Source organism: Polaromonas sp. P1_A2 (assembly GCF_056406895.1).
Map to the genome: position 1 here is coordinate 57672 of NZ_JBFTZI010000009.1, position 57170 is coordinate 114841.

A 57170-nucleotide genomic window follows, 5' to 3' on the forward strand; every position below is an offset into this window, starting at 1 on the left:
GGCCATGCCGAAGTCGGCGGCTTCATACAGCAGCCGGATCTCGACCTCGACCTCTTCGGTGTCACTGAACGGAAACGGGTAGCCCAGGGCCCAGTCCACCGCGGCCTGCAGCGAGCGCGCCTGGATGATCCAGAAGCCGGCCAGCAATTCCTTGGCCTCGGCAAAGGGCCCGTCCATCACGCTTGGTTTACCCCGGGTGAATTTGAGGCGGGAGGCGCTGGCGCTGGGCTTGAGGCCCTCGCCCATGAGCAGCACACCGGCCTTGACCGCGTCGTCGTTGTGCCGGGCCATGCGCCCCAGCCACTGGCTGTCGGGCACGGCGCCGGTTTCGGCCCTGTCGTTGGCCTTGAGCAAGATCATGAAGCGGCGAAAGCCTTCGGGCAAGGCCGGCGCGCCTTCGCCGCTGACACCGCGCAGGCCGCCGGGGCAGCCGCCCTCGCGAACTTCCAGCGAACTGTTGCCGTCGGCGTCTTCCTGCGGCCAGCGTTTGAGCCACTCGATGACTTCCTCGCGCGAGGCGGCTTCCACCATGGTGAAGCCGGCGATCAGTTCCTTGGACTCGGTGAAAGGGCCGTCGGTCACCGTGGGCTTGCCGCCGGAAAAGCGGATGCGCGCGCCCTTGGCGCTGGGCTGCAGGCCCTCGCCGCCCAGCAGCATGCCGGCCTTGGCCAGTTCCTCGTTGTAGGCGCCCATGGCGGCCAGCAGCGCGGGGCTGGGCAGCTCGCCGGCTTCGGTCGCGGCATCGGCTTTGCGCAGGATCATGAATTGCATGCTTAGGGTCTCCTCGGGGTGGCTGCACCTTGCTGCCGTCCCCCCGGTTTTTACCTCAAACGCAAGAGCCGCGCGTTTCAGCGCTGCGCCTCGACCTGGCGGCGCAGGCGTTCCTCGGCCTCGCGCAGCTCGGGCGTGAACTCGGCGCCGAAGTCCTCGGCCGAAAACACCTGGCGGATTTCGATTTCAGCTTCGCTCTCCGGCGGAAAGGGGGCGCGCTTGACCCATTCAATCGCTTCTTCCTTCGACGAGACCTGCAGTATCCAGAAACCGGCCACCAGTTCCTTGGTTTCGGGGAAGGGCCCGTCGACCACGGTGCGCTTGCCGCCGGAAAACTTGACGCGCGAACCTTTGGCGCTGGGATGCAAGCCCTCGCCCGCGAGCATGACGCCGGCCTTGACCAGCGATTCGTTGAACTTGCCCATGTCGGCCAGCAGTTGTTCGCTGGGCATTTCGCCGGCTTCGCTGTGTTTGTCGGCTTTGACGAGGACCATGAATTTCATTTCGGACTCCTTTGGGTTGGGAGCGCTTGCCGGGACAGCCCCGGCAAAAATGCCGCTCTACCGGTACGACGAGCGGCCGGCGGGCAAATCGACAACATGGCGCCGTCTTTTTTCGGCTTTTTTGTAACAGCGCCGGAAAGCCGGCGTGCGGCTCTCAGGTCAGCAAGGCCACGGCCGCCGAAAAGCTGAAGAAGGCCAGCACCGTGGACAGCAGGATGATGCGCGCGATGCGGCCGTTGTCGGCGCCGAAGCGCTCGGCCAGCAGCGCGACATTGCTGGCGCTGGGCAGGGCCGCCACCAGCACGATCACGACGAGGGCGGAGCGCTGCAGCGGCACGCCCAGGGCAATGGCGCCCAGCCCCACCGCGCCCACTAGCAGCGGGTGCAGCACCAGCTTGACCAGGGCCACCGGCACATAGTCCCTGAGCGGCGTGGCCTGCGTGCTGTTCATCTGCGAGCGGGCCAGCACCGCGCCTATGGTGAACAGCGCGACCGGCGAGGCCGCGTCGGCCAGCAGGCCCACGGTCTGCATCACCGGCCCGGGCAGGGCCACGCCCAGGCCGGAGGACAGCGCGCCCAGCACGATGGCCCAGGGCATGGGATTGAGGGCCACGCCCTTGAGCGCGTTCTGCGCGGCGACCTCGGCGCCGTGGATGTCGGCCGAGTCCAGCCGCGACAGCGCGATGCACAGCGAACTCGTGACCAGCAGGTCGACCAGGATGGTGACGATGGCCGGGCCGGCGGCCTGCGCGCCCAGCAGCGCCACCAGCAGCGGCACGCCCATGAAGCCGGTGTTGGGAAAGGCCGCGACCAGCGCGCCGAAGGAGGCGTCGTTCCAGGCGATGCGGCCCTTGCGCGTGAACATCACGGTAAAAGCCACGATCAGCAACGCGCACAGCAGGTAGACGGCCACCAGGCTGGCGTCCAGCAGCTGCGCCACCGGCGTGCCGGCGCCGAAGCGGTAAAGCATGCAGGGCAGCGCGAAATACAGCACAAAGGTGTTGAGGCCGGGAATGGCCAGCTGCGGAAGCAGGCCGCGGCGCGCGGCCAGATAGCCGCACAGCACCAGGGCGAAAAACGGGAAGGTGACAAAAAGAATGCTGAGCACGGCGCTGATTGTCGCCCAGGGCTGTGCCGGATGCGGACAGCGCGACCCGCCCGGCGGCCGAATCGCTCGCGCAGCCTGGAGAAAAAAGGGCGAAAAAATAGCGGCTTGCGCAGGTGGTGCCTGCGCAAGCCGCTATAGATATTGAATCCAGCAAGACGGCTGGCTGGCACACGCCAGCCAGCCAATCAGCCGCAGGTCGCTTTAAAAGCTATGCGCAATGCCCGCATAAATGGTTCTTTGCGACTGGTTGACGGCCGGATTGCCCGAGACCCCGTCCACCCCGAAGTTGGCGCCATTGGAGTTGCTGACATTGCCGAACGACGCGTACAGCAGCGTGCGCTTGGACATGCTGTAGTCCACCCCCACCATGCCCAGGGTGGCCTTGCCGGCCACACGGTCGGACTTGACGTGGAAGACCGAACCGATCAGCGTCATCGCCGGCGTCAGGTCGTAGCGAACGCCGACCCAGGCATGCTTGAGCTTGGACGCGGCGGTGAGGGCCGCCTCGGGTGCGGTGATGTAGTCATAGGCGGCATACAGCTTGGCCGCACCAATCTTGTAGGTACCGCCGATGATGGTTTCCTTGGAGGTGGAGAAAACATCGGTGAAGGTGCCGGCAGCATTATGGCGCTGGGAATAGATGGCGCGCAGCATCAGGTCCTGGTTCGCGTAGGTCAGCGAAATGCCCTCACCACGATTGGCCTTGCTGTTGCCCGCCTGCTCGCCCAGCGAGATCTGCGCGGTGGCGTTGAAGCCGCCCATGTTCGGCGTTGAATACTCGACCACATTGTTCGCGCCGGGCCAGTTGCGGCCCCTGACCAGGGTGGCGCTGCCCACCCACTGCTGGCCGGTCGGGTCCAGGTCCCAGACATCATTGCTGATGAACAGGTTCTTGCCGAAGCGGAAGCTGCCCCAGCTGTCGTTGGACAAACCGACATAAGCGCGGCGATTGAACAGCGCCCCGCCGGTCGAGCCGTTTTTCAGTTCAAAACCGCTTTCGACCAGGAAGTTGGCCGCCAGGCCGCCCCCCAGGTCTTCCTTGCCCTTCATGCCCCACATGCTGGTGCCCCACTGGTTGCTGGCCACCATGCTTTTGGAGAAGCTGGCATTGGCCACCGGGTCAAACACATGGTCGATATAGGCCAGGCCCGATACGACCCGCCCATACAAGGTGACGGTGGACTGGGCAGAGGCTATTTGGGGCGCCAGCACTGCCGCGCAGGCAACACCCAGGGAGATAGTACGTAAAGCAGCTTTCATGGTTTGTCTCTTTTCTATGGTTGGATTGAGTCAGTTAAAGAAGTCCGGATATGCCCATTCGCCGGCATGGCTGCCCAGAGCGAACCCGGTTCGGGCGGGGAAACTTGGGTCACGGCGGTCAGCGCGCGGGCAAAGCGCGGTCCAGGTGCACATAACCGCCATCGGGATGGACCCACTGGCCGGTGGTGTGTGAAGCGCGGTCGGACAGCAGGAACACCACCGTGTCGGCAATTTCGCGGTCGGTCGTCATGCGCTGGCCCAGGGGAATGCGGGCCGTGATGTCGGCGAGCGCCGCCGCCGGGTCGGCAAAGGTCTTGAGCCAGCTTTCATAAAGCGGCGTCATGACTTCGGCCGGCAGCACCGCGTTGACGCGCACGCCGTGCGGCGCCAGCGCGGCGGCCCATTCGCGTGTCAAGCCCAGCTGCGCCGCCTTGGCCGCGACGTAGCCGCTGGTGTTGCCCTGGCCGGTGAGCGCCGTCTTGGAGGAGATATTGACGATGGCGCCGCGCCTGGCCTTGAGCTGGTCCAGGCACAGGTGGGCCATCAGGTAGCAGTGCGTCAGGTTGGACTCCAGCGACTTCACAAAGGCTTCACGGCCCGCCTCCAGGCCGACGCTGTCGTTGACGCCGGCATTGTTGACCAGCGCGTCAATGCCGCCGAATTCGGCCACGGTGGCCTGCACCGCGGCCCGGCAGGCGGCTTCGTCTTCAAGGTTCAGCTGGAAAAATCCGTGGCGGCCGCCGATCTCGCGCAAGGCCGCGGAAAACGCCGGCAGCAGGGGGCTGCGGCCGAGGATCACCGGCACGGCGCCCTCTCGCGCCAGTTGCAGGCTGATGGCCCCGCCGATTCCGGCGCCCCCGCCGGTGACAATGACAATCTTGTTTTGAAGGTGCAAATCCATCAACGGGCTCCGGTCCTGGGTGTTGCTTGGGGGTTGGTCAATTGATAAAGGGGCCGGCGGGCATCAGCCCCTGAAGGTGTAGCGGGCCAGCGATTCGGGCTTCATCTCGATCGAATAACCCGGCCGCTGCGGCGGCATGTAGGCCGCGTTGCGAATCACGCAGGGGTCCACAAAATGCTCGTGCAGGTGGTCCACGTATTCGATGACCCGGCCTTCCTTGCTGCCGGCGATGCAGAGGTAGTCGATCATCGACAGGTGCTGCACGTATTCACACAGGCCGACGCCGCCGGCATGCGGGCACACCTTGAGCCCGTGTTTGGCGGCCATCAGCATCACGGCCAGCGCCTCGTTGACCCCGCCCAGCCGGCAGGCGTCGATCTGCACCACGTCGATCGCGCCGCGCATGATGAGCTGCTTGAACATGACGCGGTTCTGGCACATCTCGCCGGTGGCGACCTGCATGTCGCCTTTGACCGCCTCGCGGATGCGGCGGTGGCCCTCGATGTCGTCGGGGCTGGTCGGCTCCTCGATGAACCAGGGCTTGGCAAAGCCCAGCTGGCCCAGCCACTCAATCGCCTGGTCCACGTCCCAGACCTGGTTCGCATCGATCATCAGCGCGCGGTCGGGGCCCAGCACCTCGCGGGCAACGCGCAGCCGCCGGATGTCGTCCTGCAGGTCGCGGCCCACCTTGAGCTTGATATGCGAAAAGCCCGCATCCACCGCTTCCTGGGCCAGGCGCCTCAGCTTTTCGTCGTCATAGCCCAGCCAGCCGGCGGAGGTGGTGTAGCAGGCGTAGCCTTCGCGCTCCAGGGTCCGTAGCCGCTCGTCCTTGCCGGCGGCTTGCCGTGTCAGGAGCGCCAGCGCCTCGTCCGGCGTGATGCAGTCGGTGATGTAGCGAAAGTCGATCAGCCTGACGATCTCTTCAGGGCTCATGCGGGCCACCAGCTTCCACACGGGCAGGCCCTCCTGTTTGGCCCACAGGTCCCACACGGCGTTGACCACGGCGGCCGTGGCCAGGTGGATGGCGCCCTTGTCCGGGCCTATCCAGCGCAGCTGGCTGTCCGAGGTGATGTGGCGCCAGAAGCGTCCCATGTCCTCGGTCACCCAGTCCATTTCCAGCCCGACCACCCGATGTCGCATGGCTTCGATGGCGGCGCAGCAGATTTCATTGCCGCGGCCTATGGTGAAGGTCAGGCCATGGCCTGCTAGCCCCGGCTGCCCGGTCTCGAGCACCACATAGGCGGCCGAATAATCCGGGTCCGGATTCATCGCATCCGAGCCGTCGAGATGCCGCGACGTGGGAAAACGCACGTCGATGACACGCATGGATTGGATAACGCTCATAGGAAGATTGCCTGTTGAAGGAAGTGCGGCCCGGGAAAAGTGCGGCCCGCCCTGGGGCCGCGCCCACCATCAGTCGTACAGGACCGCCGCGATCTTGGGATCGTTGATGGTCGACTTGTCGTAGTAGTAAAAGCCGGTGTCTATGACCTTGGGCAGCTTCTCGCCCTTGAGGGCCTTGACCGCCGCTTCCACGGTCTTGTAGCCGATGCCGACCGGGTTCTGGGTGATGGCGCCGGCCATGGAGCCGTCCAGGATGGCGGCTTTTTGCTGCTTGCCGGAGTCGTAGCCGATGATCACCACCTTGCGCTTCATCTCCCTGGCGCCGTTCAGCGCGCCTATGGCCGAGCCTTCGTTGGCGCCGAAAATCCCCTTGAGGTTGGGGTTGGCCTGCAGGATGGACTTGGTGATCTCGGTGGATTTGAGCTGGTCGCCGCCACCGTATTGCACGCTGACGATCTTGATGTTCGGGTAGGTCGACTTGATGCGGTTGACAAAACCTTCGGTGCGGTCGATGCCGGTGCGGCTGGTCTGGTCGTGCACCACCAGGGCCACGTCGCCGCTCTTGCCGATCAGCTCGGCCATCTTGTCGGCGGCCAGGGCGGCGGCGGCCACGTTGTTGGTGGTGGTCGTGGTCACCGGGATATCGCTGTCCACGCCCGAGTCAAAGGCGATGACCGGAATCTTGGCGGCCTGGGCTTTTTTCAGCAGCGGGATGGACGCCTTGCTGTCCAGCGCGGCAAAGCCGATGGCCGATGGCTTCTTGGCCAGCGCCGCGGCGAACATGTCGATCTGCTTGTCCACCATGCTCTCGCTCTCGGGGCCTTCGAAGGTCACCTTGACCTTGTAGTCCTTGCCGGCCTGCTCCGCGCCGGCTTTGACGGCCTGCCAGAACTGGTGCTGAAAACCCTTGGAGACCATGGGGATGTAGATCTCGTCGGCGGCCAGCGCCGTCGTGCTCAGGGTGGAGGCCAGGCCGAGGCCCAGCGCGAGGCTCAGGAATGTGCGTTTCAGAATCATGTTTGTCTCCGTATCTTTATGGGGTGTTGCAATGAATATCAAAATCAAACGTGGGCAGGGGCGGGGGGTTGGGGTTCTCCTTGCTAGGACTTGCGCTTTCGCAGGATGTCGGCGTACACCGCCGCGATGATGATCAGGCCGGTCACCACGGTCTGCCACTCCTGGGCCACCGACATGATGCGCAGCCCGTTGGTCAGCACACTCATGATGAAAGCGCCGATGATGGTGCCCAGGATGGTGCCGGCCCCACCGCTGAGCGAGGTGCCGCCGATCACGACGGCGGCAATCGCATCGAGTTCATAGCCCTGGCCCAGCGCCGGCTGCGCGGAATTGAGGCGCGAGGCGATAAGCAGGCCGGCAATGCCGCAGATCGCGCCGCTCAGGGTGTAGACGATGATCTTCCAGCGGTCCACGTTCACGCCCGACAGGCGCACCGCCTCTTCGTTGCTGCCCAGCGCGAAGGTGTAGGTGCCCAGCACCGTCTTGTTCAGGATGAGGCTGGACACCACCGCCACCACGAAGAGGATCAGCACCGCGTTGGGAATGGGCAGCTCGGGCAGGAAGTAGCCGATCAGCGAGTCCTGGGCAATCAGCGGGAACTCGGGCGTGTCGTTGAAGTAGATCGGCTTGGAATGGGTGATGACCAGCGACAGGCCCTTGAGCATGAGCATCATGCCCAGCGTGGCGATAAAAGGCGGGATCTTCAGCTTGGCGATCAGCACGCCCGAGATGAAGCCCGAGAGCGCGCCGAAAAAGATCGCCGCCGCCACCCCCAGGTAAAAGGGCAGGCCCCAATAGGTCAAGACCACCCCGGCCATGACCGCGCAGAAGGTCATCAGGGTGCCCACCGACAGGTCTATGCCCGAGGTGATGATGACAAAGGTGCAGGCGATGGCCAGGACACCGTTGACCGCGGTGGCCTGCAATATGCCCACCATGTTGTCGGTCTGCATGAAACTCGGCGAGGCCATGCTGAAGAAAATGAGCAACCCCAGCAAGCTGGCAAACGCCAGCAGCTTTTGGCGGGTGTTGCTACTGAAAGCCGCAGTCTTGATACCCTGCAGCAACTTGGAGACGGTCATGTGGGGTCGTTTCGGTGTGGTTTTTAGAAAGCGGCGGCAACCGCACCGGAAGCGGCCGCCGGGGCTTCTCGCCGGGTGGCCAACTGCATGATTTTTTCCTGCGTGGCATCGCGGGCCGAAAGCTCGCCGGTGACGCGGCCCTCGCACATCACCACGATGCGGTGGCTCAGGCGCAGCACCTCGGGCAGTTCCGAGGAGATCATCACGATCGCGCGGCCCTGCGCCGCCAGCGCGTTGAGCAGCTTGTAGATTTCGCTCTTGGCGCCCACGTCGATGCCGCGCGTGGGCTCGTCGAAAAACAGGATGTCGCAGTCGCGCACCAGCCATTTGGCGATCACGATTTTTTGCTGGTTGCCGCCCGACAGCAGCGCCACTTTCTGAAGCGCGCTCGGTGTCCTGATGCCCAGTTGCGCGATCAGCTTCGCCGCCGCGCCCTGTATGGCCGCGGGCTTGAGAAGGAATCCGAAGCTCAGAAAGCGCCGCAGGCTGGTCATCACGATGTTGGTCTGCACGTCCATGCCGGTGGCCAGGCCGAAGTGCTTGCGGTCTTCCGACAGGTAGCCGATACCGTGCTTGACCGCATCGGCCGGGCTGCCCACGTCAACCCGGCGGCCCTTGACCCATATCTCGCCCGAGTCCTTTTTGTCGGCACCGAACACGGCGCGCGCCACTTCGGTCCGGCCGGCGCCCATCAGGCCGGCGAACCCCAGGATCTCGCCCCTGTGCACGCTGAAGCTGACGTTCTTGATGCTGCGGCCGCGGTTGAGGCCGCGCACCTCCAGCAGGGTCTCCCCGCCCTGGCTGGTTTGCGGCGGCTTCTCGTCTTCGAGCAGGGCGCGCCCCACCATCATGCCGATGATGGTGTCCATGCTGGTGCTGGCCGTCGGCACGGTGCCGATGTACTGGCCGTCGCGCATCACCGTCACGCGGTCCGAGATGCGCTTGAGCTCGTCCATCTTGTGCGAGATGTACACGATGCCGACACCATGGTGCTTGAGCTGGCCGATGATGCGGAACAGGTCGTCGATCTCGGCGTTGTTCAGCGCGGCGGTGGGCTCGTCCATGATCAGCACGCGCGAATCGAAGGACAGCGCCTTGGCGATCTCGACCATCTGCTGGCGCGCCACCGTCAGGTCGCAGACCAGCGTGTGCGGCTCCAGGTCCAGGTGCAGGCGCTCGAAGATCGCCGCCGTGTCGCGGGCCATTTTTTCGGAGTCTATGAACAGGCCCAGACGCCCGCGCGGCTCGCGTCCGATGAAGATGTTCTGCGCCACGCTCAGGTGGCTCATCAGGTTGAGCTCCTGGTGGATGATGCCTATGCCCAGCGCCTGGGCGGCGCGCGGGCTGGCGATCTCGACCGGCTGGCCGTCGATGCGGATCTCGCCCGAATCTTTCTGGTAGACCCCGGCCAATATCTTCATGAGGGTCGATTTGCCGGCGCCGTTCTCGCCCATCAGGGCATGCACTTCGCCGGCAACAATTTCAAGCCGGGCATTGTGCAGCGCTCGCACGCCCGGGAAGGATTTGCACAGGTCGTTGATGGCCACAAGAGCTGTCATGGGCATTTGCAGGTGCTTGGGCGTCGCTCAGGAGGTCCGGCCGGCGGCCGGATGGACGTCAGCCGGGATCACCCGGGCGCCCTGCCCGGCGCAAACCCGTGCGCTGGCCGGGCCCATGCCTTGGGCGGCGGCGCTAAGCGGCACTGTTTTTTCCTCCGGCTTTTGTGGACGCATGGCAAAGACCTTTTTTGAGCTGACAGACCATTCAATGAAGCGAGTCGCTGGAATCAAGAAACTTGTTGTTACAAATCATTCATTGATGAACAAACTATTCACTTATGGACTTGATCATAGAAATCGGCGGTCTTTTCGAGCCTCGGACTTTCCCTAGGTCAGAAATTTATTTATTGATGAACATTAGATGCAAAAGTGAATAAATTCAAACCAAGGAAGACGAAAATACTCAGAAGTGCGCCCTGCCATATCAGGAGCGCTGCGTTACATATCAAAATTGCAATAGCTTCGGCTTCACTCACCCTGCCGCCATGAAACCAAAATACTCATTTCCCGCTATCGACCAGAACCCGGACGACGCTGACGCCACCGCGGCCCCGCCGCCTGCGGAAGACCGCTACCGCGCACCGGCGCTTGACAAAGGCCTGGACATCCTGGAGTTGCTGGCGCGCCAGCCGCAGGGCCTGACGCGCGCGGAAATCGTCAAGGAAATGGATCGCAACGCCAGTGAGATCTACCGCATGCTGGAGCGTTTGGTCGCGCGGCAATATGTGCTGCGCTCGCTCTCGGGCGACCGCTATTCGCTGAGCCTGAAGCTCTTCACGCTGGCGCACATGCACCCGCCGCTGAACCGGCTGGTGACCCAGGCCATTCCCATCATGGAAGCGTTCGCACAAAAGGCGGAGCAGGCCTGCCACATGGGCGTTTACGACCAGGGCAATGTGCTGATCACCGCGCAGGTCAACGGCCCCGGCACCTGGAGCATGACGATACGCGTGGGTGTGCATGTCGGGCTGGTCGATACCGCCTCGGGCCGGGTGTTGCTGGCTTTCTCGGATGCCAGCCGGGCCCAGCAAATGCTGGCCCAGCACACCGCGCTCGAAGGCGAGGTGCCCATCGAGTCCGATGCCTTGGCCGCCGCCCTCGGCGTCATCCGGCAGCAAGGCTATTTCGAGCGTGACAGCCTGCAATCTTTCGGCGTGGCCGATATTTCCTGCCCCATCTTCGGGCCCGACCACAGCGCGCTGGCCGCACTGACCTGCCCTTATGTGCGGCGCATAGACCGCCACGTCGGGCCGGACCAGAAAACCGTGCGCCTGCTACTGCAGCAGGCGGCGCAGGCGCTGTCCCTGACGCAGGGCGGCTTCGCTCCGGCAAGCCGGCACACCTAAAGCCGCTTGGGGCACGCTGCTATTGATTGAATAGCAGATCTGTTGAGGCCAACATTGTGCCGCGGGCATTGATGGCCCGACCCGGCGCTTCACAGCTTGTGCCCGGCATGCTTTGGGCTCACCCGGCCAGGCCGCGCCGCGGACCCTGCGGGGCAGCCGCTATGATTTGCCGTCCGCCGGCAGCCCTTCAATGCGCCGGCCCCGCGCATTTTTTCCCTTGGAATCGATTCTTTTTCATGACCCATGGCCTGAACCCCGCCCAGCAAGAAGCCGTCAACTACCTGCATGGCCCTTGCCTGGTGCTGGCGGGAGCCGGCTCGGGCAAGACACGGGTGATCACGCACAAGATAGGCCAGCTGATCCAGTCGGGGCTCAAGCCCGAGCAGGTCGCGGCGATCACCTTCACCAACAAGGCCGCCGCCGAGATGCGCGAGCGGGCCAAGGCGCTGATCGGCAAAAGCGCCAAGGGCGTGCTGATCTGCACCTTCCATGCGCTGGGCGTGCGCATGCTGCGCCAGGACGGCGGGGCGCTGGGCCTGAAACCCCAGTTCTCCATCCTCGACAGCGACGACGTGACCAGCATCCTGAAGGATGCCGGCGGCAGCACCGACGCGGCCACCGCGCGGCAATGGCAGTGGACCATCAGCCTGTGGAAGAACATGGGCCTCAACGCGGCCGAGGCCATGGCGCAGGCCAACGGCGACGAGGAGCGCGCCATCGCGCGCGTGATGGCGCACTATGAGGAGCGGCTGACCGCCTACCAAAGCGTGGACTTCGACGACCTGGTGGGCCTGCCGCTCAAGCTGCTGCGCGAACACGAAAGCGTGCGCAGCAAATGGCAGGAATCCCTGGGCCATGTGCTGGTCGACGAATACCAGGACACCAATGCCACGCAGTACGAGATGCTCAAGCTATTGGTGGGCGCACGCGGCCGCTTCACGGCCGTGGGCGACGACGACCAGTCGATCTACGGCTGGCGCGGCGCCACGCTGGACAACCTGCGCAAGCTGCCGCAGGACTACCCCAACCTCAGGGTGGTCAAGCTCGAGCAGAACTACCGCTCGACCAGCGCCATCCTGCGCGCGGCCAACAACGTGATCGGCCCCAACCCCAAGCTTTTCCCGAAGACGCTTTTCAGCGAACTCGGCGAGGGCGAGCCGGTGCGCGTGGTCGATTGCGACAGCGAGGAGCACGAGGCCGAGCGCGTGGTGGCGCGCATCCAGAGCCTGCGCGCCGAAGGCAGCCTGCAGGCCGAGGGCGGGCAGTACAAGGAGTGGAAGGATTTTTGCGTGCTCTACCGCGCCAATCACCTGGCCAAGCCTTTTGAAAAAGCCTTTCGCCGCGCCAACATTCCCTACAAGGTCTCGGGCGGGCAAAGCTTTTTCGACCGCGCGGAAATCAAGGACCTGTGCTGCTGGATGCGGCTTCTGGTCAACAACAACGACGACCCGGCATTCATGCGCGCGGTGACCACGCCCAAGCGCGGCATAGGCCACACCACGCTGGGCGCGCTGGGCACGTTCGCGAGCCAGACCAAACAAAGCCTGTTCGAGGCGCTGTTCAGCAACTCGCTGGGCTCGGTGCTGCCGGCCAAGGCGGTGGGCTCGCTGCATGAGTTCGGCCGCTACCTCAACGACCTCGAGTACCGCGCCAAACGCACCGTGGGCGCCGAGGACGCACGCGCCTTCCTGAACGACTGGCTCAAGGAAATCGATTACGAGAAGCACCTCTACGACGGCGAGGACAGCGAAAAGCTCGCGGCCGCGCGCTGGACCAATGTGATGGATTTTTGCGACTGGGTGGCCCAGCGCTGCGGCGGGCAGATCGAGGACGCCTCGGGCGCGGTGGTGGCCGCCGAGACCAAGACCATGCTGGAGGTGGTGCAGACGATTGCGCTGCTGTCCACCATCAGCGAGCGCGAGGGCGACCAGAACGTGGTGACCCTGTCCACCCTGCATGCCGCCAAGGGCCTGGAGTGGCCGCATGTGGTGCTGGCCGGCGTGAACGAGGGACTGCTGCCCTTCAAGCTCGAAGACGATGATGGCAGCAACACCGACGACATCGCCCTGCGCCTGCAGGAAGAGCGCCGCCTGATGTATGTGGGCATCACGCGCGCGCAGCGCACGCTGGCCGTGAACTGGCTGCGCAAGCGCAAGAAGGGCCGCGACATGATTCCCGGCGCGCCCAGCCGCTTCATCGCCGAGATGGCGCTGGACAAGGCCACCGTGAAGGAAGACCCGCGCGAAAAGCTCAAGGCCCTGCGCGCGGAATTCGCGAAAAAGTCCGCCGAGGGGATTGCAGCCGCGGCGGCTTCAGAGGCGCGCTAGCGCCGGGATTTCAAAGCCCCAGCCACTTGCCGATGCCCACCAGGGCAGTTTCGTCAAACTCAACAAAGCCCGGCACATTCAGCGCCTCCAGCCGTTTCTTGCCGTCGGGGGACTGGTCCAGGCCGGCGAAGTAAGCGGTGAGCTGGGCGCGCTGCGCGTCGGGGATTTTGCCACTGGCGATCAGGTGCTTGATGGGCACGGGCTTGCTGGTGCCCAGCACCTTGCCGCCCTTGTCCTGCCAGTCCTTGACCACCGAGCGCGATGCCGTGACGCCTGCGGCCACCATGCCGTGTTCAACCATGAAGGGCACGGCCTCCTGCAGCTTCACATAGTTGGTTTCCAGCGGCTGCGGTCCCACGGCGTCACGCAGGGTGGCGCGCATGATCACCGAGGTGATGGAGTCTTCGTCGGGTGCGCCGATTTTCTGGCCCTTCAGGTCGGCCAGCGTCTTGAGCGGTGAATCGCTTTTCACCATGAAGGTAGCGCGGTACTCGGTAAAACCTTTGGTCAGCGCGACCAGGCGGTAACCGCTTTTGCTCATGGCCCGGATGGAATGGTGGGCCGGATGTACATAGGCGATGTCGTAGCGCTGCTCGGCCAGGCCCGCCGCGAGCTCTTTGTAATCTGTTACGGGTTGTATCTTGACCGGACGCTTGAGCAGCTTGCCCAGGTCGTCGGAAAGGTCGCGAAAGCGCTCAACGGTGGCACCCGGGTTGACACGGTAAGTCACACCCTCATTCACGGCGAACACCAGCGGGGCGCCCTGGGCCCAGGCTTGGCCGGCCAGCAAAGCCAGCATCAGCACACTCACATATTGACGGATTTTCATGGTGGACACCTCTTTGGATAAATGGAAACAAATGTAGTATTGCAGTTACAAATGGTTTCAACTCACGGGTTAACCTGTGTTGCGCGTCATAGAAGATGTATTCGTGAGATAGTTCGCAGGCCCCAGGGCAGGTGCGTTGCTTAAACCCCGCAACTTGCCGCCCGGGTTTTCCCTCCCACCGCTGCGCCGCGGCCCCGGCCGCCCGGCCTGGGCCTGTGCAGCGTTTTCCTGTAGCCCCGTTCTGAGCGCCCGAGCCGGCGCTCACCTGTCCATGATTTCGAACACTTTTCGGTTTGCTCTTTTCTTGATAGCGTCTTGCGCAATATTTACCGGGGTTAGCGCCCAAACCAAGACTGACACCGGATGCCCCGCGGCGGCGGACATGAAGGCCGCGCAGCTGTACGGCCTGTGGGCCGTGCGCTTTACCAATCCGCCCGCCGGCCTGCCGGCCCGCGCCACCATGCTGCTGGAGCGCCACGCGGAATTCGCCGAAAGCCTGGCCGGCATCGTGAGCCGCGACCTGGGCGCGGCCGCCGGCACCAAGGCCATTGCCGGCCATGCCGCCAAGGCCGCGCTGGCCGGCGACCTCGAGGGCGGCATGCTGCTGCTTGACGAGTCCTCCGACAACATCAGCATCACCGGCACCTGGAACGGCGAAATGGTCGAGGGCTCCTGCGGCAAGGCCTTCAAGGGCAGCTGGAAAGACACCAGCAGCAGCGCGCCCGACAACGCGCCCGAAGTGCCCTTCACGCTGACCCGGCTGCCTTGAGCCCGGCTCGCCCGAGAATCCTCTAGAACACCACCGGACCCACAGCCACCCATGCGACTGAACCCCTCCGCATTCGCCGCGCCCCTGCTCTGGGCCGGCCTCCTGGCGCTCGCGAGCACCAGCAGCGCGCAAGCGCAAACACCCTCCGCCGCGCGGTCACCCCTGGGCTGGCAGGCCTGCCAGGCTCTCAAAGCCGACCCTGCCGCGCAACTGGCCTGCTTCCAGCAGTGGGCCGACGCGCAGACACCGGCCAACATGCCCGCGCCCAGCCTCACCACGGCACCGGCCAATCCGGCGACCGGCCAGCCGGCCACGCCGGTGCTGCTGCTGCCTTCGCTGAACACCGAGGCGCCCGACGGCAAACCCATAGGCTGCAAGAACACCAAGTACTCCGAACTCTCGCGCTTCTGGGAGCTGCAGCGCGGCACCGACTGCGATACCTTCGCACTGCGCGGCTACCGGCCGATCACGCTGGCGGTGTCGACCTCCGACAGCGTGAACATGCAGCCCTCGTCGCCTTCGCTGGGCCATACCGCGCTGACCGCGCAACCCTATATGCGGACCGAGAACAAGATCCAGCTCTCGGTGCGCACCAAGATCGCCAAGGGCTTGTTCAAGAACGGCCCCGAGGACGACGACGACCACGACTCGCTGTGGTTCGGCTACACACAGCAAAGCTACTGGCAGCTGTTCAACGGCAGCATTTCGCGGCCTTTCCGTACCACCGACCATGAGCCCGAGGTTCTCTACATCTACCCGCACCAGATTCCGCTGGCCGGCGGCTGGACCTACCGGCTCTCGGGCCTGGGGCTGGTGCACCAGTCCAACGGCCAGTCGCTGCCGCTGTCGCGCAGCTGGAACCGCGTCTACCTGATGGGCGCGGCCGAAAAGACGCTGGGCCAGGACTCGGGCCTGACCCTGCAGGGGCGCATCTGGGACCGGCTCAAAGAGTCATCCGGCAACGACGACAACCCCGGCATCGAGAACTACATAGGCCGCGCCGAAGTCACCGGCAGCTGGCAGGTCAACAAGGCCAACACCCTGGGCATCACGCTGCGGCATTCGCTGCGCAAGGAAGCCCGGGGCTCGGCGCGCCTTGACTGGATGATGGCGCCCGCCTCCTCGCCCAACTACACCGGCCTGCGCTACCACGTGCAGCTGTTCAGCGGCTACGGCGACAGCCTGGTCGACTACAACCGCAAGCGCACGGTGCTGAGCGTGGGCCTGAGCTTGGTCGACTGGTAGCCGCGGCGCTCTTTTTCGGCGCCCTTCGGCATTTTTGCCAGCACGCGGACGGCGTGCCGGCTGATACATAAAAGCACGGGCCGGCCCCAAGCTGGGCCCATGACCGAGCCCACCACCTTCACCCTGGCCTGTATCGTGGCCGGCGCGCTGCTGATCGCGATGACGCTGGGCGGCTCCTTCATCGCGCGCCTGCCGCTGAGCGCCGCCATGCTTTACCTCGGCGTGGGCGTGGCCGTCAGCCCGGTGGGGCTGGGGCTGCTCAAGCTCGACGCGATGAAGAACACCGTGCTGCTGGAGCGCCTCACGGAAGTGGCCGTGCTGGTCTCGCTGTTCACCTGCGGCATGAAGCTCGAGTTCCGCTTCAAGGACCGCCGCTGGCGCGTGCCGGTGCAGCTGGCGACGGTCTCCATGCTGCTCACGGTGGCGGCCATCGCCGCGCTGGGCGTCTATGCCCTGGGCCTGCCGCTGGGCGCGGCCGTGTTGCTGGGCGCCATCCTCGCGCCCACGGACCCGGTGCTGGCTTCCGACGTGCAAGTGGCCAACCCCGGCGACCGCGACCGCCTGCGCTTCGGCCTGACGGGCGAAGGCGGGCTCAACGACGGCACGGCCTTTCCCTTCGTCATGCTCGGACTGGGCCTGCTGGGCCTGCACGAGCTCGGCGAAGGCGGCTGGCGCTGGTGGGCCGTCGACGTGCTGTGGGCGGTGGCCGGCGGCCTGGCGCTGGGCTGGCTGCTTGGCACGCTGGTGGGCCGCCTCATTCTTTACCTGCGCATGCGGCACCGCGAGGCGCTGGGCTCGGACGAGTTCATCGCGCTGGGACTGATAGCGCTGACCTACGGCCTGGCGCTGCTGAGCCACACCTACGGATTCCTCGCGGTGTTCGCGGCCGGGCTGGCGCTGCGCCGCATCGACGAGCCCCATGTGCGCCCGCAGGTGCAGGCGCCCGATCCCAGCGAGGCCCTGAGCCCCGCGGAACAGGAGGCCTCGGGCGCCGAGGCGCCGGCCCACATGATGCGGGCGGTGGAGCGCTTTAACAGCCAGCTGGAAAGCTTTGCCGAAGTCGCCATCGTGCTGGCTGTCGGCGTGCTGGTGGCGACGACGCGCTTTCGTGCCGAGGTGTTGTGGTTCATCCCGCTGCTGTTCCTGGTGGTACGGCCCGTGGCCGTTTATGTCGGCTTGCTGGGCACACCGGTCAAGGGCTCGCAGCGCCGGCTCATGGGCTGGTTCGGCATACGCGGCATAGGCTCGCTGTACTACCTGCTCTACGCCATCAACCACGACATCGAGCGTGCGCTGGCCCATCAGCTGCTGTCCATCACGCTGGCCGTCATCGTGGCCTCGGTGGTCGCGCACGGCGTTTCGGTCACGCCGCTGATGAAGCGCTACGAAGCGCGCAAGGCAAGCCGGCGACGCTGAGAGCCGCCCACACGCTTGACTGCCTCGAGCCGTGAAAGAAAGACCCGGCATTCCGTGTGTCGATGATATTGATAACTATTCTCATTTGTATAATCCTGGCTTTGCCCTTCACAAATCCCAGGAGCCGCCATGACACCCGTGCTGAAACCCGTTGTTCTTGCCACCCTGCTCGCCCTGCTGGCGGCGCCCGCCATGGCCCAGCCCGCAGCCGCCGCGAACGGCACCACGGCAGCGGCGCCGGCCGCGCAGGCGGCGACGGCTCCCGCCGTGGCCAAGCACTATGCCCAGCTGGTGCTGGCCAGCTATGAAGACACCCTGGCCGGCGCCCTCACGCTGCAAAAAGCCGTGCAGTCTTTCACCGCCGCGCCTTCCGACGAAGGACTCAAAGCCGCGCGCAAGGCCTGGCTGGACGCGCGCGAGTTTTACGGCCAGACCGAGGCCTTCCGCTTTTACGGCGGCCCGATCGACGACAAAAACGGCCCCGAAGGCCGCATCAATGCCTGGCCCATGGACGAATCCTATGTCGACTACGTCAAGGACGCGCCCAATGCCGGCATCATCAACAACCGCAAGACCGCCATCGGCAAAAAGCAGCTGGCCAGCCTCAACGAGCGCAACGGCGAAGAGAACATCGCCACCGGCTGGCATGCCATCGAGTTTTTGCTGTGGGGCCAGGACCTGAGCACCACCGGCCCCGGCAACCGTTCGTTTGAAGACTTTGTGGACGGCAAAAAGCCCAACGCCGACCGCCGCCGCCAGTACCTGCAGGTGGTGACCGAGCTGCTGGTCGACGACCTGCGCAGCCTCACCAAGGCCTGGGCGCCCACGGCCACCTCCTACCGCGCGAAATTCGAGCGCGGCGGCATGGAGTCGGTGCGCAAGATGTTTGTCGGCCTGGGCTCGCTCTCGCGCGGCGAACTCGCGGGTGAGCGCCTGGAGGTCGCGCTGGCCAGCCAGGACCAGGAAGACGAGCACTCGTGCTTTTCCGACAACACGCACCGCGACGTGGTGGCCAACGCCAAGGGCATACAAAACGTGTGGCTGGGCCAGTACAAACGCGCCGACGGCAGCACGCTCAGCGGCGCTTCGCTGCGCGAGCTGGTGGCCACCAAAAGCCCGGCGCTGGCGGACCGCACCACGCTGCAGATTGCCGCCTCGGTCGCCGCGGCCGAAGGCATACAGGCGCCGTTTGACCGCGAGATCGTCGGCGCCAAGGACGCACCCGGCCGCCTGCGCGTGCAAAAAACCATAGACAGCCTGGTGCAGCAAAGCAAGGACCTGGTCGAGGCGGCCAACGCGGCCGGCATCACCAAGCTGACTTTGGTCAAACCCTAAGTGTTGCGCGGCGCTTTCCCCCACCTGGCCGCGCGCCGCCTGCGCGCGGGTCTCGCCTGGCTGGCCGTGGCGGGCCTTGCGGGCCTGGCCCTCTGGACCCATGCGGGCGTCGCGCAGGACAGCGCCGCGCCCGATGACGAAAAAACCGGCGGCGACACCACCGTGTTCGCCACCGGCCAGAACGCGTTTTCCTTCCCGCTGGCCAACCTGCCCGACGAGGAACGCACGCGTTTTGTCATCGGCAATTCTTTTTTCAGGCGCAACTGGGTGCAGGCGCCGTCCTCGACCACCGCGCGCGACGGCCTGGGCCCGCACTTCATCGCGCGCTCCTGCGGCGGCTGCCATGTGCAGGACGGCCGCGGCGCGCCGCCCGATTTCACGCGCGGCCTGTCCGAGCAGCCGGTCGGCCTCTTGCTGCGCCTCTCGATTCCGGGCAAGGACGCGCACGGCGGCCCCCTGCCCGACCCGGTGTACGGCGACCAGTTTTCCAACTTCGCGGTTCAGGGCGTGATGCCCGAAGGGCAGATCTCGCTGCGCTACGAGACCGTGCGCGGCAAGTTCGCCGACGGCACGCCTTACCAGCTGCAAAAGCCGCGCTACGGTTTCAGCAAACTCAATTACGGCCCCATGGCCAAAGACCTGATGCTGAGCCCGCGCATCGCGCCGCAGATGGCCGGCGTCGGCCTGCTCGAGGCGATCCCCGAGGCGGAGATCCTGCGCAATGCGCACGAGCAGGCGGCCCTGGGCGGCGCCGTGCGCGGCACCGTCAACCAGGTCTGGGACGCGCCCACGCAGCAACTGCGCGTGGGCCGTTTCGGCTGGAAGGCCAACGTCGCCACGCTGGCGCACCAGACCGGCGGCGCTTTCCTGGGCGACATGGGCATTACGTCACCACTGTTCCCCAAGGAAAGCTGCACCAGCGCGCAAAAGGATTGCCTGGCCGCACCGCGCGGCGCGCAGGGCAAGGCGCCCGAGATCGACGAGAAGACTTTCAACGACGTGGTGTTCTACGAAAGCACGCTGGCGCCTGCCGCCCGGCGCAACCCGAAGGACGCCCAGGTCGTGCAAGGCCAGAAGCTGTTTGCCCAGGCGCAATGCGCCGCCTGCCACCGGCCCAGTTATGTGACCGGTGACATTCCTTTCCCGCGCCTGGGCAGCAAGGCCGCGCAGGGCCAGACCATCTGGCCCTACACCGACCTGCTGCTGCACGACATGGGCGAAGGCCTGGCCGACGGCCGGCCCGACTTTCTCGCCAACGGCCGCCAGTGGCGCACGCCGCCGCTGTGGGGCCTGGGCCTGGTGCCCGACGTCAACGGCCACAACCGTCTGCTGCACGATGGCCGCGCGCGCGGCGCGCTGGAGGCCGTGCTCTGGCACGACGGCGAAGCTAAAGCCAGCAAGGACAAGGTCCTGCGGATGAATGCGCAGGAACGCGCCGCGCTGGTCAAATTCCTCGAATCGCTGTGAACGCCATGAAGACCCCGCGCTCCCCATGGAAGGCCCTTGCCGGCATTGCCTTGCTGGCCTGCGGCGCCGCATGCGCGCAAACCGTCGCACCGAATGTCGCCGTGCCTTTTTACACCGCCGGCGATTTCATGCGCGGCGTGTATCGCTTCTGGTATGCGCCGCAAGCCGCCGCCTTTGCCGAACAGGCCGGCGGCCTTCCCACGGCGATTTCCGCGGTCTGCGACGCGGACGCCGGCGCGGCCACGGCGAAACTGGAGCAGGCGCGCGAACGCTGGAAAAGCAGCGCGCTTGCCTGGGACCGTTTAAGCGGCGTGCAAGTGGGCCCGCTGGTGCAGCGGCGCTCAGCACGCCAGATTGACTTCACGCCGACACGGCCCGAGCTCATCAAGCGCGCGATACAAACCGCGCCGCAAGACGCGACCGCCATGGAAAGCATAGGCACGCCGGCCAGGGGCCTGCCCGCGCTCGAGTGGCTGCTGTGGAGCCAGCCCATCGCGCCGGCCACGCCGGCCTGCCGCTATGCGCTGCAGGTGGCGGCCGATATCCAGCGCGAAGCCGACACGTTGGCCAAAGCCTTTGGCGAACTGGCCGAGCGCCCGCCCGGCCAGGCCGAGGAAAGCCAGGGCCCCGCGATGAGCGAACTCATCAACCAGTGGACGGGCGCGCTGGAGCGATTGCGTTGGGCCGAAATGGAAAAGCCCCGCCTTGCCGGCAGCGCGCAAGGCGGCCGCAATGCCGCGGCCTATGCGCGCGGCGCCAGCGGCCAGACCGCCGCGCGCTGGGCCGCGCAATGGCAGGCGCTGCGCACGCTGGGCGCCTCGCAAGCCGCCGAAGCGCCGCGTCCCGGCGCCGGCCTGGCGCCGATTGAAACCTATTTGCGCGGCCTGGGCCGCAACGAGCCGGCCGACCTGCTGGCACAAAGCGTGGGCAAGGCCGACAAGGCGCTGCAGAACGTCTCGCCCGCAAGCAAGGCCGGCATGACGGCCGCCGGCCGCTCACTGGCCGAGCTGAAAAAACTCACCGAGGCCGAGATCGCGCCCGCGCTGGAAGTCAGCATCGGGTTTTCAGACGCCGACGGCGATTGACGGCGTCGACATGAACCATCCCTTCACCCTGCAACGCCGCCAGTGGCTGGCCTATGCCGCCGCGCTGGCCGCACCGGTGGCGATGCCTGCCATGGCCGCCGTGCGCGCGCCGCGATTGGTCGCGGCCTGGGAGGGCAAAAACGGCTACCAGGTCGGCGTGCTCGCGCAGCGCGGCGCGGCGCTGGCCGTGAGCGCCGCACTGGACGTGCCGACACGCGCGCACGGTGTCTGGGCCGAGGCCGGCGGCACGCTGCTGGCGGTGGCGCGCCGGCCCGGCGACTGGCTGCTGCGCTGGAAGCCCGATGCAGCCGGCGGCGGGCGCGCCCTCGCCTGGGGTTGGATAGAGCCCGACCGCGCTTTCAACGGCCATGTGGTTACCAGCCCCGACGGCACACTGCTGTACACCACCGAAACCCACCTTGAAACCGGCCAGGGCCTGATAGGCCTGCGCGATGCCGCCACGCTGGAAAAAACCGGTGAATGGCCCACCCACGGCATGGACCCGCATGAATTGCTGCTCGATGCCGACGGCAGCCTCATGGTGGCCAACGGCGGCATTCCCGCCTTGCCCGAAACCGGGCGGCTGAAGATTCACATGGGTCGCATGGATGCCTCGCTGGTGCGGCTGGACACGCGCAGCGGCGCGCTGCTGGGCCAGTGGCGCCTGGCCGACAAGCGCCTGAGCCTGCGCCACATGGCCTGGGGCCGCGCACCGGCGGCGGGCGGCCCGCGTGTATTGGGCATCGCGCTGCAGGCCGAGCATGACGACACCGCGGCCAAAACCGGCGCGCCCGTACTGGCGCTTTTTGACGGCCGGACGCTGCGGACCTGCGACGCCGGTGCCGGCCATGCGCTGGCCGGCTACGGCGGCGACATCGCCTGGGCGGCGGGCGCTTTTGCCGTAGGCTGCCCGCGCGCCAATGGCGTGGCCGTGTGGCAGGCCGATGGACGCTGGACAGATTTTTTCCCGCTGCAAGAAGCCTGCGCCGTCGCCTCAGCTTCTACGGCGGGCGAAGCAGACACCACACTCTGGGCCGGCGGGCGGCTCGGCGCGCTGATGCGCGATGGCGCGGGCCGCACGGCTTCGCCGGTGCTCAAGAATGTGCGGCTGGACAACCACTGGGCGCCGATGGCGGGCTAGAGTTCGCCCTCATCCGGCGCACTTCACAGCTTCTTCCACAGCTCGCCATCCCTGGAACGGTAAGTGCCACCCGTGGCGCAGCAGCCTCCCGCACCGAAGGCGATGCGCCCGAGGGTGACAGTGACGACACCGTTGTCTACCTGCAGCGACTGCCGCTCGCAATACGTGAAGAATGGATAGAGATCCGGTTCGAGCACCATCTGCCAGCCGTCCCCGGACTCCCTGGACTCCTTGGGTATGGCGCGATAGACCTTGCAGTCATGCACCGCGAGGTGTGTCGGCTTGCCGCCCAACAATCCCTTGAATACGCGCTCTGGCGGTATCGCCGCCATGGGATCGGGCTCGGCAGGAGGCGGAACAGGGACACTGCCGCCGCCTGCCAGCCCCAATCCAATCCCCAGCCCAACAGCCAGAAGGAGCTGACCCCACAGCATGTTCCGCTCAGGCCTCGTCACCGGCGAAAACGCCTGCCACGCCAGCGCGGCCGCAGCCGCGGCCGACAGTGCTGTGGCAACCCAGACCAGCAGTTCCGCGGCTTCGGTGGATGGACTGATCGTCCAGCCAACAGCCAGCACGGTCGCATTGACCAGTAACAGCACGAGGCTAGCCCACGGCCGCACCCGGGAGAACAAGCCTGCAATCAGCAAGAGCACCGTGCACAGCAGCGCCGCGGGCAGTACCACCACGCCTGAAAACAACAGCTCCAACGCCTCCAACAGCCAGCCACCGCTGCTCGCCACTTTGCCAACGATGTACAGGTGAAGCACCATAGCCAGGCCCGGCAGGGCCAACAAATGTGCGGCGACAAAGGCAAAGGCGTAGGGTGTACTGGAGGTTCTCAAGATGCCGGTGATTCTAGAGCCCGGCTGAGATACCGTGGATGCGGTCCAGCCGGACCACGATGCGCGTGACCGCCGGCCGCGCCCTGCTGCAGCGCCGAGTTCGCTGCGTTCGTCAGGCACCAATGCAATCGCCCCGGCAATCCTTTCGGACTACCGGGGCGATTGCGTCAGAACCGGCAAAGGCCGGCTTGTGCAAGCTTACTGGGCGCTGGTCTTCACGAGCTCTGCAGCCGCCTGGGGGGCTGCGCCGGCTTTTTCAGCGCGGGGAGCGGCCAGGTTTTGCTGGGCGGTCACGCCATTGAAGCTGGAAGTGGCGTCGGTCTTCTGGGCCTGCAGCACTTCGCTTTTGACTTCAGCGCGAGTCTTGGTGGCGGGTGCCTGCATCTGGTCCAGCAGGAAGGCGTTCAGGGGCTGGGCGGAAGCAGCGACGGAAGTCAGGGCGGCAACGGCAACAACAGCGGCGGCAACAAAGTTCGATTTCATGATGAATATCCTCTCAAAAGTTAAGTGACGTTCCGGGCATGGCGGGCTCATCTCCCCGTCTGTCCAGCCTCGGTGAGTCGCCTTGTAAGTGGCTTCGGCTCATCGATGTATGAACTGTATTCCTGTTAAATCAAACAAAAAATACCAATTCCAACAATACATTGCTGTTAAATTAGCAACAATAAAGGTGCTATATAAGGGTTAACCCATGGACAGGCTTCAATCAATGCGGGTGTTCCAGCAAGTCGTGGATGACGGCAGTTTTGCCGCTGCGGCGCGCAAATTTGATATTTCGTCCGCCGTCGTGACCCGCCTGGTCGGCGACCTGGAAGACCATCTGGGCGTGCGCCTGCTGCAGCGCACCACGCGCCGCCTGGCGCTGACCGATGCCGGCGAAACCTATTTGGCCCGCGTGCGGCACATCCTGAGCGACATCGACGAAGCCCATGCCGCCGCCCAGGCCCATGCGCAGGAGATGTCCGGCACCATACGCATCATGACGCCGCCGGTGTTCGCCGTGCATGTGCTGGCGCCGCTGGTGGCCGAGTTCGGCCGGCGCTACCCCAAAGTGGTGCTCGACATCCATGTGGACTCGCCGCTGGTGCCGCCAGTCGAGGACTACGACCTCACGCTGCTGGGCGCCGGCGACGCCTTTGACGCCAACATCATCGCGCGGCCCATCGCCTCATCGGACGGTGTGCTCTGCGCCTCGCCCGACTACCTGCGCCGCAACGGCACGCCGGCGCGGCCCGAAGACCTGCCGCAGTACCACAACCTGCGCGTCAAGCAGGCCGCCAATCGCCACCGCATCTGGCGCCTGACCAACCCCGACGAAGGCAAACGCGTCATCGAAGTGCAGATAGAACCCAGCATGCTGGTCAACCACAGCGACACGCTGATACGCGCCTGCGTGGACGGCGCCGGCATCATGAGCCAGTCCATAGACCTGGTGGCCAACCACCTCAACAGCGGCGCGCTGCGGCGCATCCTCGCGCCCTGGATCACCGGCACCAACACCTTGTACGCGGCGCTGCCCAGCCGCAAATTCATTCCGGTGCGCACCAGCGTGTTCCTCGAATTCATGACCGAATACACGCGCAGGGTGATTAAAAGAATGGACACGCGGCAGGAGTGAGTGCCGCGCGTTCAACGCGCGGCATCGACGCCATTTGATTTCGCCATGCGCAACAACGGGCGCATGCGCTTCTTGACGCAAAGCTTTCAAAAAACTTTCGCCCCAAAAGTTCCGTGAATTCGCGCCTTCATTGTTCCGATTTCGGCAATGGAATGTTCTGCAAACACGCACTTGTCTATGGCCCTTGCGGAACAAGCTGGGATGCATCGGTGAGCCACATTCATAACGCGACTCAGCGAGGAAGGCCCCTCGGGCACGCAGCCCGTCCGACCGGATATTTCAAAAACTGTTCTAAAGGAAATTCACCATGAAATCGAATCTCGTCTCCGCCTCCGTTCTTGCCGTCTCCGCACTGGCCTTCTTCGGCTCGGCCAGCAGCTTCGCCGAAGGCCGCGACCCCTTCCCGCAAGACCAGGTGAAGTCGGTCAGCACCAAGACCCGCGCCGAAGTCAAAGCCGAGCTGGCACAAGCCCAGCGCGAAGGCTATTCCGCGAACATCGGCCGGACTTACCAGGACGTCTACACGGCACCCGCCAGCAACAAGACCCGCGCTGAAGTCAAAGCCGAGATCGGCACCACCGTGTCGGCCTCCGCCTTTGACCGCGACTTCCCTGTCGTTCAATAAGCGCATTCCGCGCTGTTGAGCGCCGATGACGGCTGCGACAGCAGCCGCCACCGGTAGCTTTCAGTCCCAACACAAGGCATCCTGCTGCGCATTGGCGCAACGGGATGCCTTGCCGTGCGCACGCCATCAAAGGCCTTGCGCGCCGTATAGCGGTGCGACACCGGCGTACAGCGCGGCAAAACGCGCCCCGCGCTCCTTCCATCGCTCTCGTTCGACGGGCCGGGGCGTGCAGCTGTCCAGCGCCGCGGGCGCCTTCAGCACATCCTGCGCGTGCGCCCTGTCCACACACAGCCAGGCAAGCCTGGCGGCACCCAGTGCAGGCCCCACGGCGGAGTCCTCGCGCCGGACCACCTCCAGCCCCGTGGCGTCGGCCAGCATCTGGGCCCAGTAAGCGCTGCGCGAGCCGCCGCCTATCAGGCTGACCTGCGTTAGCCCGGCCCCGGTGGCCTGCAAGGCGGCGATGCCCTGGGCCAGCCCATGGCACACGCCTTCCAGCGTGGCGTTGACCAGGTCGGCGCGTACGGTGCCCGCATTCAGGCCAAAAAAAACAGCCTCGGCCTGGGGGTTGTTGTGCGGCGTGCGCTCCCCGTTCAAGTAAGGCAGGAACAGCGGCGTGGACGGCCGCAGGCCGCGCGCCTCGGCCTCGGCCAGCAGCCGCCCGACGTCGGGCTCGCCGAGCAGCGAGGCGGTGAAATCCAGGCAGGAAGCCGCCGACAGCATGACCGACATCAGGTGCCAGGTGCGCGGCAAGGCATGGCAAAAGCTGTGCACCGCCTGCCCGGGATTGGAGACGAATTCGCGCGTGGCGACGAAGACCACGCCCGAAGTGCCCAGCGACAGCATCGCGTCGCCCGCTCGGTAAACGCCGGCGCCCAGCGCGCCGGCGGCGTTGTCGCTCGCGCCGGCCGCCACCGGGATGCTGCGCAAGCCCCAGTCCCGCGCGAGGTCCGCGCGCAGCATGCCCGTAGGCTCCGGCCCCTCGTACAGGGCCGGCATGTGCGCACGCGACAAGTTGCAGGCGGCCAGCAGCTCGTCGCTCCAGCCGCGCCCGGCCACGTCCAGCCACAGCGTGCCCGCGGCGTCCGACATGTCGGTGGCGAACTCGCCGGTCATGCGCCAGCGCAGCCAGTCTTTGGGCAACAGCACGCGGCGCACGCGTTCGAACACCGTCGGCTCATGGCGCGCCACCCACAAGAGTTTGGGCGCCGTGAAACCGGGCATCATCATGTTGCCGGTGATCTCACGCGAGCGCGGCACCTGGCGCTCGAGCAGGGCGCATTCCTCGGCGCTGCGGCCGTCGTTCCACAGGATGGCGGGCCGCAGGGTTTGGCCTTGCGCATCGAGCAAGGTCGCACCGTGCATCTGGCCGGTCAGGCCGATGCCCGCCACGTCGCCTGGGCTGCGGCCCGCAGCCGCCAGCCCGGCCAGCGCCTGGCGCACGGCCTCATCGCAGGCACGCCACCAGTCCCGCGGGTCCTGCTCGCGCCACAGGGAGTGCGGCTGCTCGACCGCCAGCGGCGCGCTGCCGCTGGCCAGGACCTGGTGCCCGCGGTCCAGGACCACGGCTTTGACGCCGGAGGTGCCGAGATCGATGCCGAGGAACATGCGTCAGCGCATCGGCGTCCACTTGGCCTGGCTACCGGCGGACTCCACCACCTTCTCGATGAAGCGCACGCCGCGCGCGCCGTCGGCCAGGCGCGGGTAGTCGGCCTCCAGCGGATCGGGCGCCCGTCCCGCCTGCACCGCCCGGATGTGCGCGGCGACGCCGAGGTACACATTGGCGAAGGCCTCGAGAAAGGCTTCGGGATGGCCCGTGGGCAGCCGCGTGGCGCGGCGCGCGGCCTCGCCCAGCCAGGGCGAGCCGCGGGTCAGCACGCGCGCAGGGCCGTCGATGGGCTGGTGCACCAGGCGATTCGGCTCCTCCTGGTGCCACACCAGCGTGCCCTGGCTGCCGAACACCCGCAGGCGCAGGTCGTTCTCGCAGCCGACCTCGATCTGCGACGCGATGAGCACACCCCTGGCGCCATTGCTAAAGCGCAGCAGCACATTGCCGTCGTCGTCCAGGCGGCGGCCCGGCACAAAGGTGGTCAGGTCCGCGCAGATGCTGTCCAGCTCCAGGCCGGTCACCGTGGCCACCAGGTTTTCGGCGTGCGAGCCGATGTCGCCCATGGCGCCGGCCAGGCCGCTGCGCGCGGGATCGGTGCGCCAGCCGGCCTGCTTCTGGCCAGTGGCCTCCAGATTGGTGGCGAGCCAGCCCTGGTTGTATTCGACGATGACCTTGCGCAGCTCACCGATCAGGCCCTTGGCCACCAGCTCGCGGGCTTCGCGCACCATGGGGTAGCCCGTGTAGTTGTAGGTCACCCCGAACACGCAGCCGCTGCGCTGCGCGGCCCGCTCCAGCGCCTGGGCCTCTTCGCTGCTGTGCACCAGCGGCTTGTCGCAGACCACGTGGATGCCCGCCTCGGCGAAGGCCTGGGCCACCGGGAAGTGCACATGGTTGGGCGTGACGATGGACACAAAATCTATGCGCTCGTGCACCGGCCGCTTGAGCTCATCGGCCAGCAGGTCCTGCCAGCGCCCGTGGTTGCGCGCGTCGGCCAGCCCCAGCTCGGCGCCGGAAGCGCGCGCGCGCTGCGGGTCGGAGGACAGCGCGCCGGCCACCAGCTCCATCTGGCCGTCCAGCGCCATCGCCTTGCGGTGCACGGCACCTATGAAGGCGCCCTGCCCGCCGCCCACCATGGCGTAACGCAGCTTGCCCGTCATGACCCGGCCATCCCGCCCTGTTTGGCCTTGTCGAAGACGGCGTCGAAAGCGCCCGCCGCCGGCTTGAAGTCCAGCCGCTTGCAATAGGCCGCGCTCTCGGTGGCGCCGTGCACGCGGTCCATGCGGCTGTCCTCCCACTCCACGCTGAGCGGCCCGGCGTACGCGATGTCGTTGAGCGCGACGATGATGGACTCGAAGTCGATCATGCCGCGGCCCACGCTGCGGAAGTCCCAGTAGCGGCGCGCGTCGCCGAAGCTGGTGTGGCCGCCGAACACGCCGGCCGTCCCGTCGCCCTTGCCCCACCAGACGTCCTTCATGTGCACGTTGTAGATGCGGTCGCTGAAGGTGCGCAGGAACTTCACGTAGTCCACACCCTGGTAGCCCAGGTGGCTGGGGTCGAAATTAAAACCGAAGCGCCTGTGCCCCGCCACCGCCTCGACGGCGCGCTGCGCCGACGCCGTGTCGAAAGCGATCTCGGTGGGGTGCACCTCCAGGGCGAAGTTCACGCCGCAGGATTCGAAGACGTCCAGGATGGGTTTCCAGCGCTGCGCGAAATCCGCGAAGCCCTTGTCCCAGTACGCCTGCGGCGTCGGCGGGAAGGCGTACAGCGAATGCCAGATCGAGGAACCCGTGAAGCCGGTGACCGCCTTCACGCCCAGCTTGGCCGCGGCGCGCGCCGTGTCCTGCATCTCGCGCGCGGCGCGCTGGCGCACGCCCTCGGGATCGCCGTCGCCCCACACATGCGCGGGCAGGATGGACTGGTGGCGCTCGTCGATCAGGTCGCACACGGCCTGGCCCACGAGGTGGCTGCCGATCGCGAAGCAGCGCAGGCCGTGCTTTTCCAGCAGGTTGCGCTTGTCCTGCAGGTAGCGGTCGCTGCCCAGCGCTTCCTGCACGTTGAAATGGTCGCCCCAGCAAGCGAGCTCGAGCCCGTCGTAGCCCATGCCGCGCGCCAGGGGTGCGAGTTCGGCCAGCGGCAGGTCGGCCCACTGTCCGGTAAAAAGTGTGACGGGTCTGGCCATGATTGCCTCAGAACGGGGAGTCGGGGAAATAGTACTGTTTGGCGTTGTCCTTGGTCACCAGCACCGAGGGGATAATGGTGGAGGCCGGCAGCTTCTCGCCCTTGACGCGCGCGGCCGCGGTGAGTTTCATCGCGTCGGCGATCATGGCGGGCGAGTAGGTCACGTCGGCCGTAACCATCTTGTCGCCGTCCATCACCTTCTTGATGTAGTCCTTGGAGCCGGCGCCGCCCAGCACCATCTTGATGTCGCCGCGCTTGGCCTGGTCTATCGCCTTCTGCACGCCCACCGCCATGTCGTCGTCCGAGGCCCACACGGCGTCGATCTGCTTGAAGCGCGTGAGGTAGTCCTGCATCACCTTGAAGGCATCGTCGCGGTTCCAGTTGCCGTGTTTGGCATCCAGCACCTTGATGTCGGGGTGGCTCTTCATCACCGCCATGAAGGCGTCGACGCGCTGGTTGTCGATGACCGTGGGGATGCCGCGCAGCACGACGACGTTGCCCTTGCCGCCCATGGCCTTGGCCATGTACTCGCCCGACACCTTGCCGAAGCCGGGGTTGTCGCCCGCCACGTAGGCGTCCTGCGCGCCGGCGTCGGTCAGGCCCCGGTCCACCACGGTGACGTACACGCCCTTGCCCTTGACCTGCGCGACGGGCTGGGTGAGCGGCGCGGACTCGAAGGGAAGAATCACCAGCGTGTCGATCTTGTTGGCCGTCTGCAGGTCCTGCACCTGGTTGGCCTGTTCGGCGGCCGAGCCGGCCGTCTTGACGGTGACCTTCAGGCCGGGGTACTGCTTTTCCAGTTCCGTCTTGGTGCGGTTGGCCCAGTACACCACCCCGCCCGTCCAGCCGTGGGTGGCGGCGGGGATGGACACGCCGATATGCGGCTTGTTCTGCGCCAGCGCCGCCGGCGCGGCGCCGAGCAAGGCCAGGACGGCGGCGCTTGCCGCCAGCAATTGGGTGATCGGTTTCATGGTTTGTCTCCTCTTTGGGTTGGCTGAAAGGTTGGCTGAAAAAACGGCAGCTCCGCCGGTGAACTCCATCATTTACGCCCGCGCTGGAAGAACGCCACCGCGATGATCACAAAGCCCTGCACCGCGGCGTTCAGGTACACGCTGATGATGCTGGTGAGGTTCAGGATGTTGCTGATCACCGAAAGCAGCACCGCGCCAATGACGGTGCCGGTGATGCTGCCGGCGCCGCCCTTGAGCGCCGTGCCGCCGACGATCACGGCCGCGATCGCCTCGAGCTCCCAGAGCAGGCCGGTGGACGGCGAGGCCGAGCCCAGGCGCGGCACGTAGAGCACGGTGGCGATGCCCACACAAACGCCCAGCAGCACATAGGTCAGCACCTTGACGCGGTCGACCTCCACGGCCGCATAGCGGGCCACCTGCTCGTTGGAGCCTATGGCCTGCACGTAGCGGCCGTAGGCCGTGCGGTTCAGGATCAGGCCGCCCAGCAGCGCAACCACGACAAAGACCCACACCGGCACCGGCACACCCAGCCAGCTGCCGTAGTACACCGGGCCGTAGGCGGTTGCCAGTGAGCCGTCCAGCGTGATCGCGCCGCCGTTGGAGAAGTAGGTGAGGTAGGCGCGGAAAATGCCCAGCGTCCCCAGGGTCACGATAAAAGGTTCTATGCGACCCTTGCTGATCAGCAGGCCGTGGGCCAGGCCGAAGAGCGCGCCCAGGCCGACGGCGCATGCCATGCCGGCCAGGATGGCGGCCAGCGGCGGCCAGCCGGCGCCCGCGGCGGCGTTCATCAGCAGGATCATGGCGCCCGCGATCAGCGCCGCCATGGACCCCACCGACAGGTCTATGCCGCCGGAGATGATCACAAAACACATGCCCACGGCAATGATGCCGATGAACGCCGTTCGGGTCAGCACGTTCATGGCGTTGTCCAGGCTGGCGAAGTTCTCGTTCAGCATGGCGCCCAGCACGCACACCAGCACCAGGCCCGCCAGCGGGCCGCCGCCGCGCAGGCCGGCCCAGCGGCGCGCCATCATGGGCGCTGGCGATACACCAGCCATGGGTTTAGTGGGTTCCAGTTGCATGGGCGATCAGCAGTTCTTCGGTGAGCTGGTCCTGCGGCAGCTCGGCGGCCATCCGGCCCTGGCGCATGACGATGACGCGGTGGCACAGGCCTATGAGCTCGAGCAGCTCGGACGAGACGATGACGACGGCGCGGCCCTCATCGGCCAGGCGCCGGATCAGGAAATAAATGTCGCGCTTGGCCCCCACGTCCACGCCGCGCGTGGGCTCGTCGAGCACCACGACTTGCGGCTGCGGCTGCAGCACGCGGGCCAGCGCCAGCTTCTGCTGGTTGCCGCCGGACAATGCCGACGCCGGCACGCCGGCCGCCGCGCGTATGCCGAAGGCTTCGCTCGCCTGCTTCAGGGCCGCGCGCTCCGCCGCGGGATCCAGCCAGGGCTGGGCGTAGCGCTCCAGGGCCATCAGCGTGAGGTTCTCCGGCACGCCCATGCGCAGGTGCAGGCCGCGGCCCTTGCGGTCCTCGCTGAGGTAGGTCAGCCCCAGGCGCGCGGCCGAGCGCGGGCTGCGCCGCGTCCACGGCCGGCCCGCGACGTCCACCGCCGCGCAGCTCGCGGGGCGCAAGCCCAGCAGGCCTTCAAACAATTCAGTCCGCCCGGCGCCGACCAGCCCGGCAAAACCCAGGATCTCGCCGGCGCGTACCTGGAAACTCACGTCCTGCGCCCAGCCGGGCACCTGCAGGTTCTGGACCTTGAGCAGCGCCTGCGCGCCATCGGGCACGGGCTGCCGCGGTGGAAACAGGTCGCTGAGCTCGCGGCCCACCATGAGGCTGGCCATCTGCTGGCGGGTCACGCTGCCCGTGGGCCGGTGCGCCACCAGCCGGCCGTCGCGCATGACCAGCACTTCGTCGGTGATGCGCTCGACCTCGTCCAGCTTGTGCGAAATGTAGAGCACCGTGGCACCCTGGCTACGCAATTGCGCGATCAGTGCGAACAGCCGCTCGGTTTCCGACGGTGTCAGCGTGGCGGTGGGTTCGTCCATCACCAGCACGCGGGCATTGCGGCTCAGGGCCTTGGCGATCTCCACCAGCTGCTTCTCGGCCACGATCAGGTCGCGCACGCGCCGGCCGGGGTCGCAGGCCAGGCCCACCGAGCGCATGGCCGCCTCGGCGCGGCGCGCCATCGCCCGCTCGTCCAGCAAGCCGTGGCGCGTCAGTTCGTGCCCGAGGAAAATGTTCTGCGCGATGCTCAGGTCGTCGGCGAGGTTGAACTCCTGGTGGATCATCACGATGCCTTCGGCCTCGGCGTCGCGCGGCCCCCTGAAGCTCACGGCCTGCCCGCCTATCTCCACCGAGCCCTCGCTGGCCGGCTCATAGCCGGCCAGTATCTTCATGAGCGTGGACTTGCCGGCGCCGTTCTCGCCCAGCACGCCGTACACGCGACCGGGCGCGAAAGCGAAGCTCACGCCATGCAGCACCTGCACGGGCCCGAAGCGCTTTGTCACCTGCTGGAAGCCGACGTCCGGGTTCATGGTGCACTCAGGCGACGGGGTCGAAGATCGCCGCGTTCACGCGGTTTTCCAGCCACTCCTGCCGCCCGCTCACCGGCCGGGGCCGCAGGTCCTGCACAAAGGCGTATTCCGCCACCTCGCTGAGCTTCATGTCCCCGCCCAGGATGCCGCGGCCCAGGTCACCGTCCCAGCGGGCGTAGCGCTCGGTGCGAAAGCGCTCGAGCTCACCGGCCTCCACGAGCCGCGCGGCGCTCTTGAGTGCCAGGGCCAGCGCGTCGATGGCGCCGGCGTGCCCGTGCAGGATGTCCACGGGGTCCATGCTCTGGCGGCGCACCTTGGCGTCGAAGTTGAAGCCGCCGCTGCCGACCCCGCCCGCGCGCAGGATCTCGTACATCGCCAGCGTGAGGTCTTCCACGCTATTGGGGAACTGGTCGGTGTCCCAGCCGTTTTGCGGGTCGCCCCGGTTGGCGTCTATGCTGCCGAAGATGCCCAGCGCGGCGGCCGTGGCGATCTCGTGCTGGAAGCTGTGCCCCGCCAGCGTGGCGTGGTTGGCCTCGATGTTCAGCTTGATCTCGCGCTCCAGGCCGAAGTCCTTGAGGAAACCATAGACCGTGGCGCTGTCGTAGTCGTACTGGTGCTTGGTGGGCTCCAGCGGCTTGGGCTCTATCAACAGCTGGCCGGCGAAGCCTATCTTGTGCTTGTGCTCCACCACCATCTGCATGAAGCGGCCGAGCTGGCGCCGCTCGCGGCGCAAGTCGGTGTTGAGCAGCGTGTCGTAGCCTTCGCGTCCGCCCCACATCACGTAGTTCGCGCCGCCCAGGCGATGCGTCGCATTGAGCGCGCTGAAGACCTGCGTCGCGGCGTAGGCGAAGACTTCGGGGTCGGGGTTGCTCGCGGCGCCGGCGGCGTAGCGCGGATGGCTGAACAGGTTGGCCGTGCCCCACAGCAGCGCGATCCCCGTTTCCTGCTGCTTTTGCGCCAGCACGTCCACCATGGCCGAAAGGTTGCTGCGGTAGTCCGCCAGGCTTGCGCCCTCGGGCGCCACGTCGGTGTCGTGAAAGGTGTAAAAGGGCACGCCCAGCCGCGAGATCAGGCCGAAGGCAGCGTCGGCCTTGCGGCGCGCCAGCGTCAGCTCGTCACCCGGAACATGCCAGGGCCGCGCGAAGGTCGGCTGCCCGAACACATCGTTGCCGGGCCACACAAAGGTATGCCAGTAACAAACGGCCAGCCGCAGGTGCTGCTCCAGCGTCTTGCCCAGCACGCGCTCCTTGGCGTCGTAATGACGGTAGGCCAGCGGATTCGTCGACTGCGGGCCCTCGTAACGGACCTGGGGAAGGGATTCAAAGGAAGTCATGTCTGCGCCGGAACAATCAAAATGGCGATGCTAGTCCTGGTGCCGCCGCGCAAGTTTGCGAATTTGGCGAGCGCTGCTTGTGAAATTTCTTTCTGCATTGCAGCAATTGGCGGGATATGCATGATCACCGCCGGCATGGCCATCCCCTCAGCCGGCTCGCGGCGCGGAAACGCTCGCACCGGAGGTCGCCAGGTAGCAGGCATACAGCGAAGTCGTCGCCGTGATGAACAGCCGGTTGCCGCGCGGGCCACCGAACTCGAGGTTGGCCACCGGCTCCGGGATGAGGATCTTGCCCAGCAGCTCGCCCTGCGGCGTGAAGCAATGGACGCCGTCGCCGGCGCTGGTCCAGACATTGCCGAGAACGTCCACGCGTAACCCGTCCGGGATGCCGGTGTCCACCGTCGCGAACACCTCGCCACCCCGCAGCCTGCCCTCATCCACCTCGAACGAACGGATGTGGCGCGGTCCCTGGGGGTCGTGCGAGGCGCCCGAATCCGCGATGTAGAGCCGCCGCCCATCGGGCGAAAAGGCCAGCCCGTTCGGCTGGACGAAGTCGGTCACGGCCGCCTCCACGCGGCCGCTGGCGGGATCGACGCGGAACACGTAGCGGCCGCCGTACTCAGGCTCCGCCGCATAACCCTCGTAATCCGAGAGGATGCCGTAGGACGGGTCGGAGAACCACAAGGCCCCATCGGGCCCCAGCACCAGGTCGTTGGGTGAGTTGAGTTTTTTTCCCTGGAACGAGGAGGCGAGCATCGTGCGGTGCCCGTCGTGCCCGGTGCGGCTCACGCAGCGCGTGCCGTGCTCGCAGCTGAGCAGGCGGCCCTGGCCGTCACGCGTGTTGCCGTTGGCGAAATCGGAAGGCTTGCGGAACTCCAGCACACAGCCGGGACCGGCACCGTCGGGCACCCAGCGCAGGATGCGGTTGTTGGGGATGTCGCTGAACAACAAAAAATCACCCGCGGGGAAATACACCGGCCCTTCGGCCCAGCGCGCGCCGCTGTAGAGTTTTTCCACAAAGGAATTGGGCGGTACCAGGCCGCGAAAGCGGACGTCATGCAGGCGGAAATCACCGCGGATGCCATAGTGTTCACCCATGCTCACCTCCCTTCATCTCACTTTGGCCGATCTTCCGTACAGCAGCAGCATGGCCAGTATCAGCGCCCCGTAGATGATCTGGCGGCCCGCCTCGGGCATCTGCAAAACCGCCAGCATGCTTTGCAACAGCACGATGAACACGACGCCGGCGACCGTGCCCAGGTAGCTGCCGCGCCCGCCCAGGATGTTGGTGCCGCCCAGCACCACGGCCGCAATCGCCGGCAGCAGGTAGGGGTCGCCCATGGCCTGGTAGGCGTTGCCGGAATACCCGGCCAGCATCACCCCGGCGAACGCCGCCAGCATGCCGCAAGCGACAAAACAGGCGACCGTCATCCTGGCGGTGCGCACGCCGCTGAGGTAGGCGGCGCGCTCACTGTTGCCGATCACGTAGACATAACGGCCGGCTGCGGTGCGCGTGAGCAGCAGGTACACCAGCAGCGAAACGGCCGCCCAGGCCAGCACCGCGTTGGGCAGGCCCAGGGTCCTGCCCACGGCCAGCTCGCGCATCAGCGGGGTGGCTGCGTCCTGGGGCGCATGGCCGCCGGTGTACAGCACCATCAGCCCCTGGAGCACGGCGTTGGCGCCCAGCGTGAAGATCATCGAGGGGATGCGCAGCAGCGCGACGCCCAGGCCGTTGGCCAGCCCCACCAGCGCGCCGCAAAGCAGGCCGGCCGGAATAGCCCAGCCGGCCCCATAGGCCGCGCCCGCGGCTGCGGCCATCATGGCGCCGGTGGTGATGGTCCAGGGCACCGACAGGTCGATGTGGCCCAGCAGGATGACGGCCATCAGCCCCGCCGCGGCCAGCCCGAGGAAAGCGGCGATCTGCAGCTGCTGCAGCAGGTAGGCGGGCATCAGGAAATTGCGGTTCACGGCGCTGCCGGCCAGCAGCAGCAACAGACAGCACAGCCCCACCACGGCGGGCGGGTTCAGCAGCAGGCGCTGCACGGGGCTCTTCGTCTTCGCGGCTGCGGACGAAGGCTGCGCGGCGACCAGTTCGGTGGCACCCATCAGAACAGCTCCAGGCGGTTTCGCACGCGCAGCACGCGCGCCGCGCCCATGCACACGGCGGCCAGCAGGATCAGGCCCTCAAAAAGGGGCTGCCAGAGCGCCGGCGCGTTGAAGACGAACAGCAGGTCGCCTATGGTGCGCAGCACAAAGGCACCCAGGATGGAGCCGACCATCCCGCCGGTACCGCCGTACAGCGATGTGCCGCCTATCACGACCGCCGCGATCGAATTGAGGGTGTACAGGCCGGCCTGCGGGCCGCTGGCTTCGCCCGACAGCGCGATCAGGGACAGCAGCAACCCGGCCACACCCGAAAGCAGGCCGGCGACGGTATAGGCCAGGAACTTGGCGCGCTCCGACGGCACGCCGGAGAGGTAGGCCGCCTGCTCCGAGGACCCGACCGCATAACAGGCGCGGCCCGTCACCGTGCGCTTCAAAGGCATCCATCCCAGCACGACGAGCGCGGCCAGCAGCACCATGGTGGTGGGGATCACGCCGAACAGCCGGCCGGTCAGCGCGTCCGACAGCCCCTCGCTGACCTCGCCGCCCGGCGCGGGCCGCAGCAGCAGGGCAAAGCCGAAATACACCGCGCCGGTGGCGAGCGTGACAATGATGGGCTGCAGGCGGCCGAACACCACGATGGCGCCGTTGAGGGCGCCCGCCGCCGCGCCGCAGGCCAGCACCAGCACAATGCCCAGCGCCACCTGCCAGGGCGCCCCGTTCACGACCGTGGAGGCCAGGCAGCCGGTCAGCACCATGACCATGCCGACGGAGAGATCCAGCCCCCGGGTGATGACGGGCAGCGTCTGCGCCATGGCCACGATGGCCAGCAGCACCGCCTTGTTGGACGCGGTGGTCACAATGGCCGCGGAAATCGAGCGCGGGTGCTCCATCAGGAACAGCGTGAACATCACGACGAACACCGCCAGCGCGGCCAGCGGCCCGCCGTTGCGCCGCAATGCCATGCGCCATTCGCCGCGCCGGTTCATACGGTGGCGGCCTCCCGGCCGCCGGAAGAAACGTTGAGCGAGGACGCCACGATGGCGTGTTCGCTGATATCGCCGCCGGCCAGCGTGCGGGCGATCCGGCCCTCGTACATGATGAGCACGCGGTCGGCCAGGCCTATGAGCTCCTCATAGTCGGTGGAATACAGCAGCACGGCCACGCCCCGGGCGGCCAGCTCGCGCAGCAGCGCATACAGCTCCTGTTTGGTGGCCACGTCGATGCCGCGGGTCGGGTCGTTGAGCAGCAGCACGCGCGGCTGGGTCATCAGCCATTTGGCGATCACCACCTTTTGCTGGTTGCCGCCCGACAAGGTCTGCACCGGGTCTTGCGCATCGCCTATCTTGATGCGCAACTGCTCTACCATGCGCGCCACGGCGGAGGACTCCGCCGCCGCGCTGAGGATGCCCAGATGCGCCAGCGCCGGCAGGTTGGCCAAGCTCATGTTCTCGCGGATGCTCATGGGCAGGATCAGCCCCTCGGTCTTGCGGTCCTCGGGGATCAGCGCGATGCCCAGTTCCGGGTCCTTGCACACATGCGGCGCCAGGTCGCGGCGCAGCTGGCCGAATACCTGCACCTGGCCCTGCACGCCCTTGAGCACGCCGAACAGCGCCAGCAGCAACTCCCGCTGCCCCTGCCCGTCCAGCCCTCCCAGCCCGACGATCTCGCCGGCCTTGATCTCCAGCGAGATGTCGTGCAGCGCGGGGGGCCAGCCCAGACCCTGCACGCTGATGGCGGGCTGGGCCCAGGGCGCGGGACCGGCTTTCGGCGGGTAGGTCTTGGCGACGTCGCGGCCTATCATCAGCTGCACCACCTCTGCATCGGAGCGGCTGCCGCCGGCGAAGCTGTCCACGCGCCTGCCGCTGCGAAACACCGAGCAGGTGTCGGCCAGCGCCTTGACCTCGTGCATGCGGTGCGAGATGAACAGGATGCCCACGCCGCGCGCGCGCAGCTGGAACAGCAGCGTGTAAAGCCGTTCCACGTCCTCGCTGCTCAGGGCGGAGGTCGCCTCGTCCAGGATCAGCAGGCGCGGCTGCAGGCTCAGCGCCTTGGCGATCTCGATCAGCTGGCGGCGTGAAAGCGGCAGGTCCCGCACGCGCTCCCCGGGATGGATGTCGCCGCATCCCAGCATGGCCAGCAGGGTGGCGGCCTGCGCCCGCTGCGCCTTCGCGTCGATCAGCCCGCGCCGGCGCGGCGGCCGCGACAGGAAGATGTTCTCGGCCACCGAGAGGTCCGGCACCAGGGACAGCTCCTGGAACACGCAGGCGATCCCATGGTCGCGGGCGACGTTGGGCGAAGCCAGGCGCAGCTCCACGCCTTCCATCAGGATGCGGCCGGCGTCGGGCTGCACCACCCCGGCGATGACCTTGATCAGGGTGGATTTGCCCGCGCCGTTTTCCCCCAGCACGGCGTGGATCTCGCCGGCATGGCAGGTGAGATCCGCGCCGTCCAGCGCTCGCACGCCCGCGTAGCGCTTGGAGATGTCCTGGAGCTGCAGCAAGGTCTGGGGCACGGTGCCTTCCTTCAGGTCCTTCAGGTGTTCCCCTCGCTCTGCTTCATGATGTCCGGCGCCGTGATGTTGATGTTGCACGGCGGGAACTCATTGGCCACGTAAAACGTGTCCGGCAAATCGGGATAGAAGTTCTTGCCCGGCGCCATCTGCGCGTATTCCACATAAGGGATGGGCACCGAGATGTACTGGGGCAGCTTCTGCCCTTGCAGCGCGGCGATGGCCGCCTTCAGCGCCACGGCGACCAGGCCGGGGGACTGCGCGGCCGAAGCACCCTTGAGCCCGTCCTTGTGGTGCGCATAGACCATCTTGCGAAAACCGTTCTCTCCCTCGGCGCCTATCGGCACAAAGGGATGCTTGGCCTCGATGAGCGCGCGGACCGTGCCGTTGGAGCCGGCCTGGGTGTAGATGCCGTTGAACCGGCCGTGCACGGCGATGGCGTCTGCCGCCACCTTCTGGGAGGTGCCGTCGTCCCAGTTGCCGACCACCTCGACGATCTGCACGCCCTTGTGCTTTTCCATGATCTCGCGAAAGCCCAGGTGCCGGTCGCGGTCGACCGAGTTGCCCGGCAGCCCGCGGATTTCCAGCACCTTGCCGCTGGTGACGCCGTTCTTCTCCAGCCAGCGCCCCATGAGGCGGCCCATCTCGAACTGGTCCTCGTTGACCTGGATGACCTCGTCGGTGTCCAGCACGTTGTCGAAGGGGATCAGGACCACACCCGCATCCTTGGCGCGCTTGATCACCGGCTTGAAGGAGGTGGGCGACACCGCGATGGTGAGGATGGCGTCAAAGCCCGCATTGATGAAGTTGTCGATGGCGCCCAGCTGCGCGGCGACATCGGTGCCGGTGGAGACCACCTTCAGCTCCTTGATGTGAGGCTTGATGTCGGGCGTCGCCGCGTAGGCCTTGAGCGACTTGATCATCTGGATGCGCCAGCTGTTTCCCGCATAGCCGTTGGCCAGGGCGATGCGGTAGGGGCCTTTCTTGGCCGGGTACTGGATGGTCTTGGTGCTGGCGGAAAAGGGCTTGAAGCAGCCCGGCTCATAGGTCTGCGCCGCCGCGCGCCCCGCAATACCAGCCAGTGCTGCGCCGGCGCTTGCGGCAAGGAGGTCTCGTCTTGTATGCATTGCTGTCTCCTGATCTTTTTTTGCCGGCCTGGCGGCATGCGCGCGATCGCGAAACCGCGCGGGTTGCTCGTAATGGGCCGCGACTTCCAGGCCAGTCGCTTTCCTGTCACCCCACGAATGCAAAAACCGTTTCGCTAGTATTTGCGGTTGGGGAATTCCTTGGCCGCAACTTCGGCTGGGAATACACCTTCGATCGTCTTGATCCAGCGCGGCAGGGGCTGGCCGGCGGCGGCCTTGGCCGCGGCCTCCATCAGCTGCGGGCCCAGCAGCGGGTTGCACTCCACGCTCACATTCATCTTGCCGGCGATCATGGCTTCGAAGGCCCCCTTGACGGCGTCGACGCCGATGACAAGGATGTCCTTGCCGGGCTTGAGGCCCGCCTCCTCGATCGCCTGGATCGCGCCTATGGCCATGTCGTCGTTGTGCGCGTAGAGCACATTGATTTTTTTGCCCTCGGCCTTGAGGAAGGCTTCCATCACCTCCTTGCCCTTGGCGCGCGTGAAGTCACCGGTCTGGGAGCGGATGACCTTGTAGCGCGCATTCCCCTTGAGGACTTCGTCGAATCCCTTCTTGCGGTCTATGGCCGGGTCCGAGCCGACCGTTCCCTGTAGCTCGACGATATTCACCGTCCCCGTGCCGTTCTTGGTGTTATCCAGAAGCCACTGCGCCGCGCGGCGGCCTTCCTCGACGAAATCGGAGCCTATGAAGGTGGTCCAGGTGGACGGATCCTTCACCACCACGTTGCGGCTTTCCAGGATCACGGGAATCTTCGCGGCCTTGGCTTCCTTGAGCACCGTGTCCCAGCCGGTCGTCACCAGCGGCGCGAGGATGATGACGTCCACCTTCTGGCTGATGAAGGAGCGGATCGCCTTGATCTGGTTCTCCTGCTTTTGCTGCGCGTCGGAAAACTTCAGTTCATGGCCGGCCGCCTTGGCCGCGGCTTTTACCGACTCGGTATTGGCGGTCCGCCATTCGCTTTCGGCACCCGTCTGGGCAAACCCGATCACCAGCTTCTTGCCGGCGGCTTGGGCACGGGCAAACGGGCTCCATGCCGCCGCCAGGCCGGCGCCGGCCAGAATTGCCGTGAAAGTGCGTCGCTGAAGCTGTCTCATGTCCTGTCTCCTCAAGTTGGTTTTTTGAATCGCGCCGCCACTCCTTGCTTTCAGCTTCTCCCGGTGCGGCGGCGGGAGCAGCGGTGTTGCTATCCGGGATACCAGACGACGCGGGGCTCATCGGCGGAGCGCCGGTAGGCCCACGCGGCCTCCACGAGCCGCGCCATGTCGTAGCGGGGCCGCCAGTCCAGAAGAAATTTCGCCTTGCTGTTGTCCAGCCATGTCGAGTGGTAAGGCGTGCGCAGGGGAACCAGCGGCACGCCGCGCGTGCGCGCCAGGTAGTCGCCCAGTTCGCCGTAATCGACAGGCTCGTCCATGCAGACGTTCATGCGCTGGTGCCTGGCCCGCGGCGCATCGAGGGCCAGCAAAAGCGCCTCCACCAGGTCGTCCACATGCACGAAGTTGCGCTTGACCGGCTTGCCTTGCGGATCCAGCATGACCGGAACAGCCCCTGACGCGCTGTATTCGCGCGCCTTGTCCGCCCCCACCAGTTCATGCCAGCGCGGGCCGCCGAAGACGTCCTCGCCGAAAGACAGGGCGTAACGGAAGTCGTCTTTTTCCATGATCCAGGGCGCGCGCAGGCAGCAGCTGTCAAGCCCGTACTGGATCTGGTATTGCTCCAGCATCACTTCCTCGAGCACCTTGGACAGGGCATAACACCCCGGGTAGGCGCTGTGCGGCTGGCTCTCGACGACGGGAACACCGTGCGGATAGTAAAAATGGCCTACCGCGGCATCGCCGCCCACCAGCAGGAACTGCCGGAATGATTTGCTCACGCGGCATTCCTCGAGCAGCCAGAACATCCCCTTGACCGCCACGTCCATCACCTCGTCCGGTGTCTCCTTGCTGGTGGCAAGGTGCAGCACGTGCGTGGCGCCTTCCAGCGCGCGGCGGACGTCGGCGCGATGCTGGATGGAGCCTTGCACCGATTCGACGCGAGGATGCGGCGGCAAAGTCCGGTTGTGGCACAGCGCGCGAATTGCGAACCTGCCGTAGCGCGCATCGCCCTGCAGGCGGTCCATGAACGCGCGCCCGACCTTGCCGGTCGCGCCCGTCACCAGGATGAGATCGCGCGCCGCCGTAGCGTTCATGTCCAGCCACCGTCGACGACCAGGTCATGCGCGGTGATCATGCTGCTGTCATCCGACGCGAGGAAGAGCACGGCGCGCGCGAGGTCCGCGGGCGCAAGTTCGCCGGGCAGGCATTGCGCCTTGGCCAGTTCGACCTTGGCTTGCGGTGTCACCCACAGCCGGATCTGCTTTTCAGTCATGACCCATCCCGGCACAACTGTGTTGACGCGGATGCGATGGGCGCCGAAGTCGCGCGCCAGGCTTCTGGTGAGCCCCTGGACCGCGGACTTGCAGGTGGTGTACACGGGCATGCCGCCTGTCTTGACCATCCAGCTCACGGAACCGAAATTGATGATCGAGCCTCCGCCCAGGGCTTTCATGTCCTTGAAGACTTCCTGCGCGGCAAAAAAATAGTGCTTGAGGTTGACCGCCACGCCGCGGTCCCAGGACTCCGGCGTGGTCTCTTCAATGAGATGGCGCTGGTCATTCGCCGCGTTGTTCACCAGCACCTGGATGGCGCCTATGCGCTGGCGCAGCGTGCCGATGGCGCTGCGCAGGCGAGGCGTGTCGGTGACGTCGCATTCCTCGAAATGAACGCCGTGCAGGCCTTCACGCGCCAGCCGGGCCTGCAAAGCCAGGGCGCCCTCGGTATCGATGTCCACAAACCCCACCTTGGCGCCTTGCGCGGCGAAGTGCTCCACCAGGGACGCGCCTATCCCCGTCGCGCCACCGGAGATGAACACGCTCTTGCCCTTGAGACTCGGATAGCGGGTTTGCTCAGTCATCGAGTTCCTCGTTGCTTGCCCGGAAACCGTTGGCATTTCGCGCACACGAAAAAGCGGCGTCTTCGTGCGTCGACGCCCGCGGATCCGGCTCGCGATGCCACGCGACGGGGCCCGGACGGTACCCGCATCACGACCAGCAGAGTGGCGATGCTAGCGGGCGCGCCCGCGCTGCAGCTTGCGAAATTGCCGAGCGCGGCTTACGAAATTTCTTTCTGCATCGCAGCAATCAGCGCAATGTGCCAAGATCGGCCTTCCATGACCAAAAGCCCGACCACGCGCCGGCCCGACCGGACCAGCGGCCCCGCAGTCCTGCGCGTGGCCCTGCTGTTCCACGCCAGCAAGGTCTATGACCGCGAGATCCTCATCGGCATCGGCGACTATGTGAAGCAGACGCGCGTGGCCTGGGACCTGTTCCTCGAGGAGGACTTCCGCTTTCGCCTCGATGGCATCCACGAGTGGGAGGGCGACGGCATCATCGCGGACTACGACGACCCCGCCGTTGCGCGGGCGCTCGCAGGCGCCCATGTACCGGTCATCGCCATCGGCGGCTCGTACGAAGACCCCGCCTGCTACCCGGGACAGGTCCCCTACGTGGCCACCGACAACCAGCTGCTGGTCGCGCGTGCGCTCGAGCACCTGGTGGAAGCCGGTGTGACGCGCTTCGCCTGCTACAGCCTTCCGGAATCGCCGCTCAACCGCTGGGCGCAGGAACGCGAGAGGGCGTTCTCGGCATGGCTGCTGCGCAACGGCGCTTCGGGCGAGATCCACCGCGGCCTGGCCACCAGCGCCCCCACCTGGGGCAGCGCCACCAAAAAACTGATCGACTGGCTGGACAGCCTGCCCAAGCCGATAGGCATCGTCGCCGTCACCGACGCGCGCGCGCGCCAGCTGCTGCAGGCCTGCATCGTCGCCAACATCGCGGTGCCTGACGAAGTCGCGATCATCGGCATCGACAACGACACGCTGGGACAGCACCTCACCCGCATCGAGCTCAGTTCCGTGAGCCAGGGCACGGCCGAGATGGGCCGCCGCGCGGCGCAGCTGCTGCACCAGGCGCTGAGCGGCTCGCCGGTGCGCGGCGCGCGCGTGGTGGTGCCGCCGGCCGAGGTGCACAGCCGGGCATCGACCGCGCGCAACGTCCAGCACAGCCCGCCGGTGATGCGGGCGCTCTATTACATACGCCAGTACGCCTGCCAGGGCATCAAGACCGAACAGGTGGCCGAGATGATGGGCATGTCGCGTTCGTCGCTGGAGATGTACTTCCGCCGGGACCTCAAGCGCTCCGTGCACGACCTGATCCTGCAGTGCAAGCTGGAGCACTGCTTTGAACTGTTGGCCCACACCGACACCGGCATCGCGGAGATTGCGCTGGCCTCGGGCTTTCGCTCGGTGCAATACCTGAACGCCGTGTTCCGGCGCGAGGTGGGCTCAACACCCGCGGTGTGGCGGGAGGCCAGGCAGGCTGTTGAGGCCCGTTGACCTGTGCATGCTGCGCACCAATATGGGCGGGCCTGAATGGCAGCCCTGGCGGCTGCCTCAAGCCGCACTCACCTTTGAACCATCGAGCCGATCTCAGCCTGCCAAGGCGGTTTCGAGAATAGGCCTTATGTCCCGGCTCCGCATGGCCTCAAATCCGGCTTCTTCTATCGCTTGGCGGCGAGCGTCGTTGAAGACGATGTTGTGGCATTCCTGAACAAGCATTGACGGGGCCGCGACGCAGATTCCGGCGCGAATATCCTCTTCAATAACAGTTTCTGGATCAATGTCGGCCACGACAGCTTTGCGATTGGCCAGCAGATAAGAAACGCGAACGACCTCGAATATTTTTTTGGCCGTATAGAAATGGATGTTCACGACGAGTTTTGACCGCGCAATCAACTCGTCCCTGGCCTTCCCATACAGGCCGCACACAAAGACCGCCTTGAGCCCGGAATGGCACAGATGAAAGAATGCATCCATCCGATCGGGTCCGGGTGCTCCGTACATCAGAACGTCAATGTCCTGGACCGGCGCTTTGGGGATTCGCGTCAGAGGCTCCGCATAACCCACCGGCACGATCCGGCAATCCGCGTTGAGTTTCTGCCACGCCTCCGCATTTCCTTCGCTGTACTCCCATATCTTGAAATTCGCCGCAGCGTACAGCATCGGCGGCTTCAGTGTGGTCTCGCCTCGAATTTGCTCGAAGTTATAAACAATGGTGGAGGGTGGCAGCTTGCTAATCACATCCATCTCAAGCATCTGGGCGCCAAAGATGATGTTCGTTGCCGATTCAGAGAAGGTGTCTACGCCGAACTCCACGGTGTGCCCTAACTCACGCAGGCCCCAGACGACGGACTCAATGACTTCCTGGTAGGCGTGTAAGCCATACGCCCGGCCTTCGCACATGATGTGACTGACGTGGTATTTCAATTGAACTCCTCGTATTGGCGGCTCGGCTGAAATTCATCGATCAAGCCTTCAAGCCATTTGTTAAGCATCATTATCGACAAGCCACCGGCGGCCCTGCAATGCGGCCTCGGCCACGCCTTCTGCCGGGATGCGGGGGCATTACAGCGGGGCATCTTACAGGCACTCCGTACCCTAAGGGGCGGCGGCGCATCCTGGAAAACGCCCCCCCCCCGCGAATCCCCATGTTGCCGCAGCATCAGAGGCCCTCCAGTACCCCGACACCCAGGGAAAGCGGCTCACCAGAAAGTCAAAAAGCCCTTGAATCCGTGGGGAATCAAGGGCTTGCGCATCCGGTAGCCTGGGGCGGAACGAAGCACCGACACAAGGATTTTCAGCCTCCACCAAAACCGTGATGTGGCCGAGCGCCACATAAGAAGGTACCGAGAAAATTTCTCACGGGCTATTTATTAAAGTATTTCTTTTTTACGTTACGCAGATTTCTATACAGGATGGGCGGGAGTAAATCCCTGAGAGGCGGAATCACGCTGCTCACCTGTGGCGCAGGCACGTTGCTCAACTGTATTTTCTTAGCCTCATTTTCCGAGCGAGCCCGAAACTGCGTGTTCAGGTTGGGGACTTCGTCATAAATTGCTTTTGACGCGGTGTAGTAATAAAGCGCCAAGGATTTTCTCGTAATCGCATCCGGGGTATTCAAGGGGTCAGGATGCCCGTGGTAGGAATCGGCGTCCGTATTAAAAATTACGCATCGATTGAATACGGGCTGGATGCCCTTTACTTTTCCAGTCATCTCTCTATCCCAAATTTCCAGTTCCCCGCCGTACGCCTGATCCCAATCCTTGTTCAAATAGATCAACACATTCAATCTTCTATTCAGATGTAGCTGATTTTGAATTCGAAAATCGGCATGAATGCCCAGCTTTCCGCCTTTTGCAATCTCATGAAACCCGCCGCCAGAAAAATATGGATCGGAAATCAATCCATCGATGGTGGTGAGGCCCTCTAAAAACTGCATAAAAGGGGCAGAGTTAAAGAACAGAAAATAATTCAGTGCCGCTTGATTGCAGGCGTAAGGCAATATTTGTCTTTTGTTGTGCTCAAAATACCCGCCAACAAAATTCACCTCGCCATCCTGTTTTTCCAGCGGAAAATTGCCCAAAATACCTTCCGCCATCGCTTCCGGCAAAAAATTGTCCAACACGATATGGGGGTAGGGTTCGGCGAAGCAATATTCCCCAGCGAGCTCTTCACCCAGGGCACGCGCTAGTTTCGCGTCCAGGAATATTCCGTTCATGAGCTCAACCGGCAAATTAACTTGCATGTCGCCATCCGTTACTTTGAAAATTATGTGCTGCCCAATTTCCGTTTACTTGAATCTACCATCAACGGAAATTCCGGCACCAGGCGCGCGGAATGCGGCGAAGGCTCACTTTCACTTCCCGGCAACAGGAGAAATCTCAAAGCCGCTAGCCCGGGCATGAAAAACGCCCCAGGACCCGAAAAGGGCGCTGGGGCGCATGGAATATGGTGGCCTGGGGCGGAATCGAACCACCGACACAAGGATTTTCAATCCTCTGCTCTACCGACTGAGCTACCGGGCCTGAGCCTTAGATTATATATCACCCGCGAGGGGCGCCCGGCAGGCCGGCCGCAAAAGCTCAGATACCGCGTTTGCCGCGCGTGAGATCGACGCCCAGCTGCTTGAGTTTGCGGTACAGGTGGGTGCGTTCCAGGCCGGTTTTTTCGGCGACGCGGGTCATGGAGCCGCCTTCCTTGGCGAGGTGAAACTCGAAATAGGCTTTCTCAAACTCGTCGCGCGCGTCGCGCAGCGGCTTCTCCAGCAGAAAGCTCTGCGTGGCCTGGGGACCCAGGTCGACGGGCGCCGGCAAGGTGCCGCCGGTCATCACGGCCTCCACCGTGAGGTCGGCCAGGGGCATCGCGGAATTGCTGTTCAGGGCGGCGGGTTTGCGCGGGGAGGCCTTGCTCAGGCCCTGCTCGACGGCCTTGAGCAGCTTTTGCAGCGTGATCGGTTTTTCCAGAAAGGCCATGGCGCCAATCTTGGTGGCCTCGACGGCGGTGTCTATGGTGGCATGGCCGCTCATCATGATGACGGGCATGCTGAGCAGTCCGCTGGAGGACCATTCCTTGAGCAATGTCACGCCGTCGGTGTCGGGCATCCAGATATCCAGCAGCACCAGGTCGGGCCTGGAGCGCCCGCGTGCGGCACGGGCCTGCGCCGCGTTTTCTGCGAGCTCGACCTGATGCCCTTCGTCATTGAGAATTTCTGAGAGAAGGTCGCGTATGCCCAGCTCGTCGTCGACCACCAGAATATTTGCCATGATTGAATTGCTGCCTGCCTGTTGTTGCGATGCCGTGCGGATCTAGAAATCGAAGTGTTACTGAATGTGTTGTTAAGCCACAACTGCAAATGATAACGACACTTGCGCCCCCTGCACCGCGCCGTCCACCACGCGGTTGGAAATATCGACGCGCGCGCCGTGCTCGTCGGCGATTTTTTTGACCACCGCCAGCCCCAGCCCCGTGCCCTTGACCTTGGTGGTGACATAGGGTTCGAAGGCGCGCTTGAGGATGTGCTCGGGGAAACCGGTGCCTTTGTCGCGCACGCTCAGGCGCACGCGCTTGGAGGCCTCGGAGTATTCGGTCTTGAGGGTGACGAGCGCGCCCTCCTTGCCTTCCTGGGCGTCCTGCGCATTTTGCAGCAGGTTGTGGATGACCTGGCGCAGTTGCTGGGCGTCACCCTGGATCAGCGGAGCCTTGGGGTCGAGTTCGGTGACGACGGGCACGGCGGCCGCGGCATCGCTGCGCCGCCCGCCATGGCCGTCGCTGTGGTTGTCGTGCAGGTAGAGCTGCATGACGTCGGCGACCAGGGCATTGAGGTCCACGGGTTTGAGCTCGGCGGCGGGCAGCCGGGCGTAATCGCGGAACTCGTTGACCAGCCGCTTCATGGCGTCGACCTGGTCCACGATGGTCTTGACGGATTTGGTGAGCAGCTGCTGCTCGGCCTCGCCGACCTTGCCGGTGAGCTTCATTTCCAGGCGCTCGGCCGACAGCTGTATGGGAGTGAGCGGGTTCTTGATCTCGTGGGCCAGCCTGCGCGCCACCTCGCCCCAGGCCTGGGCGCGCTGGGCCGAAACCATTTCGGAGATGTCGTCGAACACCAGCAGGAATTCCTCGGTGCCGGGCATCTTGGCGCCGCGCGCGATCAGCGTGATGGCGTTGTCGGGCGCGCCGGGCATGGCAGCGTTGAGCTCGAACGACTGCTGCCAGTGCTCCAGCCCGTGCGGCGCGGCGTCGCTAAGGTAGTCGGCGAACTGGGCCAGCACATCCTTGGCGAACACGCCCAGCCCCGGCACCTCGCCGAGCGACTGGCCGTGGTAGGCCGCCAGCGGCGCGCGCAGGATGCGTGTGGCCCCCGGATTGCTGGACTGGATGCGGCCGCGCACGTCCAGCACGATGACGCCGGCCGTGAGGTTGTCCAGGATGGTCTGCAGGTTGGCGCGCGCCGCGTCGACCTGGCTCATGCTGTGCTGCACCGCCGTGCGGGCATCGGACAGCTGCTGCGTCATGTCGGCAAAGGAGCGCGTGAGCCCGCCGAGCTCGTCCTTGCCTTGCAGCGCCGCCTTGGGCGTGAGGTCGCCCTGGGCCACCTGGCGCACGCCTTCGGCCAGCACCAGCAGCGGCTTGGCCAGCTGGTTGCCCAGCAGCACCGCCAGCAACACCGCGCCGAACACGGCGAGGAACAGGCTGAGCGTGAGCGTGCCTATGTACATCTTGCGCAGGCCGCCGCGCGCCAGCGCGCGCTCCTGGTATTCGCGATTGGCTTCCTGGACGGCGACGGCATTGGCCACCAGGCCTTCCGGCAGCAGCTGGGTCACCTGCAAAAAGCGCGCATCGCCCAGCACATTCACATTGGGGCTGTTGACCACCGCGACGGCCTTGACGCGCGGCGCGTTGCCGGCATTGGCCGGCGGGCCGCTGGCGCCCGCCGTCAGCTCTCCGTTGCCGGCGGACACCACCTCGTCCAGGCCCTCGATCTGCGTGACGACGCGCTGCGTGCGCGCGCTGCGCAGCTGTTGCACCGAAGGCCGCTCGGGCTTGAGCAGGAAGCGCGAGTCGCCGGCGCTGGCGATCACCTGGCCCGAGGGGCTCCATAGCACCACATCGCTGGCCTGCAGCTGGTCGCGCAGGCGCTCCAGCGCCAGGCCCGCCATGGCGTCAGGCGTTTCGGCGATCTGCGTGGCGGCCTGCCGCGTCTTGTTGCCGAGGTCGGCGGCCAGGGTGTCCAGCGTGGCGCGGCCCAGGTTCAGGCCGGCGGCCAGGGCGCCCTCGACTTCGACGTCGAACCAGCTTTCGATGGAGCGCGAGACGAACTGGTAGGACACCACGTAAATCATCAGGCCCGGCGCCAGGCCGACCAGCGCGAAGATGGCCGCAAGCTTGACCAGCAGGCGGCTGCCGAAGCGGCCGCGGCGCAGCCGCAGCAACAGGCGCACGATGATCCAGCCGATCACCAGCAGCAGCAGGCCGGCAACGGCGATGTTGAGCGCCAGAAGCAGCGCGTAGTTGCGTTCGTAGAGTTCGCGGTTGCCGGTGGCTTGCGTCAGCAAAAACATCAGCACCAGGCCCAGCGCCACGATGGTGCCTATGCCGACACCGACCGTCCAGCGAAACGCCTTGCTGCTCTTGAGGGAGCCGCCGCTGACCTGCAGGTTCACTTGGTGGCCTCGGTTCCTGGGGCCGCCGGGGCGGCTTGGGGTGCGACGGGCTCCAGCCTGAGCTTGTCCTTGACCTGCGCGGAAATATTCCAGTCCCGCTGGCCGGCCACGCCGATCTGGAAGGGCCGCGGCAGCTGGGATAAATCCAGCCTGAAGTTGAAGTCCAGCTTGTAGGAGGCGTCCGGGTCCACGTCACCGGCTTCGGCAATCTTCCAGCGGGCCACGCGTTGTATGGCCGAGAGCGCGTCGGACAGGGTTTCGTAATTCTGGTTCAGGGTGGCGCGCAGGCCGGAGGAGCTGGTGATCAGCCCGGACGCGATGTTGACGCGCCAGCGGCGGGTCAGCGGCTGGTAGGCCAGGCGTATGGTGCGGGCGGTGCTGGCCACGCGCGGGTCGGTCCAGTACCAGCGATCCCGGTAGATATCGGCCTCGGCCACAAAAAACAGCGGGATGCCCTTGAGCAGGGCGTCCTCGACCACCGGCGGAAGGTCAAAGCGGACCAGGGCGGACAGGTGCACCCCGTCCTCGCCGCGCTCCACGCGCAGCTGCGTGATTTCGGTGGCCGAGGCCGGCGCGCTCGCCCAGGCCAGCAGCACGCACAGGCAGGCCCCCAGCAGCCAGCGCGCGATGGCATGCCCCGGCCGCCAACAGTCAGTGGCCGCTTTTTTCAAGGAGTGCGTAATAAAAACCGTCGTGCTCACGCATCAAATTGTCCGGGAAGACCGTCGCTTCCACGCCACTTTGCGGGAGCAAATGCCCCGGCGAGGGCCTTAATAGGGCGTCGGTGTGGTGCGTAAGAAACGTTTGTATCTGCTTGTCGCCTTCCGCGCGAAAAACCGAGCAAGTGCAGTACAGCAGGCGCCCGCCGGGTTTGAGCAGGGGCCAGAGCGTCTGGAGCAGCTTGGCCTGGATGGCGGCCAGCTGGGCGACGTCGGTGGGCCGGCGCAGCCAGCGCACGTCGGGGTGGCGCCGCACGATGCCGGAGGCGGTGCAGGGGGCGTCCAGCAGGATGCCGTCGTAGGGCCGGCCATCCCACCAGCCGTCCGGCTGGCCGGCGTCGCCCACGCGAACCTCGGCCTGCAGGCCCAGGCGCAACAGGTTTTGCCCCACGCGCTCGCAGCGGCGGGGGTCAATGTCCAGCGCGGTCACCTTGCAATCGGCCAGTTCCAGCAGGTGGGCGGTTTTGCCGCCCGGGGCGGCGCAGGCGTCGAGGATATGGAGCCGGGCATCGCCCCCCCCCGGTTTGGCCAGTTCCTGCAGCAGCAAGGGCGCCGCCAGCTGGGCGGCGGCATCCTGCACCGAAAAATGCCCCTCGGCAAAGCCGGGCAGGCTGGGCACGGGGCGCGCCGCCGCCAGAACCACACCGTGCCGGCCCACCGGCGAGGCGTCTATCCCGGCCGTCGCCAGCGCCTGCAGATAGCCGGCCTGCGTCGTATGGCGTTCATTGACACGCAGGATCAGCGGCGCGCGGCTGTTGTTGGCCTGCAGCACGGCCTGCCACTGCCCGGGATGGTCCTTGCGCACACGGTCTATCCACCACTGCGGATGGTTCCAGACGGCTTGCGGGCTTTTTTCGGTGCGCGCCACCAGTTCGTCGCGCTCGCGCAGGAAGCGGCGCAGGCAACCGTTGATAAAGCTGGCCTGGTGCCGGGTGGCGTCGCCGAGCTTGGCGGCCTCGACGGCCTGGTCGACCAGGGTATGGGAGGTGTAAGGCGCGCCCTCCTCCGTCCAGATCAGGGCCAGCGCCACGCACAGCAGGGCGTCGGCTTCGGGTGGCGGCGGGCGGCGGGCCAGCTGCTGGCGCAAGGCCTCGGCGCGGCCCAGCCAGCGCAGCGTGTGAAAGCCCAGCGACTGCACGCCGGGCCGCAGCGCGGCGTCAATGTCTTCCAGCGCAGCGGTCATGGACTGGCCGTCGCGCACGGCCATCAGCAGGGAAGCGGCTCCTTGCAGCTGGCGCCACAGGGGGACTTGGGTGGGGGAGTCTTGCATCTATCTCACGTCTACCGCCCGGAACGGACGGCCAGCCCGTATTAGACCAGCCCCCAAGGTTGCCCACTGCGCAGGGCCTGCGGCCCCTGCTCGCAATCGAAACAGCCGAGGCCGGTCAGGCCAAAGTGTCTGCCCAGATATTGCTGGCCCAGTTCAGCGCGTAGATACCCTCAAGCTCGGTCGGTCCGGTGCTGACGCCGCCCGAGCCGGCAACGGCCTTGAAGGTTTTTTCGGCGGCCACGTATTCATGCACGCTGGCCACGTGTATCACGTTCTTGTTGTCGACAAAGCTGTAGCAGGTGTTGGTCAGCATGGGCGCCGGGTTCACATCCCAGCCCGAGAGCTGCGCCACGATGGCGGCGGCGGCCACCTTGCCGTGGTTGTTGGCCATATGCCCGCTCTTGGGCATGGCCGGCGCCACCTGGATGGAGTCGCCGAGCACATGCACGTCCTTGGCGGCGGTGGACTCGAACGTCAGGTAGTTGACGCCGCACCAGCGGTTGTTGGCCTGGTTGTTCAGGCCCGCCTGCACGGCGATGCTGCCGGCGCGCATCGCGGGCAGCACGTTGAGCACATGGGCCTTGACGTCGTCCTGCACATCGAACCTGATGATGCCGGCCTTGGTGTCGACCGCCGTGGCCTTGTGCTGGCCACGGTATTCAACAATGCCTTTGTACTGCTCGGCCCAGACCTTTTTGAACAGCGGGCCCTTGGAGGTGACGTCGGGATTCGCGTCCAGGATCAGCACCTTGCTGCGCGGCTTGGCGGCCTTGAAGTAGCCGGCGATGACCGAGGCGCGTTCGTAAGGGCCGGGCGGGCAGCGGTAAGGCGCCTCGGGAATCGTGATGGCGTAGACGCCGCCGTCGGGCATGGCTTCGAGCTGGCGGCGCAGCGCCACGGTTTCGGCGCCGGCCTTCCAGGCCTGCAGCACCTGGCCGGCGGCGTTGGCCTCCTTGAGGCCTTCTATGCTGCCGAACATCAATTCCACGCCGGGCGAGACCACCAGCTTGTCGTAGGCGATGGTGGCGCCGCGGGCCAGCGTGACGGTTTTCTTCGCGGTGTCTATGGCGCTGGCGTAGTCCTTCACCACGGTGATACCGTGGGCGCGCGACAGGCTCGCGTAGGAAGTCGTGAGGTCGGCGATCTGCTTGCCGCCGCTGAGCACGAGGTTGGAGATGGGGCAGGAGACAAAGGCGTCCTGCGGCTCGATCAGCACCACGTCGATCTGGTGGTCGGACAGCAGGCGCACGTATTTGGCGGCGGTGGCGCCGCCGTAGCCGCCGCCTATCACCACGACCTTGGCCTTGGACGGAACGGCGGTGCTGGCGCAGCCGGCCAGGCCCAGCAGGCTTAGCGCGGCCGTGGACTGCAGGAAGGAGCGGCGCTTGAAGCCGGCCGGGGAAGCGGAGGGAGGTTGGAGAAAGTTATTCATGGTGTTCTTTCGTCCTTACTTCTTTTGCGCGGCAAAGTAGCCGGCCAGCGACTCGATCTGCGCGTCGTTAAAGCCCTTGCTGATCTGGTGCATCACGGTGGCCGGCCGCGTGCCGGTCTTGAAGGCGTTCATCTGCGCGACGATGTAGCCCTTGTCCAGGCCGGCCAGCGAGGTGACCGTGGAGCCCTCCACCACTTTGCCGTTGGTGCCGTGGCAGTTGGCGCAGGTGGCGGCCAGGCTTTTGGTGTAGAGAGCTTCCTTGCTTTGCGCCTGGGCCAGGGGGCCGAGGGCGAGGCAAAGCAGCGGCAGGGCGAGCCTGGCGAGTCGTGGGATTCTCATGGGTTTTTCTCCTGGCGTGTTCAAACGCCGGTTGCATATTCAACTGACAATTTAACGCGATGCCCCCGGCACCCTATAGGGAGTATCCAGTACTTCGGCGCACCGCGTCATGCCGGCATTCGAAGCATTGCTCATGTGCTTAAAACCCGCCTATCCACGGCCCGGCCTGCCGCGTCAAAAAATCGCATCGGGCCGCGTCGCCAGTCCGTCCTGCGTGGACAAAGCCGCCATGGGCCTGCCGTAGATCTGCAAGATACGCTCCGCAAGCGGCGGGTGGCTGGCAAACCAGCGCCCCCTGTCGCTGGCATCGACCAGCAGCATGTGCTGCACCGCAGGGTGCAGGCTGCGCGCAGGCGCCATGCCTAGCTCTTCCTCGCCGGCCACCTTGCGCAGCACGCCGCCCAGGCCTTCGCGGCTGCGCGTGAACTGCACGGCGCGCGCGTCGGCCAGGAACTCGCGCTGGCGCGAGATCGCCGCCTTGAGCGCGCGCCCCGCCAGCCAGCCCAGCGAACCGCTGACCAGGATGGGAAAACCTGGCAAGGCGAGAAAAGAGCGCTGGCCGTTCGCGTCGGCGCTGCACATGCTGCGGCCCAGGTTGAAAATCATCTCGAGCCCGAAGACCATGCCCGCCAATCGCATGTTCAGTCGCGTGTCGCCTTCGCGCAGGTGGCTCAGTTCATGGGCCACCAGGCCTTGCAGTTCGTCGCGCGTGAGCTTGTCGAGCGCGCCCTGCGTGACGGCGATGACGGCGTCGTCCTCGCCCCAGCCCGCCGCGAAGGCATTGATCGCATCCAGGCGCGGCAGGACCATGGCCAGGGGCGGCTTCATGCTGGCGGCAATGGCCAGCTCGTCCATGATGTTGCAGAGCTTGTGTTCGGCCTCCCGGCTGGCGGGCCAGGCCTCGCGCGCGCCCACGCGGCGCGCCAGCGCTTCACCGCCGCTGCTGAGCGTGGAGGTCTCCAGCCACCAGCCGCCCAGCACAAACAGCAAGGTGACCTAGGTGTTGACGCTGAAGAAGTAAGCCGGGTAGCCGCTAAAGCCCGGCGTCACCAGCCGCCAGGCCAGGGCCAGCGCACCATTGACGCCCAGCAACAAGGCCACCAGGGTCAGGGCGAAGAGCAACAGTAGCCGCAGTGTCTGGGCACGGGCGGTTTCCTGCCGTTCAAAAAAACGCATCAGCGGCGGACCGGAAAAGAGCGGACCATCTGGCGGCCACTACATTTGAATACGTACAGCCTGCCGCTCGGCATCATTCTCGGTCGCGCGCAGCATGGCCGAGGGCGCGAAGCCAAAAGTGCGCGCAATCAGCACGGCCGGGAACTGCCCCTGCGCATTGTTGTAGTCGAGCACGGCGTCGTTATAGGCCTGGCGCGCGAAGCCGACCTTGTTTTCGGTGCTCGTGAGTTCTTCGCTGAGTTCACGAATCGTCTGGTCGGCCTTGAGCTCGGGATAAGCCTCGGCCACCGCGAAAAGGCGTCCCAGGCTGCCATCGAGCGACTGCTCGGCGGCAGCCAGCGCGGTCACGGCGCCGGCGTTGGCGGGCCGGCTGCGCACGGCATCGCTGGCGCTGCGCGCCTGGTTGCGCGCCAGCATCACGGCCTCCAGCGTGCTTTGCTCGTGCTGCAGGTATTTCTTGGCGGCTTCCACCAGGTTGGGAATCAGGTCGTAGCGGCGCTTGAGCTGCACGTCAATCTGGCCGAAGGCATTGGCAATGATGTTTTTGTGCCGCACCAGCCGGTTGTAGGCGCCCACGGCCCAGAAGACCAGCAAGGCGAACACGACGATGGCGACAAGCGTACTGAGGGACATGGGGCTCCTTGGTGCGGGGATCCCGTAAACCGGGAAACGAGCGAACAGGCGAACAGGCCGGAAGGCTGCCGCGAGGTTAACTGCTTTTGGGCCGGATCGGCAAGCCGGCCGTCCACCCGGTGTGGCGCCCGCGCGGCAGGCGCCCAAAAAAAAGCCCCACACCTTTGCAGGGTGTGGGGCCGGGCGCCTTTCAGGGCGCCGCGAGCTTGCCGGCGGGCTTACTCGGAAGCGGCGCTGTCGCCACCGGTTTCAGCCGCGGCGGGCATGGCTTCCAGTTCGGCGGCTTCGGCTTCGGCGATGGCGCGGCGCTCGGCGTCGTCCATCTGGTCCTTGGCCTTGCGTGCCTCGTGGTAGGCCATGCCGGTGCCGGCAGGGATCAGACGGCCGACGATCACGTTCTCCTTGAGGCCGCGCAGCTCGTCGCGCTTGCCCATGATGGCAGCCTCGGTGAGCACGCGGGTGGTTTCCTGGAAGGAAGCCGCGGAGATGAACGAATCGGTCGACAGCGAAGCCTTGGTGATACCGAGCAGCAGGTTGCTGTAGGTAGCCGGGACCTTGCCTTCGGCGCGCAGGGCGTCGTTGCTGTCCAGCATGGCGGAACGCTCGACCTGCTCGCCGGCGATGTAGCTGGAGTCGCCGACGTTTTCAACGACCACTCGGCGCAGCATCTGGCGAACAATCACTTCGATGTGCTTGTCGTTGATCTTCACGCCCTGCAGGCGGTAAACGTCCTGCACTTCGTCGACGATGTAGCGGGCCAGCTCTTCCATGCCCAGCAGGCGCAGGATGTCTTGCGGGTCGGCCGGGCCGTCCACAATCGATTCGCCCTTGTTGACCACCTGGCCTTCGTGCACCAGGATGTTCTTTTCCTTGGGAACCAGGTCTTCCCAGACCTTGCCGTCAGGATCGGTGATCTGCAGGCGAACCTTGCCCTTGGTCTCCTTGCCGAAGGACACGGTGCCGGTCATCTCGGCCAGCGTACCCTTGTCTTTCGGCGTACGGGCTTCGAACAGCTCGGCCACACGCGGCAGACCGCCGGTAATGTCGCGGGTCTTCTGGCCTTCGATGGGGATACGGGCCAGCACTTCGCCGGGACCCACGTCCTGGCCGTCACGCACCTGGACCAGCGCGCCCACCTGGAAGCCGATGGTCACCGAGTGGTCGGTGCCGGGGATCTTGACTTCGTGGCCGGAAGCGTCGATCAGCTTGACCTGCGGACGGATCACCTTGGTGGCGCCGCGGCGTTTCGGGTCGATCACCACCAGGGTGGACAGGCCCGTCACATCGTCGACCTGCTTGGCCACCGTCACGCCTTCTTCCACATTCTCGAAGGCCACCTTGCCGGCGAACTCGGTAATGATGGGGCGCGTCAGCGGATCCCAGTTGGCCAGGATGGCGCCGGCCTTGATGGTCTGGTCGGCCTTGACGGTCAGCGTGGCGCCGTAAGGCACCTTGTGGCGCTCGCGCTCGCGGCCGTGCTCGTCGTGGATGATGATTTCGCCGGAGCGGGCGATCACGACCAGCT

Annotated in this window: 50 protein-coding genes, 1 tRNA gene and 2 pseudogenes (2 of these 53 cut by a window edge); 12 read left to right on the top strand and 41 right to left on the bottom strand. The window is 65.8% G+C overall.

Translation table 11 applies throughout. The features are described from left to right. From AC1D09_RS23430 to AC1D09_RS23475, 10 genes and pseudogenes are all read right to left on the bottom strand, one after another. A protein-coding gene (locus AC1D09_RS23430; protein ID WP_477663482.1) for a YciI family protein crosses the window boundary here: on the bottom strand, positions 1 to 360 show its 5' portion. The gene continues 3 nt to the left of window position 1, outside the view; the window shows 360 of its 363 coding nt (coding positions 1–360); the start codon lies at positions 358 to 360; the stop codon falls past the left edge of the window. 75 nt (positions 361 to 435) lie between these two features. Next, a pseudogene (locus AC1D09_RS23435) lies at positions 436 to 771 on the bottom strand (YciI family protein); the annotation flags it as partial. A 77-nt stretch (positions 772 to 848) separates the two neighbouring features. Continuing rightward, entirely contained in the window at positions 849 to 1274 is a 426-nt protein-coding gene (locus AC1D09_RS23440) for a YciI family protein (protein ID WP_477663462.1), read from the bottom strand. 154 nt (positions 1275 to 1428) lie between these two features. Then, the gene (locus tag AC1D09_RS23445) at positions 1429 to 2382 is read right to left on the bottom strand and encodes an AEC family transporter (RefSeq protein ID WP_477663463.1); all 954 of its coding nucleotides are present in this window, start codon (positions 2380 to 2382) and stop codon (positions 1429 to 1431) included. Positions 2383 to 2583: 201 nt separating this feature from the next. Beyond that, positions 2584 to 3642 carry a porin gene (locus tag AC1D09_RS23450; protein WP_477663464.1) on the bottom strand — a complete coding sequence of 353 codons (1059 nt, stop codon included), beginning with the start codon at positions 3640 to 3642 and terminating at the stop codon, positions 2584 to 2586. A gap of 118 nt (positions 3643 to 3760) precedes the next feature. Then, positions 3761 to 4543, bottom strand: coding sequence for an L-fucose dehydrogenase (locus tag AC1D09_RS23455; protein ID WP_477663465.1), 783 nt, complete (start codon positions 4541 to 4543; stop codon positions 3761 to 3763). A 63-nt stretch (positions 4544 to 4606) separates the two neighbouring features. Further along, a complete protein-coding gene (locus tag AC1D09_RS23460) occupies positions 4607 to 5887 on the bottom strand; it encodes an L-fuconate dehydratase (protein WP_477663466.1) in 1281 nt (426 codons plus the stop codon). 69 nt (positions 5888 to 5956) lie between these two features. Continuing rightward, positions 5957 to 6904, bottom strand: a complete 948-nt coding sequence (locus AC1D09_RS23465) for an ABC transporter substrate-binding protein (protein WP_413329795.1) — start codon at positions 6902 to 6904, stop codon at positions 5957 to 5959. 83 nt (positions 6905 to 6987) lie between these two features. Next, positions 6988 to 7986 (bottom strand): ABC transporter permease, encoded by a 999-nt coding sequence (locus AC1D09_RS23470; protein ID WP_477663467.1) that lies wholly within the window; start codon positions 7984 to 7986, stop codon positions 6988 to 6990. A 23-nt stretch (positions 7987 to 8009) separates the two neighbouring features. After that, complete coding sequence (locus tag AC1D09_RS23475; RefSeq protein WP_477663468.1) at positions 8010 to 9545, bottom strand: sugar ABC transporter ATP-binding protein; 1536 nt, start codon at positions 9543 to 9545, stop codon at positions 8010 to 8012. A 485-nt stretch (positions 9546 to 10030) separates the two neighbouring features. On the opposite strand from AC1D09_RS23475, the gene AC1D09_RS23480 reads away from it, so the two are divergent. Then, positions 10031 to 10891, top strand: coding sequence for an IclR family transcriptional regulator (locus AC1D09_RS23480; protein ID WP_477663469.1), 861 nt, complete (start codon positions 10031 to 10033; stop codon positions 10889 to 10891). Positions 10892 to 11127: 236 nt separating this feature from the next. After that, on the top strand, positions 11128 to 13218 hold the full coding sequence (locus AC1D09_RS23485; protein ID WP_477663470.1) for an ATP-dependent helicase: 2091 nt from the start codon (positions 11128 to 11130) through the stop codon (positions 13216 to 13218). A 10-nt stretch (positions 13219 to 13228) separates the two neighbouring features. On the opposite strand, the gene AC1D09_RS23490 is transcribed toward AC1D09_RS23485, so the two are convergent. After that, on the bottom strand, positions 13229 to 14047 hold the full coding sequence (locus AC1D09_RS23490; RefSeq protein ID WP_477663471.1) for a phosphate/phosphite/phosphonate ABC transporter substrate-binding protein: 819 nt from the start codon (positions 14045 to 14047) through the stop codon (positions 13229 to 13231). 382 nt (positions 14048 to 14429) lie between these two features. Between AC1D09_RS23490 and AC1D09_RS23495 the strand changes: the two genes are divergently transcribed. The 7 genes from AC1D09_RS23495 (at position 14430) to AC1D09_RS23525 (ending at position 22505) form a co-directional block, all read left to right on the top strand. Beyond that, positions 14430 to 14816, top strand: a complete 387-nt coding sequence (locus AC1D09_RS23495; protein ID WP_477663472.1) for a hypothetical protein — start codon at positions 14430 to 14432, stop codon at positions 14814 to 14816. A 51-nt stretch (positions 14817 to 14867) separates the two neighbouring features. Further along, entirely contained in the window at positions 14868 to 16061 is a 1194-nt protein-coding gene (locus tag AC1D09_RS23500; protein WP_477663473.1) for a phospholipase A, read from the top strand. A 99-nt stretch (positions 16062 to 16160) separates the two neighbouring features. Continuing rightward, positions 16161 to 17477, top strand: coding sequence for a cation:proton antiporter (locus tag AC1D09_RS23505; RefSeq protein WP_477663474.1), 1317 nt, complete (start codon positions 16161 to 16163; stop codon positions 17475 to 17477). 129 nt (positions 17478 to 17606) lie between these two features. After that, positions 17607 to 18812: an imelysin family protein gene (locus AC1D09_RS23510; RefSeq protein ID WP_477663475.1), complete on the top strand. Its 1206-nt coding sequence runs from the start codon at positions 17607 to 17609 to the stop codon at positions 18810 to 18812. Continuing rightward, complete coding sequence (locus tag AC1D09_RS23515) at positions 18813 to 20279, top strand: di-heme oxidoreductase family protein (RefSeq protein WP_477663476.1); 1467 nt, start codon at positions 18813 to 18815, stop codon at positions 20277 to 20279. 5 nt (positions 20280 to 20284) lie between these two features. Beyond that, a complete protein-coding gene (locus tag AC1D09_RS23520) occupies positions 20285 to 21364 on the top strand; it encodes an imelysin family protein (RefSeq protein WP_477663477.1) in 1080 nt (359 codons plus the stop codon). Between the two features lie 10 nt (positions 21365 to 21374). After that, complete coding sequence (locus tag AC1D09_RS23525) at positions 21375 to 22505, top strand: DUF1513 domain-containing protein (RefSeq protein WP_477663478.1); 1131 nt, start codon at positions 21375 to 21377, stop codon at positions 22503 to 22505. A 23-nt stretch (positions 22506 to 22528) separates the two neighbouring features. Here AC1D09_RS23525 and AC1D09_RS23530 read toward each other — a convergent pair whose 3' ends face one another. Both AC1D09_RS23530 and AC1D09_RS23535 read right to left on the bottom strand, forming a co-directional pair. After that, the gene (locus tag AC1D09_RS23530) at positions 22529 to 23347 is read right to left on the bottom strand and encodes a hypothetical protein (protein ID WP_477663479.1); all 819 of its coding nucleotides are present in this window, start codon (positions 23345 to 23347) and stop codon (positions 22529 to 22531) included. A gap of 198 nt (positions 23348 to 23545) precedes the next feature. Beyond that, positions 23546 to 23830, bottom strand: coding sequence for a DUF4148 domain-containing protein (locus AC1D09_RS23535; protein ID WP_477701254.1), 285 nt, complete (start codon positions 23828 to 23830; stop codon positions 23546 to 23548). Between the two features lie 208 nt (positions 23831 to 24038). Between AC1D09_RS23535 and AC1D09_RS23540 the strand changes: the two genes are divergently transcribed. After that, a complete protein-coding gene (locus AC1D09_RS23540) occupies positions 24039 to 24965 on the top strand; it encodes a LysR family transcriptional regulator (RefSeq protein ID WP_477664127.1) in 927 nt (308 codons plus the stop codon). Positions 24966 to 25272: 307 nt separating this feature from the next. Further along, positions 25273 to 25590, top strand: coding sequence for a DUF4148 domain-containing protein (locus tag AC1D09_RS23545; protein ID WP_477664128.1), 318 nt, complete (start codon positions 25273 to 25275; stop codon positions 25588 to 25590). A gap of 126 nt (positions 25591 to 25716) precedes the next feature. Here AC1D09_RS23545 and xylB read toward each other — a convergent pair whose 3' ends face one another. From xylB to AC1D09_RS23625, 16 genes are all read right to left on the bottom strand, one after another. Further along, positions 25717 to 27195, bottom strand: coding sequence for a xylulokinase (gene xylB, locus AC1D09_RS23550; protein ID WP_477664129.1), 1479 nt, complete (start codon positions 27193 to 27195; stop codon positions 25717 to 25719). A gap of 3 nt (positions 27196 to 27198) precedes the next feature. Further along, positions 27199 to 28353, bottom strand: coding sequence for a Gfo/Idh/MocA family protein (locus AC1D09_RS23555; RefSeq protein WP_477664130.1), 1155 nt, complete (start codon positions 28351 to 28353; stop codon positions 27199 to 27201). Beyond that, complete coding sequence (locus AC1D09_RS23560; RefSeq protein WP_477664131.1) at positions 28350 to 29375, bottom strand: sugar phosphate isomerase/epimerase family protein; 1026 nt, start codon at positions 29373 to 29375, stop codon at positions 28350 to 28352. Before AC1D09_RS23560 ends, AC1D09_RS23555 begins: the two co-directional genes overlap by 4 nt. Before the next feature lie 7 nt (positions 29376 to 29382). After that, a complete protein-coding gene (locus tag AC1D09_RS23565; RefSeq protein ID WP_477664132.1) occupies positions 29383 to 30345 on the bottom strand; it encodes an ABC transporter substrate-binding protein in 963 nt (320 codons plus the stop codon). 68 nt (positions 30346 to 30413) lie between these two features. Continuing rightward, the gene (locus tag AC1D09_RS23570; protein ID WP_477664133.1) at positions 30414 to 31403 is read right to left on the bottom strand and encodes an ABC transporter permease; all 990 of its coding nucleotides are present in this window, start codon (positions 31401 to 31403) and stop codon (positions 30414 to 30416) included. 4 nt (positions 31404 to 31407) lie between these two features. Further along, positions 31408 to 32892 (bottom strand): sugar ABC transporter ATP-binding protein, encoded by a 1485-nt coding sequence (locus AC1D09_RS23575; protein ID WP_477664134.1) that lies wholly within the window; start codon positions 32890 to 32892, stop codon positions 31408 to 31410. Between the two features lie 7 nt (positions 32893 to 32899). Continuing rightward, positions 32900 to 34225 (bottom strand): xylose isomerase, encoded by a 1326-nt coding sequence (gene xylA, locus AC1D09_RS23580; RefSeq protein ID WP_477664135.1) that lies wholly within the window; start codon positions 34223 to 34225, stop codon positions 32900 to 32902. After that, positions 34222 to 34362 (bottom strand): hypothetical protein, encoded by a 141-nt coding sequence (locus AC1D09_RS23585; protein WP_477664136.1) that lies wholly within the window; start codon positions 34360 to 34362, stop codon positions 34222 to 34224. Before AC1D09_RS23585 ends, xylA begins: the two co-directional genes overlap by 4 nt. Before the next feature lie 10 nt (positions 34363 to 34372). Then, positions 34373 to 35323 carry an SMP-30/gluconolactonase/LRE family protein gene (locus AC1D09_RS23590; RefSeq protein WP_477664137.1) on the bottom strand — a complete coding sequence of 317 codons (951 nt, stop codon included), beginning with the start codon at positions 35321 to 35323 and terminating at the stop codon, positions 34373 to 34375. A 12-nt stretch (positions 35324 to 35335) separates the two neighbouring features. After that, positions 35336 to 36331 carry an ABC transporter permease gene (locus tag AC1D09_RS23595; protein WP_477664138.1) on the bottom strand — a complete coding sequence of 332 codons (996 nt, stop codon included), beginning with the start codon at positions 36329 to 36331 and terminating at the stop codon, positions 35336 to 35338. Next, entirely contained in the window at positions 36331 to 37317 is a 987-nt protein-coding gene (locus AC1D09_RS23600) for an ABC transporter permease (protein WP_477664139.1), read from the bottom strand. The genes AC1D09_RS23595 and AC1D09_RS23600 overlap by 1 nt, the downstream gene beginning before the upstream one ends. After that, complete coding sequence (locus AC1D09_RS23605) at positions 37314 to 38843, bottom strand: sugar ABC transporter ATP-binding protein (protein ID WP_477664140.1); 1530 nt, start codon at positions 38841 to 38843, stop codon at positions 37314 to 37316. The genes AC1D09_RS23600 and AC1D09_RS23605 overlap by 4 nt, the downstream gene beginning before the upstream one ends. Positions 38844 to 38863: 20 nt before the next feature. After that, a complete protein-coding gene (locus tag AC1D09_RS23610; protein ID WP_477664141.1) occupies positions 38864 to 39967 on the bottom strand; it encodes a sugar ABC transporter substrate-binding protein in 1104 nt (367 codons plus the stop codon). A 134-nt stretch (positions 39968 to 40101) separates the two neighbouring features. Further along, positions 40102 to 41079 (bottom strand): ABC transporter substrate-binding protein, encoded by a 978-nt coding sequence (locus AC1D09_RS23615; RefSeq protein ID WP_477701255.1) that lies wholly within the window; start codon positions 41077 to 41079, stop codon positions 40102 to 40104. 89 nt (positions 41080 to 41168) lie between these two features. Further along, positions 41169 to 42170, bottom strand: coding sequence for an NAD-dependent epimerase/dehydratase family protein (locus AC1D09_RS23620; protein ID WP_477664143.1), 1002 nt, complete (start codon positions 42168 to 42170; stop codon positions 41169 to 41171). Then, the gene (locus AC1D09_RS23625) at positions 42167 to 42934 is read right to left on the bottom strand and encodes an SDR family NAD(P)-dependent oxidoreductase (RefSeq protein ID WP_477664144.1); all 768 of its coding nucleotides are present in this window, start codon (positions 42932 to 42934) and stop codon (positions 42167 to 42169) included. Before AC1D09_RS23625 ends, AC1D09_RS23620 begins: the two co-directional genes overlap by 4 nt. 255 nt (positions 42935 to 43189) lie before the next feature. On the opposite strand from AC1D09_RS23625, the gene AC1D09_RS23630 reads away from it, so the two are divergent. Further along, positions 43190 to 44413, top strand: a complete 1224-nt coding sequence (locus AC1D09_RS23630; protein WP_477664145.1) for a XylR family transcriptional regulator — start codon at positions 43190 to 43192, stop codon at positions 44411 to 44413. Positions 44414 to 44506: 93 nt separating this feature from the next. Here the strand turns inward: AC1D09_RS23630 and AC1D09_RS23635 are convergent, their stop codons facing one another. From AC1D09_RS23635 to rpoC, 12 genes and pseudogenes are all read right to left on the bottom strand, one after another. Beyond that, the gene (locus AC1D09_RS23635; RefSeq protein WP_477664146.1) at positions 44507 to 45343 is read right to left on the bottom strand and encodes a hypothetical protein; all 837 of its coding nucleotides are present in this window, start codon (positions 45341 to 45343) and stop codon (positions 44507 to 44509) included. A 439-nt stretch (positions 45344 to 45782) separates the two neighbouring features. Then, on the bottom strand, positions 45783 to 46661 hold the full coding sequence (locus tag AC1D09_RS23640; RefSeq protein WP_477664147.1) for a 2OG-Fe(II) oxygenase: 879 nt from the start codon (positions 46659 to 46661) through the stop codon (positions 45783 to 45785). A gap of 204 nt (positions 46662 to 46865) precedes the next feature. After that, positions 46866 to 46941: transfer RNA gene (locus tag AC1D09_RS23645), tRNA-Phe, on the bottom strand. A 57-nt stretch (positions 46942 to 46998) separates the two neighbouring features. Beyond that, positions 46999 to 47679 carry a response regulator gene (locus tag AC1D09_RS23650; protein ID WP_477664148.1) on the bottom strand — a complete coding sequence of 227 codons (681 nt, stop codon included), beginning with the start codon at positions 47677 to 47679 and terminating at the stop codon, positions 46999 to 47001. Between the two features lie 72 nt (positions 47680 to 47751). After that, the gene (locus tag AC1D09_RS23655; RefSeq protein ID WP_477664149.1) at positions 47752 to 50076 is read right to left on the bottom strand and encodes a sensor histidine kinase; all 2325 of its coding nucleotides are present in this window, start codon (positions 50074 to 50076) and stop codon (positions 47752 to 47754) included. Then, positions 50073 to 50747 carry a DUF4390 domain-containing protein gene (locus AC1D09_RS23660; protein WP_477664150.1) on the bottom strand — a complete coding sequence of 225 codons (675 nt, stop codon included), beginning with the start codon at positions 50745 to 50747 and terminating at the stop codon, positions 50073 to 50075. Before AC1D09_RS23660 ends, AC1D09_RS23655 begins: the two co-directional genes overlap by 4 nt. Further along, the gene (gene rsmB, locus AC1D09_RS23665; protein WP_477664151.1) at positions 50728 to 52065 is read right to left on the bottom strand and encodes a 16S rRNA (cytosine(967)-C(5))-methyltransferase RsmB; all 1338 of its coding nucleotides are present in this window, start codon (positions 52063 to 52065) and stop codon (positions 50728 to 50730) included. Before rsmB ends, AC1D09_RS23660 begins: the two co-directional genes overlap by 20 nt. A gap of 115 nt (positions 52066 to 52180) precedes the next feature. Then, the gene (locus tag AC1D09_RS23670) at positions 52181 to 53497 is read right to left on the bottom strand and encodes an FCSD flavin-binding domain-containing protein (protein WP_477664152.1); all 1317 of its coding nucleotides are present in this window, start codon (positions 53495 to 53497) and stop codon (positions 52181 to 52183) included. A 15-nt stretch (positions 53498 to 53512) separates the two neighbouring features. After that, positions 53513 to 53836 carry a c-type cytochrome gene (locus AC1D09_RS23675; protein WP_477664153.1) on the bottom strand — a complete coding sequence of 108 codons (324 nt, stop codon included), beginning with the start codon at positions 53834 to 53836 and terminating at the stop codon, positions 53513 to 53515. Positions 53837 to 54010: 174 nt separating this feature from the next. Continuing rightward, positions 54011 to 55012 (bottom strand): annotated as a pseudogene (locus AC1D09_RS23680) (M48 family metalloprotease). A 39-nt stretch (positions 55013 to 55051) separates the two neighbouring features. Continuing rightward, a complete protein-coding gene (locus AC1D09_RS23685) occupies positions 55052 to 55645 on the bottom strand; it encodes a LemA family protein (protein WP_477664154.1) in 594 nt (197 codons plus the stop codon). A gap of 218 nt (positions 55646 to 55863) precedes the next feature. Then, positions 55864 to 57170, bottom strand: the 3' portion of a protein-coding gene (gene rpoC, locus AC1D09_RS23690) for a DNA-directed RNA polymerase subunit beta' (protein ID WP_477664155.1). The gene runs 2914 nt beyond the window's last position; 1307 of the gene's 4221 nt are visible here — the last part of the coding sequence; the start codon falls outside the window, past its right edge; it ends in the stop codon at positions 55864 to 55866.

What these genes read in the sequence shown, in the direction of transcription:
- AC1D09_RS23440 (WP_477663462.1), bottom strand. Translation starts at nt 1,274, where the DNA reads ATGAAATTCATGGTCCTCGTCAAAGCCGACAAACACAGCGAAGCCGGC.
- AC1D09_RS23450 (WP_477663464.1), bottom strand. Translation starts at nt 3,642, where the DNA reads ATGAAAGCTGCTTTACGTACTATCTCCCTGGGTGTTGCCTGCGCGGCA.
- AC1D09_RS23455 (WP_477663465.1), bottom strand. Translation starts at nt 4,543, where the DNA reads ATGGATTTGCACCTTCAAAACAAGATTGTCATTGTCACCGGCGGGGGC.
- AC1D09_RS23460 (WP_477663466.1), bottom strand. Translation starts at nt 5,887, where the DNA reads ATGAGCGTTATCCAATCCATGCGTGTCATCGACGTGCGTTTTCCCACG.
- AC1D09_RS23465 (WP_413329795.1), bottom strand. Translation starts at nt 6,904, where the DNA reads ATGATTCTGAAACGCACATTCCTGAGCCTCGCGCTGGGCCTCGGCCTG.
- AC1D09_RS23470 (WP_477663467.1), bottom strand. Translation starts at nt 7,986, where the DNA reads ATGACCGTCTCCAAGTTGCTGCAGGGTATCAAGACTGCGGCTTTCAGT.
- AC1D09_RS23475 (WP_477663468.1), bottom strand. Translation starts at nt 9,545, where the DNA reads ATGACAGCTCTTGTGGCCATCAACGACCTGTGCAAATCCTTCCCGGGC.
- AC1D09_RS23480 (WP_477663469.1), top strand. Translation starts at nt 10,031, where the DNA reads ATGAAACCAAAATACTCATTTCCCGCTATCGACCAGAACCCGGACGAC.
- AC1D09_RS23485 (WP_477663470.1), top strand. Translation starts at nt 11,128, where the DNA reads ATGACCCATGGCCTGAACCCCGCCCAGCAAGAAGCCGTCAACTACCTG.
- AC1D09_RS23490 (WP_477663471.1), bottom strand. Translation starts at nt 14,047, where the DNA reads ATGAAAATCCGTCAATATGTGAGTGTGCTGATGCTGGCTTTGCTGGCC.
- AC1D09_RS23495 (WP_477663472.1), top strand. Translation starts at nt 14,430, where the DNA reads ATGAAGGCCGCGCAGCTGTACGGCCTGTGGGCCGTGCGCTTTACCAAT.
- AC1D09_RS23500 (WP_477663473.1), top strand. Translation starts at nt 14,868, where the DNA reads ATGCGACTGAACCCCTCCGCATTCGCCGCGCCCCTGCTCTGGGCCGGC.
- AC1D09_RS23505 (WP_477663474.1), top strand. Translation starts at nt 16,161, where the DNA reads ATGACCGAGCCCACCACCTTCACCCTGGCCTGTATCGTGGCCGGCGCG.
- AC1D09_RS23510 (WP_477663475.1), top strand. Translation starts at nt 17,607, where the DNA reads ATGACACCCGTGCTGAAACCCGTTGTTCTTGCCACCCTGCTCGCCCTG.
- AC1D09_RS23520 (WP_477663477.1), top strand. Translation starts at nt 20,285, where the DNA reads ATGAAGACCCCGCGCTCCCCATGGAAGGCCCTTGCCGGCATTGCCTTG.
- AC1D09_RS23525 (WP_477663478.1), top strand. Translation starts at nt 21,375, where the DNA reads ATGAACCATCCCTTCACCCTGCAACGCCGCCAGTGGCTGGCCTATGCC.
- AC1D09_RS23535 (WP_477701254.1), bottom strand. Translation starts at nt 23,830, where the DNA reads ATGAAATCGAACTTTGTTGCCGCCGCTGTTGTTGCCGTTGCCGCCCTG.
- AC1D09_RS23540 (WP_477664127.1), top strand. Translation starts at nt 24,039, where the DNA reads ATGGACAGGCTTCAATCAATGCGGGTGTTCCAGCAAGTCGTGGATGAC.
- AC1D09_RS23545 (WP_477664128.1), top strand. Translation starts at nt 25,273, where the DNA reads ATGAAATCGAATCTCGTCTCCGCCTCCGTTCTTGCCGTCTCCGCACTG.
- xylB (WP_477664129.1), bottom strand. Translation starts at nt 27,195, where the DNA reads ATGTTCCTCGGCATCGATCTCGGCACCTCCGGCGTCAAAGCCGTGGTC.
- AC1D09_RS23555 (WP_477664130.1), bottom strand. Translation starts at nt 28,353, where the DNA reads ATGACGGGCAAGCTGCGTTACGCCATGGTGGGCGGCGGGCAGGGCGCC.
- AC1D09_RS23560 (WP_477664131.1), bottom strand. Translation starts at nt 29,375, where the DNA reads ATGGCCAGACCCGTCACACTTTTTACCGGACAGTGGGCCGACCTGCCG.
- AC1D09_RS23565 (WP_477664132.1), bottom strand. Translation starts at nt 30,345, where the DNA reads ATGAAACCGATCACCCAATTGCTGGCGGCAAGCGCCGCCGTCCTGGCC.
- AC1D09_RS23570 (WP_477664133.1), bottom strand. Translation starts at nt 31,403, where the DNA reads ATGGCTGGTGTATCGCCAGCGCCCATGATGGCGCGCCGCTGGGCCGGC.
- AC1D09_RS23575 (WP_477664134.1), bottom strand. Translation starts at nt 32,892, where the DNA reads ATGAACCCGGACGTCGGCTTCCAGCAGGTGACAAAGCGCTTCGGGCCC.
- xylA (WP_477664135.1), bottom strand. Translation starts at nt 34,225, where the DNA reads ATGACTTCCTTTGAATCCCTTCCCCAGGTCCGTTACGAGGGCCCGCAG.
- AC1D09_RS23585 (WP_477664136.1), bottom strand. Translation starts at nt 34,362, where the DNA reads ATGCCGGCGGTGATCATGCATATCCCGCCAATTGCTGCAATGCAGAAA.
- AC1D09_RS23590 (WP_477664137.1), bottom strand. Translation starts at nt 35,323, where the DNA reads ATGGGTGAACACTATGGCATCCGCGGTGATTTCCGCCTGCATGACGTC.
- AC1D09_RS23595 (WP_477664138.1), bottom strand. Translation starts at nt 36,331, where the DNA reads ATGGGTGCCACCGAACTGGTCGCCGCGCAGCCTTCGTCCGCAGCCGCG.
- AC1D09_RS23600 (WP_477664139.1), bottom strand. Translation starts at nt 37,317, where the DNA reads ATGAACCGGCGCGGCGAATGGCGCATGGCATTGCGGCGCAACGGCGGG.
- AC1D09_RS23610 (WP_477664141.1), bottom strand. Translation starts at nt 39,967, where the DNA reads ATGCATACAAGACGAGACCTCCTTGCCGCAAGCGCCGGCGCAGCACTG.
- AC1D09_RS23615 (WP_477701255.1), bottom strand. Translation starts at nt 41,079, where the DNA reads ATGAGACAGCTTCAGCGACGCACTTTCACGGCAATTCTGGCCGGCGCC.
- AC1D09_RS23620 (WP_477664143.1), bottom strand. Translation starts at nt 42,170, where the DNA reads ATGAACGCTACGGCGGCGCGCGATCTCATCCTGGTGACGGGCGCGACC.
- AC1D09_RS23625 (WP_477664144.1), bottom strand. Translation starts at nt 42,934, where the DNA reads ATGACTGAGCAAACCCGCTATCCGAGTCTCAAGGGCAAGAGCGTGTTC.
- AC1D09_RS23630 (WP_477664145.1), top strand. Translation starts at nt 43,190, where the DNA reads ATGACCAAAAGCCCGACCACGCGCCGGCCCGACCGGACCAGCGGCCCC.
- AC1D09_RS23640 (WP_477664147.1), bottom strand. Translation starts at nt 46,661, where the DNA reads ATGCAAGTTAATTTGCCGGTTGAGCTCATGAACGGAATATTCCTGGAC.
- AC1D09_RS23650 (WP_477664148.1), bottom strand. Translation starts at nt 47,679, where the DNA reads ATGGCAAATATTCTGGTGGTCGACGACGAGCTGGGCATACGCGACCTT.
- rsmB (WP_477664151.1), bottom strand. Translation starts at nt 52,065, where the DNA reads ATGCAAGACTCCCCCACCCAAGTCCCCCTGTGGCGCCAGCTGCAAGGA.
- AC1D09_RS23670 (WP_477664152.1), bottom strand. Translation starts at nt 53,497, where the DNA reads ATGAATAACTTTCTCCAACCTCCCTCCGCTTCCCCGGCCGGCTTCAAG.
- AC1D09_RS23675 (WP_477664153.1), bottom strand. Translation starts at nt 53,836, where the DNA reads ATGAGAATCCCACGACTCGCCAGGCTCGCCCTGCCGCTGCTTTGCCTC.
- AC1D09_RS23685 (WP_477664154.1), bottom strand. Translation starts at nt 55,645, where the DNA reads ATGTCCCTCAGTACGCTTGTCGCCATCGTCGTGTTCGCCTTGCTGGTC.